The organism is Aliarcobacter cryaerophilus ATCC 43158 (assembly GCF_003660105.1).
GTDB lineage: Bacteria > Campylobacterota > Campylobacteria > Campylobacterales > Arcobacteraceae > Aliarcobacter > Aliarcobacter cryaerophilus.
Genome location: NZ_CP032823.1, coordinates 57672 through 115342, shown reverse-complemented (window position 1 = coordinate 115342; position 57671 = coordinate 57672). Strand labels below are relative to the sequence as shown.

The window sequence follows — 57671 nt, the reverse complement described above, 5'->3', positions numbered from 1 at the left end:
TTAAAAGTTACTATTTCTGCTCTTTATTCTCTATAATTTTTGAATTTTCTAAATTTTCAACAGTACTATTTTCTTGATTTTCAATATTACTATTTGCTTCATAAGTATAAAAGAATCTCTTTTTTAGAGGGTTTGCATATGGTTTTATTGTTGCAACTTTCATCTCAGGGAAATCTTTTATCTCTACAACCTTACCAACTCTAAGACCTTCATAAAAAATATTATCCATTCCAGAAGTTATAACTTCATCTCCAACATTTATATCAGCCCAAACTGGAATAAATTTTACAGATAATAAATCTGATGATTCGTCATTTGAAGTTGCAATTCCAGGATTTTTCTCATTTCCTATAAAAACAGCATAAGTACAATCTTTATTCCCATTAAGAAGTCCTATACTTTTACCATTTTTAATCATAGAAATCCCCGCCGCATAATTTTCAGAGATTAATCCTAAGATTTTATTATCCGTAGGAACTTTATCTAGCCAAACACTTGTAAAATCATCAAAATGTACGTATGATAAAACTCGAATAACTTCAATTTTAGAGTTAATTTCTGGAATTTCAATATTCTCTAGTAAGTTTTTTAAATTATCTATTGTTGATATTGTAGTATTGTATAGAACTTTGTACTCTTTTAATTCTAAGTTTTCATTTTGAAGTTCTCTTATTAATCTTTCATGTTCAAAATGGTTTGCAACCTTTTGGGATACACTTATGTATGTATTTATATATGACTCTTTTAAATTTCCAAATACTTTAAAGTGCTTTGCTAGAAACTCATCTAATTCAAAAAGATAAGATAATCCAGCAAATACAATTAATAGTAAAAATAAAAATCGCTTCATTTTTAAATAATTTAAGAGTTTTTCATATCTTCAATAATTTTTAAAAGTCCTGGCTCATCTAAAACCTGACTTGTTCCATAAGCAACAGATAGAAGTGGCTCATCTGCAATTCTTACAGGAATTTTTACAATTTCAGTAAGATATTTATCTAATCCTCTAATCAAAGCTCCACCACCTGTTATTATAATTCCATTATCAACAACATCTCCTGCTAAATCTGGTGGCATATTTTCTAAAACGCTTCTAATCGCAGAAGCTATCTCTTTTAGAGGTTCTTTTATTGCGATTCTAATTCCTTCACTTCCAAGCTCAATCGTAGATAAGTATCCAGAGTGATCTTTACCTTTTATTTGTATTTTTAATTCAGGATCAAGCTTAATTGCTGCTGCAACTGCGATTTTAACATTTTCAGCTGTTCTTTCACCTATAAATAAATTGTAATTTTGTCTTACATATTCAATAATTGATCTATCTATTTTATCTCCACCAACTTTAACTGATTTACATAAAACTAACCCACCTAAAGATGTAACACCAATCTCTGTTGTACCTCCACCAATATCAACAACCACATGACCTTCTGGATCAGAAACTGGAATTCCAGCTCCAATTGCTGCTGCCATTGGTTCTTCTACAAGGAAAACTTCTCTAGCTCCAGCACTTAACGCTGACTCTTCAACTGCTTTTCTCTCAACTTGAGTAATACCATAAGGAATACAAATAATTACTCTAGGTCTTATAAATGATTTTCTTGAGTGTGCTTTTTCAATAAAATATCTAATCATTCTTTCAGTCATCTCAAAATCGGCAATAACTCCATCTTGCATAGGACGAACTGCTTGAATATTTATTGGAGTTTTTCCTAACATTCTTTTTGCTTCTTGACCAACTGCCAAAATTTTATCTTTACCTTGTCTATCTCTTTGTACTGCTACAACAGAAGGTTCATTTATAATAATACCTTTACCTTTTACGGATACAATTGTGTTCGCTGTACCCAAATCTATTGCCATATCGTTTGAAAAAACGCCTATAAATTTATCTAAAATCATACTTATCCTTTAATAACTTTTGGTTCTTCTTTTTTTAAAACTACATCTTTTGTAATAACTATTTTTTTATTCTTATATTTTGGAAGATCAAACATAATATCAAGCATAATATCTTCCAAAATAGACCTCAAACCTCTTGCCCCTGTTTTTCTAATAATTGCTAAATTTGCTAACTCTAAAAGGGCATCTTTTTCAAATTCTAAAGTTACATTATCCATCTCAAATAATTTTATATATTGCTTTATTAGAGCATTTTTTGGCTCTGTTAAAATATGAACCATATCCTCTTTTGTAATTTCATTTAAAGTTGCAATCATATGCAATCTTCCAATAAGCTCTGGTATAAGTCCATATTTTACTAAATCATCTGTTTCTACATTTGAGATAATCTTATCTTGATCAACTTTTGATTTTTTATCTTGATTAAATCCTAAAACATTTGAGCCTTGTTTTCTTTTTATTATATCTTCAAGTCCGTCAAAAGCTCCTCCACAAATAAACAAAATATTTGTAGTATCAACTTGCAAAGAGTCTTGACCAGGGTGTTTTCTTCCACCTTTTGGTGGAACATTTACAACAGCCCCTTCTATAATTTTAAGTAATGCTTGCTGAACACCCTCTCCTGAAACATCTCTTGTTATGCTTCTATTTTCGCTCATTCTTGCAATTTTATCTATTTCATCAATAAAGATTATTCCTCTTTGAGCTTTTGCTATATCTCCACCAGCAGCTTGAACAAGTCTTGTTACAACGTTTTCAACATCATCACCAACATATCCAGCTTCTGTTAAGCTTGTAGCATCTGCAATAGCAAGAGGAACATCAAGATATTTTGATATTGTTTGAGCCAAAAGAGTTTTTCCACTTCCTGTTGGTCCAATTAAAAGTACATTTGATTTATTTAATTCAATATCACCTTGTAATTCATCTTTTCTAAAGATTCTTTTGTAATGGTTATAAACAGCAACAGAAAGAACTTTTTTAGCTCTTTCTTGTCCTATAACGTACTCATCTAAAATCTTTTTTAATTCAGCAGGAGTTTTGATTTTTATATTTTCTACTTTTTCAGTCTTAGAATTTTGTTCTCCTTCAACAAAATCACCACTCATGATATCATAAGCAGCACCAACGCAAGCTTTGCATATGCAAGCATTGTCTCCTGTTATTATAGGATTTGCTTTTGTGTCTGTTGCTCCACAAAAATCACATATTAGTTTACTCATTTTCGCTCTTTATTTTTCTTTCAAAAGGAATACCTCTTTTTGTATTTAATACAAAATTTGCCATCTCTTTTACATAAGGATTTTTATCATTTTCATATAAATCAAGAGCTACTTCTTGAAGAGGTTTTCCTATATTAAATAGTAATTTGTATGCATGCTTTAGAGCATCTACATCTTCTCTATTTTCTAGTCTTCTTCTAAGACCTACAAGATTTAATCCTTTTACTAAGGCTTTATTCCCTTCAGCTAAACAAAATGGTGGAATATCTTGAGCAACTGCACTCGCACCTCCTACCATTACGCCTGTTCCAATTTTACAAAATTGATGAATTGGAGTAAGACCACCAATAACCACAAAATCTCCACACTCAACATGACCAGCCAAAGTTACACCATTTGCAAAAATTGAGTTATTTCCAATAACACAATCGTGAGCAACATGAGTATATCCCATAAATAAATTATTGTTTCCAATAACTGTTTTAGAATGTCCTGTTATAGTTCCTGGATTAAATAAAGTGTATTCTCTAATCTTATTATTATCACCAATAATTAGCTCAATATCATCATTTGGATTAAATTTCAAATCTTGTGGAATTGTTCCAATTGAAGCATGGGAAAATATATGGTTATTTTTTCCAATTGTTGTTTTTCCAGCAATTACTGTATGAGAGTCGATTACTGTTCCATCACCGATTTTTACATTTTTTCCTATAATAGTATATGCTCCAACCGTTACATTTTCCCCTAAAATTGCACCATCTTCAATGATGGCTGTTTTGTGAATGTTATTCATTTTCAACCTTAATTATTTATCAACTATCATGGCTTTAAACTCTGCTTCAGCTGTTAGTTTTCCATCAACATAAGCCTTTCCTTCAAGTACCATCAAAGAACTTTTCATTTTTACAGCTGTTAATTCATAGTCAAGTCTATCTCCTGGACGAACTGGATTTCTAAATTTTGCCTTGTCTATACTCATAAAATAGATAACTTTATCTTTCATCTGTTCATCTGTTAAACCTGAACTTTTAAGAGCTAAAACTCCACCACATTGGGCCATACCTTCAAGTATCATAACTCCTGGATAAATTGGATGTCCAGGAAAATGCCCTTGAAATGCTGGTTCAGATATAGAGATATTTTTAAAACCCTTTATAGATTTTGCTAACTCCATATCTGTAATTCTATCTACTAGCAGAAGAGGGTATCTGTGAGGTAAAATCTCTTGAATTTGTATAATATCAAACATAATAATTCCTGAATTTTAAAATTGCTAAAGTTGAGGATTATAACTAAAAGTTGTTTAGTTTTTTATAATGCTTGCAACATTTTTTGAACTACCATGTTTTAAATACTCTCTTAAAAGCTTCGAATTTTCAAAAAAAAGATTTCTATCAAAAGTTTTATAATCTCTTAAAAGATTTTCAACACTCACTTCATTTTGTAAAAATTCACTATGAAGTTTATTGTTTGTCATTTTTTCAAAAAATATATTTGCAAGCCCTACATAATTTAATTTCACAAAAGTTTTTCCAATAAAAAAGTCTAATTTTTTTGCTATATAAGAAAGAGTAAAAGGAGTTCCAATAAGTGCAGCTTCTAAAGTAGCTGTTCCTGAACAAATAAAAGCATATTCAGCCTCCAAAAGTGCTTCATGTGCATTTTTTGATATTTTAAAGTCACTAATATCTCCATAAATTTTTTTTATATAATCATCACTAAATTTTGATGGAATTACTAAAATGTAATCTTTATTATCAATTCTCTTAATTAAATCTTTAAAAATTGGCATTAAATTTTTTATCTCTGTTTTTCTACTTCCTGGCATAAAAACTATTTTGTCTGAATTTGATAATTTATCTTTAAACTTTGGTATTTCATCTAAAAGAGGATGCCCTACATAAGTTATTTTAGATTTATCATTGTAAATATCACTTTCAAAAGGTAAAATTGAGCATAGTTTCGTGCAATATTTCTCTAGTGCTATAACTCTTTTTCTCTTCCAAGCCCAAGCTTGGGGAAGAATATAGTAAATAATCTCTTTATTTGGATAAATAAGCCTTAGTTTTTTTGCCAAAGGTAGATTAAATCCACTACTATCAAGAAGCAAAACCTTATCGCAATCTTTTGCTAGCTCTACGAGTTCGTCTCTAAGACGAAAAAAAAATCTTAATTTCTTAATGGCATCAACAAATCCCATAATTGCCAAAGAGCTTAAATCATAAATTGGATTTCCTAGCTCTTTATCAAAAACTCCAACAAACTCTATATCATCATCTAGATATTTTTTTAACTCTTTTAAATGAATATTTGATGATGTTTCCATTGCACTTACTAAAACTTTCATACAATCTCCTCTTTTATATCTTCATATATTACACTATTTATAAAAATTTCATATTTAACATCAATAATCTCATCAATAACAATTAAAGCACTTAAATCAAATGGATTTTTCAAAATATTATTTCTTAATATCATTTCATCTTCAAAATTTATAGATTTAAATATTAGCTCTTTTGTATTTTTATAGTTTGTTTTTGCAAGTTTATTAAAAGTATCCAAAGATATTATTTTTACTTCATCTTTTGCTAAATAGTTTATGCCATCTTTTTTATACTCTATTTTTGAACTAGTTTGATTTTTATTTATAGTTGAATAAGAAAAAATATATGAAGGAATAACCTTTTTATTTATAACAACTTTTCCGCTTAGTAATCTATAATTTAGAAATCTTTGTTTAATTAATTTATACTCTTTTTTATCATCTTCAAGAGTATTTCTTTTTTTATAAAGCTCTAATCTTTGTTCAATTGATTCGGGCATTATTTGATTTGAAATAGGATTAAACATCTCATCCATAATCTTTTTTTGATGCTCTCTTTGAGCAGATAAACCAAATAAACATCCACAATAATTTTGCCTATAAAGACTATTTTCTTTTACTCTAAGACCTTGAATTTCAGCTCCATTTCCACTTCTATAATCTCTAAAAATAAACTCTACTCCAGTTTTTTTAGTTAAATTATTCCCTATAATTTCAAGTTTTTCTTGAGATTTTTTTGGAGATATTAATAAAGTTGTAGTAAATTTATCATGACCTAATTCTAAAGCTTTTTGAACACTATTATCAAGCCTATCATCATAACAAACAGTACATCTATAACCTTTTTCAGGTAAATGCTCCATACCTTTTACTTTTTTCAACCAATCTTCAAGATTATAAGGTCCTTCAATTAATGGAATTCCTAATTTCTTGCAAGAGAATTCAACATCTAAATATCGAAGTCTATATTCACTATAAGGATGAATATTTGGGTCATAAAAATAACCTACAATATTTTCATCTGGATACTCTTCTTTAATTTTTTCTAAAAAATAATGGCTATCAACCGCACAACAAATATGAACTAACAAAATATATAAACCTTTACAAACTAAAATAAGGTACAATTATAGTTAAAAAATTTTAAATAAAGGATTTCCAATAAAAAATATAGTTTATATAGTAGCTTTTTTATTTTTACTTACTGGTTGTAGCCAAAAAGAACTGCAATTAGAATCAAATAGTGCAACAATATTAATAAAAACCCCAAATATGAAGTTTAATGACAAAGGTTTTATTTTTAAATTCAAAGATTATACACAAGTTCAAATTTTTACGGCAGGAGTTGCTATTTTAGATATGAAAATATATAAAGATAAGGTTTGTAAAAGTACTTTTAAATGCCAAGATTTAGATACTTTTAACAAGGAAAATTTAAGTTCTACTTACCCAAAGAATTTCTTAAAATCGCTATTTGATAAAAAAGAAAAAGATATAATTCATCGAGATAACATAAACAATATTTTAATAAGAATAAACAGAGATTAAGAAGAGCCATAATAAGGCTCTTCATAAGTTATAAAAAGAGTAAAGAATTTTAATTGTCAGATTTAGAGTTTTTAGTTTTCTTTGAATCTTTTATGTCATCACTCTTTGATTTTTCATCTTTTTTAGATGAAATAGGCTTTTGTTTTATATCCTTTTTTACATTGTCTATAATAGTATCGCCAAACCCTTTTATGTTTTTTAAGTCCTCAGCAGAGTTTATAGTGTTTGTTTTTCTATACTCAATAATAGCATCAGCTTTTTTATCTCCTACTCCCTTAATTTGCATTAACTCACTTTTTGAAGCAGTTTGAAGATCTATAGCCCCTAAAAATAAAGCAGTAAAAATAGCTAAAATAGCAACAAATTTTTTCATGTTCCCTCCTTGAAATTGTAGTGTAAAAAATTATATCATAAAAAAAAACAAAAATATATATTAAATTATCTGTTAAAAAAAAGAAGGATGTATAAAAGATTTATTTGTATTGGAATAAAAAAGCAATAAAAAAGCTTACCTTGACCTACTTAAATAGAGTAAGACAAGATAAGCTCTTGGTGGGTTGGGTGTTTAAAAAACTCAATGAGCTGGCAGCGACCTACGTTTCCACAAGGGGACCCTGCAGTATTATCGGCGATGAAGTGCTTGACTACCAGGTTCGGAATGGGGCTGGGTATTTCCACTTCTCTTTGACCACCAGCAAATTTGAGTGATAAAAGCTTGTAATAAACTCTTAACACTCAAATTGTGATTTGAGAAATTTAATGCTAAAGTCTTTATAGCTAAAAAAGCTAATTTCATATTTGTATAACTATATATAATCAACACAAATTAAACATAAGTAAATATGCTTAATAAGATAGTAAACCAAAGAAAATTGTTAAAAATAAGCCAAACGTTCTATTAGTACTGGTCAGCTAAAGGGCTTACACCCATTACACACCCAGCCTATCAACCAGCTAGTCTTGCTGGGAACTTCAGGGAAAGTTCATCTTAGAGTTGGCTTCGAGCTTAGATGCTTTCAGCTCTTATCACATCCCAACGTGGCTACCCAACGATGCTCTTGGCAGAACAATTGGTACACCAGTGGTTGGTTCATCCCGGTCCTCTCGTACTAGGGACAAATCTCTTCAACTTTCCTACGCCCACGGAAGATAGGGACCGAACTGTCTCACGACGTTCTGAACCCAGCTCGCGTACCGCTTTAAATGGCGAACAGCCATACCCTTGGGACCGACTACAGCCCCAGGATGCGATGAGCCGACATCGAGGTGCCAAACCTCCCCGTCGATGTGAGCTCTTGGGGGAGATCAGCCTGTTATCCCCGGCGTACCTTTTATCCTTTGAGCGATGGCCCTTCCACGCAGAACCACCGGATCACTATGACCGACTTTCGTCTCTGTTCGACTTGTAGGTCTCACAGTCAAGCTAGTTTATGCCATTATACTCAACAAGCGATTTCCAACCGCTTTGAACTAACCTTTGTAAGCCTCCGTTACTATTTAGGAGGCGACCGCCCCAGTCAAACTACCCACCAGACATTGTCCTGAATGAGGATAACTCATCGCAGTTAGTAACTCAAATATTCAAGGGTGGTATCTCAAGGATGGCTCCGACTCTACTTGCGTCTAGTCATCATAGCCTCCCACCTATCCTGCACATGAATATCCAAGCTACAGTGTCAAGCTGTAGTAAAGGTGCACGGGGTCTTTCCGTCTTTCCGCGGGTAGGAGGAATTTTCACCTCCACTACAATTTCACTGGATCCCTCTTTGAGACAGCTCCCATCTCGTTACGCCATTCATGCAGGTCAGTATTTAACTGACAAGGAATTTCGCTACCTTAGGACCGTTATAGTTACGGCCGCCGTTTACTCGGGCTTCAATCAAATGCTTCGCTTGCGCTGACATCATCAGTTAACCTTCGAGCACCGGGCAGGCGTCACACCTTATACATCCACTTACGTGTTAGCAAAGTGCTGTGTTTTTGGTAAACAGTCGGGAGGGACTCTTTGTTGCAACCTCTCTAGCTTTTTGGAGCAAGTCCATATACCAAAGTAGGCACACCTTATACCGAAGATACGGTGCTATTTTGCAGAGTTCCTTAAAGAGGGTTCTTCCACGCGCCTTAGAATACTCATCCCACCCACCTGTGTCGGTTTACGGTACGGGCAACATATAATAAACTTAGTGGCTTTTCTTGGCACGACAGTATCATCGATTCTCCATCTCCTCCGAAGAGTGTCAAGAGCCTGTAAGATCTCGGTCTAACGTTAAGCGGATTTGCCTACTTAACAACCTACGTCCTTCGACCCACTATTCCATCAGTGAGCTCGATTAACTCTATGCGTCCCCACATCGCGCTTATATGTTGGTATTGGAATATTAACCAATTTGCCATCGTCTACACTTTTCAGTCTCGACTTAGGACCCGACTAACCCTACGATGACGAGCATCGCGTAGGAAACCTTGGGTTTTCGGCGTTAAGGATTCTCACCTTAATTATCGCTACTCATGCCTGCATGCTCACTTCTATCCGCTCCAGCACTCCTTACCGGTATACCTTCAACGCTGAATAGAACGCTCTCCTACCACTCGAATAAATTCGAATCTAAAGCTTCGGTGTACATCTTAGCCCCGTTATATTTTCCGCGCAGAATCACTAGACCAGTGAGCTGTTACGCTTTCTTTAAAGGATGGCTGCTTCTAAGCCAACCTCCTGGTTGTCACAGTAACTCCACATCGTTTTCCACTTAGATGTAACTTAGGGACCTTAGCTGTTAGTCTGGGTTGTTCCCCTCTCGACGACGGATTTTATCACCCACCGCCTGACTCCTGTGATTCCACATATAGTATTCATAGTTTGATAGGGTTTGGTACCGCGGTAAGCAGCCCTAGCCCATTCAGTGCTTTACCCCTATATGCTACAACACAAGGCTATACCTAAATATATTTCGGAGAGAACCAGCTATCACGAAGTTTGATTGGCCTTTCACCCCTATCCACAAGTCATCCCGAGACTTTTCAACGTCAATGGGTTCGGTCCTCCACTGGCTCTTACACCAGCTTCAACCTGCTCATGGATAGATCACTTCGTTTCGGGTCTGCAGCATCTGACTATGTCGCCCTATTAAGACTCGCTTTCGCTACGGCTTCGCACTTGGCTTAACCTTGCCAGACACCACAACTCGCAGGCTCATTATGCAAAAGGCAGTCCATCACCCTGATAAATCATAGGGCTCTGAATGATTGTAAGCTAATGGTTTCAGGTTCTATTTCACTCTGCTCGCTGCAGTACTTTTCACCTTTCCCTCACGGTACTTGTTCACTATCGATCTGTAAGTAGTATTTAGGATTGGAGGGTGGTCCCCCCAGCTTCAGTCAAAATATCACGTGTTCCGACCTACTCAGGATACTATTAGTATTATTGAGAATTTTAATTACAGGAGTATCACCTTCTATGCTCTAGTTTTCCAACTAATTCATCTATTCTCTTTAATTACACATTATAGTCCTACAACCCCCAATGCAAGCATTGGGTTTGTCCTAATCCCAGTTCGCTCGCCGCTACTATGGGAATCTCATTTGATTTCTCTTCCTCTGGCTACTGAGATGTTTCACTTCACCAGGTTCGCTCCCCGTAGGGTAACATAGTTCTCACTATGCTGGGTTGCCCCATTCGGAAATCCTCGGATCAAAGCTCTTTGGCAACTCCCCGAGGCTTATCGCAGCCTAATACGTCCTTCATCGCCTCTTACAGTCAAGGCATCCACCATTAGCCCTTAATAGCTTATTATTAAATCTAAATAAATTTAGATCTACTTTTTTTGCCTAGAGTAATTAATTAAAATTACTCTAAATTTGATAATATTCTTTGGCTACTATCTTATTAAACATATAGTTTAACAATATAGTTGTGTTATCTATAGTTTTTAATATCTCTATTAAATTTTAGATATGAAATTTTTTATTTAAAATTAAATATTTCTATTTAACTTTACGAAAAAATTTTAAAGACTTTAACATTATATTTTTAAATATCATACTACTTTAAATAACTAAAGTTATTCAACGTAACGTTTCTGATTAAAACCAGATATAAACTCTTATTTATTTAAAAGCTTATATCTAATCTCTTATTCTTTATATACATATGGTGGAGAATAGCGGGATCGAACCGCTGACCTCCTGCGTGCAAAGCAGGCGCTCTCCCAGCTGAGCTAATTCCCCATAATGGTGGGCCTATCAGGACTTGAACCTGAGACCTCACGATTATCAGTCGAGCGCTCTAGCCAGCTGAGCTATAGGCCCATATTTACCTATAAATTATCTGTTGTTCTTCCAAATAATCTTTACAAACTAAATATATGTTGTTAAAAGTAGTTTTTTTCTTTTTTATTTATATTAAGAAACAAATCTTAATACTTTTTCTTTGAAAGGAGGTGATCCAACCGCAGGTTCTCCTACGGTTACCTTGTTACGACTTCACCCCAGTCGCCAAATCCACTGTGGAAGGTAGCTATTTTAGCATCCCCGCTTCGAATGAGTTCGACTCCCATGGTGTGACGGGCGGTGAGTACAAGACCCGGGAACGTATTCACCGTAGCATAGCTGATCTACGATTACTAGCGATTCCAACTTCATGTAGTCGAGTTGCAGACTACAATCCGAACTGGGAGATATTTTATAAGATTTGCTCCACGTCACCGTATTGCGGCTCTTTGTATATCCCATTGTAGCACGTGTGTAGCCCTGGACGTAAGGGCCATGATGACTTGACGTCGTCCTCACCTTCCTCCTACTTGCGTAGGCAGTCTGTTTAGAGTTCTCAGCCGAACTGTTAGCAACTAAACACGAGGGTTGCGCTCGTTGCGGGACTTAACCCAACATCTCACGACACGAGCTGACGACAGCCGTGCAGCACCTGTATATAAGTTTCTGCAAGCAGACACCAATCTATCTCTAGAAAGTTCTTACTATGTCAAGTCCAGGTAAGGTTCTTCGTGTATCGTCGAATTAAACCACATGCTCCACCGCTTGTGCGGGTCCCCGTCTATTCCTTTGAGTTTTAATCTTGCGACCGTACTCCCCAGGCGGTACACTTAATGTGTTAACTGCATTACTGCAAGATCAAGTCTCACAACAACTAGTGTACATCGTTTAGGGCGTGGACTACCAGGGTATCTAATCCTGTTTGCTCCCCACGCTTTCGCATCTCAGCGTCAATAATGTTCCAGTAGATCGCCTTCGCAATCGGTATTCCTTCTGATCTCTACGGATTTTACCCCTACACCAGAAATTCCATCTACCTCTCCCACATTCTAGATTAACAGTTTTCAAAGCAGTTCTATAGTTAAGCTATAGGATTTCACTTCAAACTTATCAATCCGCCTACATGCTCTTTACGCCCAGTGATTCCGAGTAACGCTTGCACCCCCCGTATTACCGCGGCTGCTGGCACGGAGTTAGCCGGTGCTTATTCATATAATACCGTCATTATCTTCTCATATAAAAGGAGTTTACGCACCGAAATGTGTCATCCTCCACGCGGCGTTGCTGCATCAGACTTTCGTCCATTGTGCAATATTCCCCACTGCTGCCTCCCGTAGGAGTCTGGACCGTGTCTCAGTTCCAGTGTGACTGATCATCCTCTCAAACCAGTTATGTGTCATTGTCTTGGTAGGCCATTACCCCACCAACTAACTGATACAATACAGGCTAATCTCTTACCAATAAATCTTTCCCTTATTAACTTAAGTTAACAAGGAGTATAAGGTATTAGCAATCGTTTCCAATTGTTATCCCTTAGTAAGAGGCATATTACCTATACATTACTCACCCGTGCGCCACTTAGCTGACAATTATAGCAAGCTATAATCCGTTCTCGTTCGACTTGCATGTGTTAAGCACGCCGCCAGCGTTCACTCTGAGCCAGGATCAAACTCTCCATAAATTTTTGATTAAATCTTACTCTAATCTTTATGTAGTGTTGAAACTGACATTTTTGTTTTTAATTACTTAATTACAAAATTATCACTCAAATTTATAGACAAGTAATAAATATTTTACTATTTATATCTTGTTTCATTTTTTTTACTTTTAACAATCATTATATTTAGTTTACAAAGATTACTTCTTAAACTTCATATCTATTTTAAAGAACTCTAATTTTAAACCCTTCGGTCAAATTGGACGGGAATTATAGTGCCTTTTTTTCCTTTTGTCAAGAGATTACTCTTAAAGTTTGGTTAAATTTTGAAATTTGTAAAAAATGCTAATTTATTTTTTCTATATAGCCTGTTTTTGGATAAATTATAATATCTTTAAACTCTTTTGTTTTTGAAATAAATCTAATAGTACATGGTTTTTTAAGTTCAAGATTTTCACTTGTTAACTGCGTATATACCTTACCATCAACACCAAAAGAGATTTGCCCTATAGAAGTTGTTGTATTGCAAGATACTTGAACATCTTCTATATCATAATTTTTTAAAAGTACAAAAGGGCTATTTTCTGAATTTTTTTTACAATAATTTGAAGTAAAAATATATTTATTTGTAAGAGAGTCTTTTAAACTCTCATTTTGATTTATTTGTCCCGTATCATTTGTTTCACTATAAATATTAAAATAGATACCACCGCCTTCATCTTCTCTACATCTCATAAATTTCATTGTCCATCTACGCTTAAACCATTCAGTTACTTCATTTTCAAATTTATCATCCACTAAAGCTTTGTATCTTACATAATTTAAATATATTAAAACTCTATTTGTTACCTCATCAAGCTTATAATTTGGTAACTTTGGTGTAAAAACTGTATATAAAATACCTAAAATAACGATTACAAAAACCAATTCTAGGATTAAAAATGTTTTTTTCATATTAGTTTTTTTATATAAATTGTAAATAACTCTTTTTCATAATAGTATATAGATATTTTATCATCATAGTTATAGTACTCTTTCGTTGATAAATAGTAATCATTTCCTTCTTGAATTTCATAAAATTTTAGTCTTAATAACAAATCTTTATCATCTAAGACTATATTATTTATTTCTCGAGTTTTAAGCTCATTTGCTAACTCTTTAGCAAGGTGATATTGATAAACAAAGTGTTTTTGAGGATTTTGAATTATTAAATAAAGAGGTTTGTTTACAAATGTAAAAACAACATTTATGCCCAACATTAATACTATTAAAATTGCAACAATATTGTAATTTGTTCTAAACTCTTTTAATCTTACTCTATATGAGTGCAAAAACATTTTCATCATAGATGGTATAGCAATAACAACATAAGGAGCAAAATCTTCTATATATATTTTTTGTCTAAAAGATACTAAAATTGATAGTATAAGTGCAGTTGCTGAAATATAAGTCGTCAAATCAGTTTGTTTGATTATTATTAATCTATAAATAACATACAAAAAATATAAAAATAGTATTGGGGAGAATATAGCTGCATAAATTCCCACTGTATCTATTAAGAAACCTCTAGGTTTTCCATCTGTTGATATACCATAAATAAGAAGTGAAATTACAAATAAAATTGAAGATATATACAATAATTTTCTATCTTTCGCTTTTAATGAAAATAAAAATAGCGCTAAGAATAGTATTGCAAAAGAGTTATCAATTAGTAGTAAAAATGGTAATAAATAGTATAAATGCTTTTTATGTTTTTGATAAAAATAGATATATAAAAGAGTGAAAAAAGTAACAATTATAGCTGTATTTACAAGTAATGAAGCACTCAAAACTCCAGGAAGAGACATAAAAATCAAAACAGAGATAAATCTATCTTTTTCATATTTGAAATAATCTTTTGTAATCAAAAACATTAAAATAACACTTAAAGTATAGAAAACAATAAAAGGAGTTCTCAAAGCTAAATCATTGTGTCCAAAAACATATGTAAAAGAGTTTGTTATAATAGATAAAATTGAACTATTATAATATAAATTCAAAGCCTCTTTATATGAGATACTTAAAGAGTAATTTGCTGTTGTAAGTAACAAAGATACAATAAAAAATAAAATTAAATAAAAATAGATTGTATATTTGTTTTTTATAAGCATTTTATATCTTTAAAAAATTATCTATAATTTTGTGTCCATGTTCACTCATAATTGATTCAGGATGAAACTGAACTCCATAAATATTTTTACCCTTTATCTCTAAAGACATAATTTCACCATCATCCATACTTTTTGAAGTTACAATAATCTCTTTTGGCAAATTCTCTTTTTCAACAATCAAAGAGTGATATCTTGTTTGTGTAAACTCTTTTGGTAAATTTTCAAAAATTTTTGTATCTTCTAAAACTTCTATTTTTGATGTTTTACCATGCATCATATTTTTTGCTCTCACAACTTTTGCTCCAAAAACCTGAGCTATTGCTTGATGTCCTAAGCAAATCCCAAATATTGGTTTTTTTCCTGAAAAATACTCTATGACTTCTAAACAAATTCCAGCTTCATTTGGAGTAGCAGGTCCTGGTGAAATTATAATTTTACTAGGATTTAATGCAATAATTTCATCTAAACTTAACTCATCATTTCTTATAACTTTTAAATCCGCTCCTAATTCTAGACAATATTGAACAATATTGTATGTAAAACTATCATAGTTATCAATCATTAAAATCATTTTTTATCCTGTCAAAAAATTTTTAGATTATACCAATAAATCATAAAATATAAAATTCTATACTTTTGATAATCATTCTTAATATTAAGAGATATTAAAGCTTAAAAACTATAACATATCACTTTTAAATTAGAATTAAATATTATAAAAGATAAAAGGATGATTAAATGATTAAAAAATCGCTACTTTGTTCGCTATTTTTTGCAAATATTTTATTTGCAAGTGGTGAAGTAAATGTATATTCACAAAGACACTACGACTCTGATAAAGCTTTGTTCAAAAAATTTGAAGAGAAAACTGGTGTTAAAGTAAACCTTATAACTGCAAAAGCTGAAGAACTTGTTTCAAGATTATCGATCGAAGGTGCTAATAGCCCATCAGATATTCTTATAACTGCTGATATAGGAAATTTATATGAAGCAAAAGAGAGAGATTTACTTCAAGGGGTTAGCTCAAAAATTTTAGAAGAGAATATTCCAGCTCACTTAAGAGATGAAAATGGAAATTGGTTTGCTATTACAAAAAGAGCTAGACTTTTCGTTTATAATCCAAAAACTATAAACCCTGCACACTTAGATGACTATTTTTCACTTACAAAACCTGAATTTAAAGGAAAAGTAATAACTAGAAGTTCAACAAATGCTTACAACAAGTCACTTCTTGCTTCTATTATTGCACATCATGGTGAAGAAAAATCATTAAAATTTGTAAAAGGTTTAGTAAATAACTTTGCAAGAGCTCCAAAAGGTGCCGATAAAGATCAAATAAGAGCAGTAGCTTCAGGTGAAGCTGATATTGCTATTGTAAACTCTTATTATTTAGGAGTTATGGCAAATAGTGGAGATAAAGTTGATGAAGAAATAGCAAAAGAGGTAAAAGTATTTTTTCCTGCACAAAAAACAACAGGTGCTCATATAAATATTTCAGGTGCTGCTGTTACAAAATTTGCTCCAAACAAAGAGAATGCAATAAAACTAATTGAGTTTTTAACAAGCGAGGAAGCACAAGGTAAGTTAGCAGAAGGAAATTATGAATATCCTGTTAATCCAAAAGTTAAACCAGCTGGAATTGTTGCTTCTTGGGGAGAGTTCAAAGAAGATACAATACCGTTAAATGAAGTTGGAAAACAGACAAGAAAAGCTGTTGAAATAGCAACTAAAGGAAATTGGAGATAAAAAATATAAAGCTTTTAGTAGCCCCTATTTTGGGGTTACTAATATCATTACCGATTTTAATACTAATAATATATTTTCTCTTTAATGGCTCTTTTAATAAAGAGTTTTTAGAGAATAATTTTTTGTTAGAATATTCATTAAATACATTGTATTTAATAATAGGTACTGCAATATTTGTAGTAATAATTGGTGTAATAACTTCTTACTTAACTTCTAGATTTGAGTACTTTGGAGTTAAGTTTTTCTCTATTTGCTTTATCCTTCCTTTGGCATATCCTGCATATATTTTTGGTTATACTTATGTTGGATTTTTTGAATTTCGTGGGCTTTTATCACAACTTTTGAATGACACATCTATTAAACTTGATATCTTAAATATGAGTGGAGCTATTTTTATCTTTGCTATTGCAATGTTTCCATATGTTTTTATACTAGCTCGTGTATCTTTTGGAATGGTATCAAAAACAGTTGTAGAGTTAATCTCTTTGCATAAACTAAGCCCTATAAAAGCCTTTTTTATTGTTTTTCTTCCTTTATCATATCCAGCAATTTTTGCAGGAACAATTTTAGCTATTATGGAAACTTTAAGTGATTATGGAACTGTTTTATACTTTGGAATTGAAACTTTTAGTGTTGGAATTTTTAAATCTTGGTTTGGTTACAACGATTTAGGTGGAGCTATAAATATTGCAATAGTTTTACTTGTTTTTGTATTTTTTATTCTTTTAGTAGAACATAATATTAGAAAAAAATTTAGATTTTCAAGCTCAACAAACAGTAGCGAAAGAGCATTAAAAATAAAATTAAAAGGAAAATATAATCTTTTTGCATTTCTAATATCTTTTATAATTTCTCTTTTTACACTTTTTATTCCTACTGCTGTTTTACTTTATTGGACTTTTTTGGATATAAATACCCTTGATTTTACAGCATTTGAATATCTATTTAATACTTTAAAATTAAATATAGTCTCTAGTACTTTTATAATATCTTTGGCTTTTTTTGTTGTATATTATTTAAGATTTTTCCCTACAAAAATATCAAGTTTTACTCACAAAATATCAATGCTAGGATACTCTATTCCTGGGGCTGTTGTTGCTGTTGGACTACTTTTAATAGCAAATTATTTAGACCGTGGATTAGGTTTTATGTTTTTTAGTGGTTCATTTATAATATTAATTTTTGCATACACTACAAGATATTTTGCAGCAAGTATTGGTAGCGTTGAAAATGGTTTTAGCAAAATAAATAGCTCGTTAGATGATACAAGCAAGATATTTTGTAAAAATGAAAAAGAGTCTATTTTTAAAATATATCTTCCTATTTTAAAACCTTATTTGCTTAGTGGTTTTTTAATTTTATATATTGATATTGCAAAAGAACTTCCAGCAACTTTAATTTTAAGACCATTTAACTTTGATACATTAGCAGTAAGAATTTATGAACTAGCAAGTAATGAGATGCTTTATAAAACTGGTTTTCCATCACTTATTTTGGTCCTTACAACTGCTAGTGCCGTATTGCTTTTAAATTTCAAAACAAAAAGAAAGAAAAAATGAAAAAAATAGTTGAAATAAAAAATTTAAAAAAAATATTTTGTAAAGGTAATATTTGTGTTGCAAATAGTTTAAATCTTGATTTAATAGAAGGCGAAATTTTTACAATTTTAGGTACTAGCGGAAGTGGAAAAACTACTTTCTTAAGGATGTTAGCAGGTTTAGAAAAACCTGATTCTGGTGAAATCAAAATAGATGGAAATATAGTCTTTTCAAAAGATGTAGATATTGAACCAAACAAAAGAGAAGTAGCTATTGTATTTCAAAACTATGCTCTTCTTCCTCACTTAAATGTTGCTTCAAATATAACTTTTGGAAGTAGTGCTAGCAAAGATAAATTACAAGAGATTTTAGAAAAAACAAAGCTAAAAGGGCATGAAAACAAGTATCCACACGAACTAAGTGGAGGTCAGCAACAAAGAGTTGCTCTTGCACGCGCAATTATAAATAAACCAAAAATATTACTACTTGATGAGCCTTTAAGTAACATAGATACGGAACTTAGAAATATTTTAAGACTTGAACTAAAAGAGATGATAAGAGAGTTCAATATAACTGCACTTTTTATCACACATGACAAAGAGGATGCTTTTTTCTTATCTGATAGAATTGCTATTATGCATGGTGGAGATATTTTGCAAGTTGGTACTTGTAAAGAGCTTTATAATAATCCAGCAAATTTATACTGTGCAAATTTTTTGGGAAAAATCTCACAAATATCTGAAAAATCTTATATAAGACCTGAAAACATAAAAATCTGCCAAAATGGTAAAACTGAAGCTGTGATAAAAGATATTATCTTTTATGGTAGTTTTTATGAAGTTAGTGTTGTTGTAAATAACAAAGATTTACTTGTTTATAGTTTTGATGATAGCCTAAAGATTGGACAAAATGTAAAATTACATTTTGAAGATAAGGTTTTAAAATTTTAAATAAGTTTGCCAATAACAATCTTATATAAAAATAGATAAACCTTATCTTATTAGTTTAAAATCTACTTTTGAAAAGAAGCTGAAACTATACTCAAAAACTCATCTTTTGTTTTTTTATCACTTTTAAAAAGCCCTCGTAAAGAAGATGTTATAGTTGTAGAGCATATTTTTTGAACTCCACGCATTTCCATACACATATGTCTTGCATCAACAATAACTGCAACACCTTTAGGCTTTAAATGCTCATTTAATGCATCACATATTTGCTCAGTCATTTGTTCTTGAATTTGCAATCTTCGTGCAAAAACATCTACAACTCTAGGAATTTTTGAAAGACCAACAACTTTCCCATTTGGAATATAAGCAACATGTGCTTTACCAATAATAGGCAACATATGATGTTCACAAAATGAGTAAAACTCAATATCTTTAACAACAACCATCTCATCATTAGTAGATGTAAAAAGTGCCTTTTGAATAATCTCTTTTGGGTCAAGCTTATATCCACTAAACATAAATTCATAAGCTTTTCTAACTCTTTTTGGAGTATCCAAAAGTCCTTCTCTTGTAACATCTTCATCAATATATTCTAAAATATTCTTTATTGAATTTTCAAACTTTAACTCTTTATCCATAATATATTATTCCTTTTTAAATTTTTATATCCAACCTTTTTTTCTAAAGATTATCAAAGGTGTAATAGCCGATAAAATCATAATACCAACTGAAAATAAATATCCATAATCCCAACTTAGCTCAGGCATAATCTCAAAGTTCATACCATAAATACTAGCAACTAGTGTAGGAGGAAGGAAAATAACATTTACAATAGTAAATATTTTTATAACCTTATTTTGCTCCACACTTAAAAGTCCTACAAAAATATTTTGCAAATAATCAAGTCTCTCAAAATTAAAATTTGTATGATCTATCAATGATCTAATATCCTTTAACATAATAGGAAGTTCACTTTTATCATCTGAAATTTTTTGCGATTTTAGCAAAGAGTTCAAAATCCTCTGTTTATCTGTAAGATTTTCTCTAATTTTCATATTTAAGTTTTCAAATGCTGACATCTGCTCTAATAAATCTTCATTTTCTACATCATCATTAAATGCTTGTTTTCGTATTGCTGCAATATCTCTTCCTAAATTTTCTATAATATCAGCATCTGCATCAATTCTAATATCTATAATTTGTGAAAATATAGAATATCCTGTTTTATACTCTCTTGGACTTGCAAGTAGTTTTCTTATTGACTCATCAAAACTTGCTAGTTTTTTATATCGAACAGATATCAAAAGTTCATCTTGTAAAATAAAAGAAACTGTCTCATTTACAGGCTCTTTGCTATCATTTATAAGAAAATAACTATTTATCTCTATTCTATTATCTTCTTCCCAGTATCTAGAACTTAGCTCAATCTCTTCACTCTCTTGTTTTGTAGGAAATTCAATATTAAAAATACCTTCAATAGCTTTTACCTCTTCAATCGTAGGGAAAAGCATATCAATCCAAATAACACTTTTTCTATCTTCAATATCATTTAGATACTCAACACCCTCTACTACAGTCAATCTGTGTTGTTTTTTTATATAACAATTAATCAAGATTTCTCCTTTATCTAATCAAACTTCCCATCTCCCAAATTGGTGTAAATATAGCAATAACTATAAAAAGAGTTAAGCTAGCCATTAGCAAAAGGAATATAGGCTGTATCAATAAAATTATAAAATTTACACTATCATCAAATCTATTTTTATATATCTTTTTAACTTCATAAATTGTAAGCTCCAAAGAGTTTGAAACTTCTCCTGTATTTAAAAGGTTTAAAACTATATCATCAAAAATATCTACATATTTAAATGAATAACTAATTGTTTTACCATTTTGTAATAAATTATCAATAGTATGTATTTTATCCAACAAATATTTGTTTTTTACTAAAAGCCTTGAACTTTCAAATGCTTTGTGGAATTCATACTTTGATTTTTGCATTATATCAATCATTAAAAATAGTTTATAAAATTCAAAATTTTGGTATATTTTACTACTTATTGGAAGAGTTTTAAACAAAAACTTATCTGCAAAAAAACTAAAACTCTTACTCATTTTATAGAAAATCCAAATAAAAAACATAAATAAAATAGGAATAATAATCATAAAAATAGTATTGTTTAAAAAGAAATCTTCCGTAGCTAATAAAATTTTTGTGGCAAATGGAAGATTATTTTGGGATTGTGCAAATATTGTTTTAAAATTTGGAACAACAAACAAAAATATTATAAAAATTGATATTAAAAAACTAATTAGTAAAAATACTGGGTACGAAATAGCTTTGTAAAAACTCTTTTTTATATCTTTTGTTTCATTCAAAAGTATAGAAATTGCCTCTATATTCAAATCTAGATTCGCACTATTTTGAGAAATCTGTAAAAATGACTTAACTATATGATCTATTTTAAACCTTTGTAACTCCTCTTTTATTGGTTTAGAGTTTGAAAATGCATAGTTTATAGTTTTTAAAAACTCTACAATTTTTTTATCTTTTCTATTTTTTATTAAAATTTCCAAAGCATCACTTATATTTATATTTGATTTTAGCATCAAATTTAATTCATAAAATAGTTGCCCTAGTCTCTTATTATCAATTCTAATCTCTTTTTTTAATATATTAAATATTTTATTTATCTCTTTAATTTCTAAAATATTTTTGGATTTTTTAATCATTAAAAGTTTATCATTATCGACAATATCTACTTTGATTTTACCATTTTCTTGATATTTTACCCTATATTTTTTCATTGGTAATTTACCACTTTATAAACCTCTTCTAAAGTCGTTAAACCTTCTTTAACTTTTTGTTTTCCATCATCTAACATTGTTTTGAAATTTATATCTTTTAAATACTCTTTTAATTCATTATAGCTAGCTTTGTTGAATATCAAAGAGGATATCTGCTCATCAATTTTTAAAATTTCAGCAATAGAAGTTCTATCATAAAATTTTGTAAAATTACACTCTTTGCAACCATTTTCACAACTCTTACAGTGAGCCAAAACCAATCTTTGGGCCATAACTGCTTTAAGAGTTGTTGAGATTAAAAATGGGTCAGCTTTTAAATCTATCAATCTTGTAATAGTTTCAACAGAACTTGATGAATGAATACTTGCAAGTACTAAATGTCCTGTTAATGATGCTTGAAGAGCAATATCAAGTGAAAACTTATCTCTTATTTCACCAATAAAAATAATATCTGGATCTTGTCTTAAAATATTTTTTAAAACCAACTCAAAACTAAGCCCTACTTTATTATTTATTGGAACTTGGTTTATGCTATCGATTTTGTATTCAATAGGATCTTCAACTGTTATTATTTTTTTCTCATCACTATTTAGCTCTTTTAAAATTGAATAAAGAGTTGTAGTTTTTCCACTTCCTGTTGGTCCACTAATCAAAATCAAACCTTGAGTGATTTTTAGTATATCTTTTAAATCTTCATAAATATTTTGACTAAGACCTAAATCATCCAACCTTTTATCTATATTTTTATTATCTAAAACTCGCAAAACAATTGATTCTGCTTCAATTGTTGGCAAAATAGGTTTATAAAAAAATAAAAAAGTATAATCAGCTATAGAGCCTAAAAATTAGCTAATAAGCAATACTTTTATAAATTAAAAAAGTATAATAAATTTTCATTAATAAAAGTATAATAAAAAAACCATTTTTAACTTAGTTCACTCTGTTAAATTGGTACAATAATATTTTCTAATGGTTTATTAATAACTTCATTATTTTATAAAAAGTCAATATACTTATTGAATTACACATAACTATCATCAACTACTATTCCTTTAGATATTGCATATTTAACTACATCAAATAATTCTTCATCAAATTCTTCATCAAATTCTTCTATTGCTTTTTCTCTCGTGATATTTTGTACTATTTTAGATTCTAAAAAACTTTTTAATGGAATTATTGTTCCATTATGAGTTCCTGTATTTAATAATTCAATTGCTGTTATTATATATTTCATTGTTGAACTTTCGGAAGCATGACCAAGTTTTCTCATTAAAATATTTTTTAATCTTATATCTATAGAAACACCTGTACTATTCAATGGTATATTATTTTTATCAGAATAATCTATTAGTGTCCATGTTGCAAATGTATGTCTCATCCAATGTGCTGTAATTTTATTTTTATATCTGCCCATTTCTTCAGATGCTTTTTTAAAGGCTAATCTTAAATCTGTATAATTTACTTCTTTTCCTTTATCTGTAAACCAAATATTTTTTTCATTATATTTTTTACCTAATCTAAAACATCTATCTGTATATAATTTTCTTCTTTTTACAAATTCTCTAGACAAATATTCTTTTTGGATTCTTTCTATAGCTCTTAATGGTATATCGCAAAAATCCAAATTCCCACCTTTTGAAATATACTCTAATTTAATTACATCATCTTTTTTTTTCCCACTATTTAGATATTTAAATAAATTTTTAAAATCTACTTCTTTAACTTCTAATGCCGCTGCCGCTCGTAATCCTGTTTCAACCATTAAATAAGCAATAAGTGCATAAACTATATCTATAGATTTTAATCTTTCTTCTAAATGAATATATTCTAATTTACTAATTGCATGATATGAAAATTGTATTGGACTAGGTTTAACTTTTAACAACCATACATCAATAAATTTATTATCTTGATTTTCTCTATAATTTAAGTGGGCTAATAATCCTGAGCTATAATTCTTCTTTCTAACTTTTATTATGGACATTTTTAATTCATGAAATTCTCCCACTTTTTTCATATACATATAAAATTTAAACCAATAACTAAGTTTTGCATTCATTGAATCATTAGAAATTGGTTCATAGTCATAATTTTCTAAAGATTCAATATTATTTGAATTCCAACATAGCATTGCATTTCGTATTTTTTTTATATCTATTTCGGTTGCTGTTCTCCAACATTTTCCCAAAGCATGAAGATGTCTATATAATTCTCCTATTCTATTAGCCCTTAATTTATGAGATTCTCTACCTGGAATAAAACCATTTCTCCCTCCATGTCTGGCTTCATACATTAAAAATTTTGCAGAAACTAAATCTAATTTATTATCTATAAAAATAAGGCTAATCTTTCTATCTTTGATTGTAGGATGCACAACTTTTATATAATCAATTTTCATGATATTCTCATTTTCTTAATTTTTTAAGTAAGAATTCTCTTTCTTCTCTTAATAACTCTAAACTTTGCTCTTGTTCTTTTATAAGTAAATCTTGATTATAATTTTCATCTAGTAATTGAGCAGTAATAAATGTAAGATTTTCTACTTTTTCTTTTAAATTTTTTAATCTACTATTCAGATAAGTATTTTTAGACTTTGAGAATTTCGCAATCGTATTCTTTTTATTTTTTATTTTATTTACTATATTCTTAAACTCTTCCGTTTTAGGGGCTTTTATAGTTGCCTCAGAAATAGGTTTAGAGAAATATTTAGGACATCCTATTTCATTTGCTTTTTTTAAAACAGTTTGAGGGTTAATTCTTTGTCCATATTTTTCTAATAATATTAAAGCTACTCTTAAAGCTTTCAATTTGATTTTTTTTTCTTTTTGACTTAATCCTGGCATTACGAAACTACCTTTTTATTTTTGTCTTTTTTATATTGATTAATAATTTTTGAAAATGGCTCTTCATTAAAAGCTCCATTTTCTACAAAAAATTTATTTTTTTCTAATCTATTTTTTATATCAGCTGGTATATCTTTAACTTGAGCAATAAGGTGTTCAATATTACTCTCTGTAAAAATAGCATTTTTGCATCTTTCAGCTTCACATAATGAGGGAAAAGGATTATTAAAAACAATATTTCTCAAATTAAATCCTCTTTGACAAACCATTTCTTCAGGCTTTGTTAAATCATGAATACATAAACTAACAGGTGTTTGAATTATTGCAATTTTTCCTTTATTTATTAATTCCAAAAGATTTTTATTAAGTAAATCTGTAAATTTTTCTGAATAACTGCCTTTAAAAACAATATTATCAGTTAAAAATTCTATTTTTTCTCCATAAAATTTTTTATCGTTTTCTAATCCTGTAGTAATTTCATCCAATAAAAATGTAGATTCTTTTTGATAAAATTCACTAAGTGCATTTCTTATATATATATTATAATGCCCTAAATATCGTAATGTCATTCTAATACTTTTGTGACCTAATAAAAGTCTTGCAAGTTCATATCCATCTTTTTGATTAATTCTAGCAATTAAAAAAGCAATAGCATGCCTAAATTGATGTACTAAAGGAGGTTTTTTTATGTTTATAAATCTACACAAATATTTAATTAAATTTAATATAGCACCACTTAAATCAGCTTCTTTTTTATTATTTGAAGTAATTTGTAAAGAACGACTCATTATTTTGCCATCTTTTTTACCATCTTTAATTTCTCCTATTTGAGAAAGTATTTCTATTGCTTTTTTTGTGATTAAAGGAATACAAATACTATGTTCTTCTCCTTCATCAGTTTTTGCTGTTTTTGTAATAACTCTTTTTATATGATAATATTCATCATCTTCAATTTTAGGATATCTTTTGAGATTTACTAATTCTGAATTTCGCATACCTGTAGTCATTAATATAATCACCAAACATGAAGCCTCAAGTTTTTTATTTATTTCTAATAATTTTGCAGAAATATTTTTAACTCTTATAACTCTAATACCACTCTTATTAATAGTATAAGAGTTCTCACCTGAATTTATTTCATCTTGTATTCCTTTTAAACTAGGTTCTTTTATATCAAAAATATTATTCCCTATTTCATTATATAAATAATTATATTTAGCTGTATCACTATATAGTCTGGATTTTATAAACATTTCACCTGCAAGTAGAGCATCATTTGAATAATTTTCCATATATTGAATGGAAAAAGATACTATTTTTTTTAAATTTGCAAGACTATAAGGAAGTCTTTTAGAAGGTGATTCATCATCTTTTCTTTTTTCTTCTTTACTTTTTTTATGAAGAAGATGAAGGTGATTTGCATTATGAATTATATCTTTATTAATTCTTAAGAAATATGGAACATTATTATTAACATATACTAACCATTCAATAAGTTTTCTAGTTTTTTCTTGATTTGTTGTGTATTTTATATTTTTATTATTTAAATAATTTATAGCAATTTTATCAATAGTTGTTATTCTTAAATCTCCAAAATGACTAATTAATGGTTGTTCTTTTTCAATATCTAATAATATTATCTTTAACATAGCAGAGTAATGAGACATACCTGTTCCTAACGAAACTTTTCCTACTAAATTATCTAATTTTAAGAACAAAAAAACTTTAAACAAGATTTCATAAATTTTATTTTCAAAACGTAAATTTTTTTTTGTATATGTTCCTGTTCTATTGGGTAATTCAATATAATTATCTTCAAATTTTGAATTATTACTATGTTTATATATTCTGCCATTCATAACATTTTCAACATCTTCAATTGTTAAACATTTTCTTAAATCTTTTATATAATCATCAATCATGTTATATAACTCCTTTTTTAGATTTCTCCTTGAATCTCATTTTTACTATATTTGAATAATCACTATAATCATTTATAATAAAAAGTTTCTCTTCCTCTGTAAAATCATTAAATACCATTTTAGCAGCTTCATAATCTAAAATATATTCTTTTTCCCAGTCTAATATATTATAAAATCTTTCTTTTTCTTTCTCCATATATTCAATCCATGCATAAATTGCTTTGCCATGAATATTTGGAATAACACAAGCTTTATTACAATGGGTCAAACATTTTCTCCAATTTGTACAATTTTCATCTACATTTAATTGTTTCGCACCATAATATGTAGGTTCTTTAGTATTAGCACAATCAGCATATAATCCTGGTTGGAATAATTCAACACTAAAATGTTCTCCTCTTTTAATTTTTCCTTGAAATATATCTACAAGAAGCTCTTGTGTTTTTGCAATATTATGCATTTTCTGCTCTGACCATTCTGAGGAATTTTCATAATGTAACAAAGTATCTATATTATTGTGACCTTTCTTTATCTGTCTTAAAAAGTTAGAATATCCTCGCAAATGATCTGCATAATTTGTATAAGGTCTTATCCTCTTATGATTAATTTTCTTAATTTCAATATTATTTCTATCATAAATTTTGTACTTATCAAAAAATGAATTTGTAGAATTACAAACAATAAAAAAAGAATTTGGATCCCATACTTTGAATGGTGAACCTCGACCATTTCTTGTGTAATATTGTAAGAAATTATTTTTATTAGATAATAAATAAATTGGTTTTAACCAATTTAAATAAAAATCAATAAATAGTTTTTGTTCGGATTTATTATCAATTGAAGTATGTATTTTTTTATTACCACGACCTTTATTTCCATAAATAGATAAACAAACTGGAGTTTCATCTCCTAAAATAAAATTTGCCCCCTCTTTCAACTTGACTTTCCAATCTGATAAAACTTCTGAATTAATACCTTCACGTATTAATATTAATAATACTAAGGGATACAACTCATGTACACTAGGTGATATTTTTCTATAAAAAAATCTGATTTCTTTTTGAAAAATAAAATAATATTTATTTGCTATATAACTCACAGTAAATACTGAACTATATTTACTTGTAATTTTATTTTCAAATGGAAAATCTGGTATTAATTCTTTAAACCAAAAAGCATACATCTTCTCATCTTCAATATTTATATTTATCCCTTGATCTCCTAATAATAAAAGTTCTTTGTGTTTTAATTTTTGTTTCTCATCTACATATTCATATTTATTTCCACGTCTATATTTCCATTGTTTTAAATTTATATTGTGAATATTTACTGATACTTCATTTATTTTGAGATTTAGACTTTTAAGCTTCATTGATTGAGAATTAACATTATAATAATAAGTATGTGCTAAATTAGCTAGATTAAATAAATCTATTTCTTCAAATTCTTTCATCCAATTTTGATATTTATTTACATCTTCTATAATTTCTTTAATCTCAGTAATTGCACTATATTCAAGTTGATGTATTACAATACTAGGTAAAGCTTTTATTGGATGATATGTCAAGTTATCAAAATAATTTATTGCATTAAATGATAAATTAAATTTTTCAATAGATCCAAAAAAAGTTCTAAGAGCAATTTTGTCTTTTTTAACAATGGTCGTTTTGTCTATAGATAAATAAATATTTCTCTCTATTTCATTATTGATATCATTTAAGTTATTTAATTTAAGCTCTAATTTTTCAGCTTCTTCTAAAAAGATAAACATTCCTTTTAATCTTCTGCTAATTATTGAATACGATTGAGTATCTATTAATTCTAAAAGAGATAATTCTATAAATTTTTTATATTGAATAAATCTACTATAAAGAAAATTTGAGCTGGTCTTTGTCATATTAGGATAGTTATATTCTTTGTTTTTTTTACGCATTTGTATAAATTCAAGATATTTATCTTGAGAAAGATAAACTCTTAATGATTTATTTTTTTTTATTGTCATTACATAATGTCCATAATGTTCCTTAGCCAAAAGCAAATTATCATTATCAAAAAATCTATCGTCTTTTTCTGCATTTATTAGTATCTCATCTATTTCAGAATTAAATCTTAATTTTTTCATTAAATACTCCTATATATTGAAAGTATATAAAAAATTACTGTTCTATCTAAATTTTCTTTCAAAATTATTTAACATAAATTCTCCATTTTCAAAATGAACAATATTTAATATTTCCGCAAAATCATTAAAATACATATGATAACGTTTCATTGTAATATCTTTGAATTTTAGGAATAACTTCCAATCTAAAATTAGTTTATATTTAAAATTATTCCTTTGTTTTTTATCTTTTGTATATTTACTTTTTTTAACAGCACAAATAATTCCACACTCAACTTTTTCATTTAAAAAATCAATTCTAAATATTTTATGAATCATTCCTCTATTTATATCTCTGTTTAATTTTCTATCCTCTTTTGATACAGCAATAGAAACTTTTAAATTGATATTGTCAATTTTATATTTATATTTATCAAAGAAATATGAAGTAATAAAAATTAATGCATCATCTGTTTTTTTGATTATTGCAACTATATTTTTAAATCCTATTTTATATTTATTGTTTTCTTTTTTTGAAATACCAAATTTATCATCAATTTGTTTTACTAAATTTATTAGAATATCTTTATCAATTGATTTTTGATGTTTTCTTCTTTGAATAGCATGTCTGGAAATGATGATTTTGTTTGAGTTTATTTGAGTATCCATAATATTCTTTTTAGAAGAGATTGTACAATTATTTATTACTATAAATATTAAAATATAAAGAATTAAATTTTTCTATATCAGCAAGAGTATAATTTAGAGATACCCAAAATATATCTTCACCAATTGGATATTTTTTTAGATTTTTAGCATCTAAGTACTCTTTATTCTCATAAATTATCACATTATCTATTTTATAAAGTATCTTTTCATTTGAGCTAATTCCACATTCATTATCTAAAACCTCACATATGTATAAATCAGTATTATTTAATAGCATTTGAGTTTTTTTATTTAAATTAAAATGTTTTATTTCAATTAGAGAATCTTTAATAAATAAATCTTCATAATTAATGGTTAAAATATCTAATAATTTTGAAATACTTCCAAATTTAAGTTTATTATTTAAATCAATAAGAGATTTTAAAGTTTTTCTATCAATTTTTATAAATGAAAATTTTTCATTTATATCATTATGATTTATACTATTTGAAATCTCATTGATTTCTATATCCCATTTAGAAATAGTTTTTTTCAATTCATAATATGCTTTTGTATTTGTTTTAATTTTAAAATTTGTAATATTTTTTAACTCATTACTTATTTCGGTAAGAATCTCTTTTTTTAATTCTAAAACTTCTTGACTGTATGTACTCATTATCACCTAACCATAGATAGTTGTTAAAAGATTTAATTCAAATTATACTTATAAAAAACTAACTATAGGTATTTATATTGATTAAAAACAGTGAATTGTCTAAAGATGATATTCAAAAAATTTATAAAACTATAGGCAAAAATGTAAAAAGAATTAGAGAAGAAAAGGGTATAAGCCAACTTAATCTTGCTATGGCGATAGGACATAAATCTGTTGGAGTAATTTCAAATTGTGAATTATGTCTTCAGAATAAGCATTTTAATATTGAACAATTAGTTAAAATTGCTGATGTTCTAGATGTAAATATTAAAGATTTTTTTGAAAATATTTGATAATTGCTAACATTTTATTCTATTCATTCATATTCCACCACTTAGTTTTACTTCATGAATTAAAATAACTTCACCTATTTTAGGATATGTTATTTGTAGACTTTGTTTTAGTGCTTCATTCTAAGAGTGAAGATAGAGTTTAAAACTACTGTTATGTATTAATAAAAATTTACCTTTTAAATAATTTATAGGTCATAGTGATATTGAAACCACTATGAGATATATTAGACCTACTGATGAAGATTTGAAAAAATGTTTAATTAGATAAAAAACAAACTTTATATTTTAATTAGATTTATAAGCTTACTTTTCTATTCCATAATACCTTAAGGTTTATGGAACTTTGCATTTTTTACTTTTTAAACACTTTTAGGAACATGAAAAATGCATTAATATGCTACATGTTCCATAACCTAGAGGTTGAGGAATAAACTATTTAGGATTTTGTGTCCTATTTTTTATTGACAGATCAGTATATAACTATTTATTGAATATACATTATATATAAAACACCATAAAATCAACAAATAACATGCACAAAAAGAGTAGTATTTAAAAATGCCTATAAACACTTTAAATAAGGTATTTTTTGTAAATATTACTATGAAAAATATTGAAAATTGAAATACATTTTAAATAAATCTTATTTTTATAATATATTTTTTATGTATATTAAGATGATAGGTAATAAACTTGCAAAACGTTAAATATATTATGATGAGTAACGTGTATAGAAAATTTGTAGAACTAATATTTATTAGAAAGTTTATCTCATAATTTTATAATTCGTTTGGTACTATAGGAGTAAACAAAAAAATTATTATGATGTAGTATAATATTTTTTCTATAGTGGTTTAAAATTATAAATTGTCATCAATTTGTTTAAAACAAAACGATAATTTAAAATTATGTTGACAAATCATTTAAATATAATTGATCGAGGAAGTAATTGTGGATAATTATAATAATTTAAAAGAGCAATTAAAGATATACGATCCTATTAAAACAGCATCAGTTTTTTCATCCTTATTGTTAAATCCTACATACCATTACCATCAATATACACTTGAAATGATTATTAAATATTGCCTATCTTTTTGTAAAGGTAATCAAACTCCTACAAGTAAATTTATAAAAAGTATTTATAATGAAATTCAGAGTAGTGTGTCAATGATGGAAGATCCCGTTGAAGATATATTTGTATCAAAGCTTTGGTTTGATAACAAAAGTTATAAAGTACAATCTGGATTATGGGAAGGAGGTATTCATAGTACACAAATAATACTCAAATTTTTAGAAAATTTACCTAATGAAGACTTTTTTTTAGAAATAAAAAAGCAAATTAAATCTATATTAGAAGTCTCAAATTTTATTATTGAGAAAAATGCCATAATATGCAACGAATTATTAAATATAAGTCCTATTGAGACATTAGAAAATGAAGATTTAAGAGATTTACAAGAATTAATCAACAATGTTAAAATAACTAATACCAATTTTAATTTACCTTTGCTTCAAGTAAATAATTTTGATACACTTTTTGATGAGTCATTGGGGAATTCTATTTTAGAAAGAAATCCTTTTTATATTTTAAAAGAGGAAGTCATTCTTTTACTACCTACGGCTATAACAGCTAGCATTAGAAGAATTGTAATTGAATTTTTTGATAGTCATAATAAAAAAGATTTATTTATACAACAATATGCTCAAACATTATCAGAAGAACTATATAAAACTAGGATATTTGGGAAATTTGATGGATCACCAATAAAATTTTATTCTAAAGAAGGTATATCTTCTTTCAAGTTTTCAGAGAATATACTTCAATTTGATAAAAATCACTTTTTTCATTTTATTTTTGTTCTTGATACTTTGGAGAATATTGAAGATAATTGGTTTGAAGGTTTTGTTCAAGACGAAAAATATCGAGTTTCAGACTTTATTGATAGTAGAATAGAAAGTGCAAAAAAGAATATACTAGGTAAAGATATACATAATAAAGGTTGTAGTTTTATTGTCCCTTGTGGTGTAGGTAGAGGTTTTATATTAGCATCAAAATTTATGACTGATGATAGTTGGTTTTGTGAATCAATTAGTAATCATGATTTAATCACAATTAGTAATGATTTAGATTGTTCTCCTAATCTAATTTGGAGAATAGTTGATGCACAGTATAAATTAAAAAAAGATGGTACTCAAATATTAAATTTTAATGGCTTTTTAAATCTTTATGGATTTGTAAAAGATAATAATTATTCAATTTTTGTAAATGAGTCTTTTGATGAAGAAGTAAGCACACAACCATTTACTATGATAACAATTGGAAGTGATTACAATGCTTATATAAGAGAAAAAGTTGCATTAGATACAGATTATAGAGAAGTTAAAACTATTGATGATAAAACTATAATAGTGAGAAAAGGATTTGCAGATTCATTATTTTCTACAAATATTAAATATAATCTTTATATTCCAGAAAAGTTTGATCAAAAAACTTTTATTGCTATTTATATTAATTATGGTTACGAAATATGGCTAACGCAAACTATAGATAGTAAGTATGATTTTACATTACAATTTAAATTATTTGATGCTTTAATCACTTGGTTTTCTAAAATGATGTCTATTTTAGATAAATATAGTATTAAACTTGATAAAGCTTTAAAAATGTGGAATATAAAATATTCCTTGATCGAAGATATATCTACTTTAGAAAAAAACATAGACAAAATAGATATATTTAATTCATTTAATAATACATATAATAATTCTATTTTAGATACAAAATTTAATATTAATATGCTAAAAGGTTTTATGTTCGAAGAAAATTATTCTGAACAATCAATGATAAATGCATTTTTCAACTATTTATGCTTAGAGCAGAAAAGTATTGATATTTTATTAAAAGAAATATTTATAAATGAAGATGCAAGATTATTCCATTTTCTTAAAGCACATAAATATAGAGAACACTTTAATATTTCTGAAGAAAAACCAATTTCCATACATCAAATTGATGAACAAATTATAAAATTAAATTTGGGTTGGAGTTGTAGAAAAAGAGAAGAAGGTAATATAGTTGAAGGCATAGATGAATGCACTAAATATTTAAATAATTTAATGGAAGTTGTTTGGAATAAAATACAATCTAATTTAAAAACTATCGAAAGAGAAGAATTAATCAAGGAATTATTGATTAACTATGAGTACAGTGATAAAGAAAAAGACATTTGGGGAATTACTTTTAAATCAAATTTAGCACTGCAGGAAGATAAAGATAATTTGTATAAAGTGGCAATAAAAAAAATTAGCGAATACAATGCTACTTCTTTATCTTCAAGGCTAGTTATTGAAATGGCTATATGTGAGTGTTCAGTTAATTGTGGTAAAAGTGTATCTAAATTAGATATTCAAGAGCTATTAAATCTTGCTTCTTTTATGCATTTAATTGGTGGTTTGTCAGAATCAATAAAGTACGAAGCAATTATCCCTAGAATAGTTATTTCTAGTTTTGGTGATATTTTATTTGAACAATCCTTTTATGAAATGATTATGAATAAATTTGGTTACATAACCAATCAAAAGATTTTAGATTATGAGTCAACTAAATATAGTGAAAAGTTTAAAGAGAAAGAGTATACCAAAAAAACAAATCATTTATTTGAAAAAGGTTTTATGGAAGCTTATATAGACGAGTTTAACTATACAATTGATGATGCAAGATTATTTTTAGATTTTTTAGAAGATTATGGTTTAAAAATTAATGAATTAGTTTACAGTATAACTTATAATGAATTAATTGAAAAATTTGATGTAGATAAAAAAGAGATTTTTTCTAAAGTATTAGATTCTTTAATTATTCACACAAGAAGAGATTGGACTTCTATTCCAGAACCTTATAAAAAAAGTGATTGGGAACCTTGGAAATTTAGGAGAAGATATTCAATTATTATGAAGCCAATTATTGAAATTGATTCATTTGAAGGTACATTAATAATTTCACCAGAATTAGTAAGAAGAGGATATTTTAATTTAATTAGAAATATATATGAAGGACATTTAGAGGCTAATCAATTTCAATCAAAGAAAATGCAAAAATGGATCGGAAATTTAGTTAAAGAAAAAGGGCTTTCCTTTAATACAAAAGTTAAAGATAAATTTATTGAATTAGGTTTTAACGCAAGAGAAGAAATTAAACTTGCAGAAATTTTTAATAAAAAAATGGTTGAGGATTTTGGAGATATTGATGTTTTTGCTTGGAGTAAAGAAAAAAATATTGTGTATGCTATTGAGTGTAAAGACTTGGAAATGGCAAAAACTCAAAGTGAAATAGCTAGACAACTTTATGAATTTAAAGGTCAAATTAGACAGATCAATGGTAAAGAAAAAAAAGATAGGTTATATAAACATCATTTACGATATGAAGAATTAAAAAAAGATTTAGAAGGGGTTAAAAAATTTGTTAAATTTGATAATGAATTTGAACTTAAAGCTTTAGTTGTTTTTTCAAATATAGTTCCTATGAATTTTGATGAAAATCGGAATTTTATAAATGAAGTAGATTTTTTAAGTTATGAGGAATTAAATGAAAATATTAACTAAAATATCCAACTTAATTATCTCTAAATAATTCAGAATTGATATGAAAATTATGATTTATCTAAAAGAGTCAGAGTTATATTAAAGGTAATGTCAATAAAAACTTGTTATAAAGATGAGTTATAAAACAAGTTCAACAACCTGTACTAAAAAGCTTATAATGCCATCAGTCTTAATTAAAAAAAGATATAATTATCAATTAAACTCTATATTTATTTTAAAAGGATTTATTTATGTTAAAAAAAATGTTAAAAGTTCAAGTTATTGGATTGTTATTAATAGGTGCTAATATTCAAGCAAATTCTTTAGTGAATTGTGATGAGTTAATTGGCTGTGAAAAGAAAATTTGTAAACTTGAAAAAGAGTTAGAATCAGCAAAAAAAATGAATATTATTTCTAAAGTAGATGGTTTAGAAACTGCATTAGATAAAGTTCGCAAATACTGTACTAATGATAAATTAATCAAAGATTTAAAAGATAAAATTAATGATAAAAAAGAAGACCTAGCCGAACATTTAGAAGATTATGAAAAAGCAGTAACAGATAATAAAACAGATAATAAAACAGATAAGATAAAAAAATATGAATCTAAAATGACAGAAGATAAGAAAGAAATAAAAGAACTGCAAGAAGAATTAAATACTTTTTAACTCTTTTTGTAAGTTTTATATAGATTAAATATTTTACAATAGAAAAAGGATACATTGTAGAGGTAACTAAAATTCATACTCAGAATTTAAAAGTATCTAAGTTAAAATAATAAGTTCCACAACATGTACCTTGTTGAACATGCTCCAAATTTCAACTCTATTTGGAACAGTCTTTCTGTTACTAGAATCTGTTCCAAAAGTAAGAATATTTGCAAGATTATGAAGTCTCACTTAATCGTTTTATATATTCTGATAGTAGTCTTTTTGCCAAACCGAACGAGTCATTATATATTTTATACATTTTTTCGTGATCATTTTTCAATGATCCCGCATGGACTAGCTGTGACCTATAATCATAAAGCCTATAAAAAAGTTCAGAATCTTTTTTACCTAGCAAACTTTTCACTAGGTATTTACAGCTTTTACCAATAGATTGAAACCTCATGGAGTCTAGGGTTCTTATCAACGAAACTTTTACCTTTGAATCAAAATCACTTGATTCATTCATTGACATTACTAAAAAATCTATAGCTCTTAACTCTTCATCATCTCGACTTATCTTTTCTGACAAAACCTCAATAACTGTCATTGATAGTATTATTTTACTAGAAAGTGAATCTTCGTAAATAGATGTTGTCAACATGGATGAAGCTAACTCTATTTTTCTAATTAATGTTGGTTTCTTTGAAATAGGTGTAAAACTGTTTATAATTTTAATTTTATTCGCTGCGATAATATTATTAAAAGAGGATATAAGTACAGAAAAAGATTCATTTGTAAATGCTGAAATAATGGCACATAGTTTTCTTTCTGCTATTCTATGCATAACATTAATAGACTACATCGAGAAAAAGCCAATAGTATTTTTATGTTTTGCATCATTTATAGCGATATGTGCTGTTTTACTAACATATAAAGATAAAAAATTATTAATACTTATTTATTATACTTTTTAAAAAAAATTAGTTACTTGTTGAAAGCCTAAAATCATACTTTTTATCATTAATATTTCTTGAAAATCTTCCATCTAATGCCAAACGAATTTGTGTCATATCAAGATTTGAAATTAGTTTTACAAAAGATGAAAAAACTCTAAATAGCTCACTATCAAAACTAAAAAAAATTCTTAATCTTCCATCAACTCTAAATTTAAACAAACACAAATCTTGGTACTTTTCAATGTGAATATCACTTGCTCTTTGCTCAATTGAGTAAAGTATTAGCTCATCCAAAAAATATGATGTAAATTTTTCCTCATCATTTGAAGATATAGATTTTTGTGCGGATTTATGCAGTATCACTCTTTTTTCAATATTTGCCAAAATAAAAAGAATATCACTCTCTTTTTCTTCTACAAAATTTATAATTTTTACAAAATCATCTTTTATATTATCTATTGTTGAACTCGAGCAAATAGCTATTTTTAAACTAATACTATCTTCATATATTGGTACAATTTTATTTTTTATAAAATACTCTTTGTCATATTTTTCAAATAAAGTGTAATCAATTTTCGTTTTTAAAATACTCATTACTATTTACCTCCAATTTTATAATATCTTTATCCTTTTTCAATATCACATAATCATTAGCAATAGTTTCTATCTTATATTCTAAAACATCATCATTTAATTCAAACCAAGTATCATTTATAAAAGTATTATTGCCTACAATTGCATTTATTTTAAAATCTGGTCTTACAATAATTTCTTCTTTATGTTCATCGCCTTTTGTTTCATTTATCTCTTCTTGCTCTATATTTATTATATCTTTAACTTTTTTATTTTTTAAATAATATTTTGATATATCAACTCTTAAATCTATTAAATAAAGCTCATTTTCAAGCTTTTTCAAACTCAAAAAAACAATTTTTGTAAAACTATTTATTTCTTCAACTTTTTCCAAAAAATTCAATAAATCATCTTTTTTCCCTTTTAATTGGATTATAATTTCATCTTTTGAGCTTTGAGTTTTTTGAACAAGCAAATTTTCATTTTTTGCAATATCTTCAATTTTATTTGACAGTTCCAAAACAGAATCTGTGAATTTTTTATTTTCTATATTTAACAACTCAATATTTTGATTATTTTGATGTTCTACAATTTTTTCATCATAAAATAGTAAATATAATAAGAATAAACAAAGAAGGGGTAGCAAATAAAGCTCTATTTTTGTTTTTAAAGAGCTATTTTCAAAACTATTTTTAAAGTTTGCCAACATCAATTGTAGCCTCAAAGATTTTACTCTCTTCTATAAAGTGAGTAGAAGATGATATTACATTGTCACAACTTTCTAAAAATTTATCAATATTTTGCTTATTTGAAGAGCTTACAACAATTTTTGCCGTATCATGTCTATAATCAAAAGAATTAAGAACTAATCTATTTTTATCAATATTTTTTGATATTACATAAAAATTTTCTTCAAAACTATTAAAGGCAATTTTAGATTTTATTGCTTCAAAATCTATAATTTCTTCTTTTTTCTCAACAATATTAAAGTAGGTATTGTAAAAATAGTATCCAAAAAATAAAACAGATAAAAGGTAAAAAATATAGATATAAAATGAAAAATTAGCTTTTAAATCAATATATTTAAGTCCATCTTTATTAATATTTTTATGATGATTATTGTTTTGATTTTTATTAATAAAATCTTTTTTTAACTTCTCAAATTCATCTTTTGAAAATATTTTTATACTAGAAATATTAATATTAAATTTTTTATTTAAAAATTTTACAAAATCATCTTGGTTTAAATCTTGATTTATTTTTTGATAATAAAAAAATCTCTTATCTTTGAAAATTAGAAAAAAATTACTACAAATTAAAAGTTCAAAGCCTCTAAAATCTCTATTTTCATAGTAACTATAAAATACTTCAAAATCAAAAAAACTAAATTGTGAATTTACTACAAATACTTGATACTCTTTTGCATATTCAAGATAGTTTACATACAATTTATTACTATTTTCTAAAGATATATTTTTTAATTTTAAGTTTGAAAAGACAAAACTTTTTAAATATCTATCATCTATTTTTTCAGTAACTTCAATATCAACAACGATAATATCATTACTATTAGCAAATAAAACCATATTTTCCCCTAAAAAATAGATTTCAAAACAGTTTAAAACTAGATATCCATATCATAACCCATAGATTTCAATGCATCTTTATTCTTAGTCCAATTTTTCTTTACACTAACAAATAGCTCAAGAAAACATTTTTTACCACTAAGTTTTTCTATCTTAATTCTTGCAGCTTTTCCTATTCTTTTAATAGCGGTAGCTTTTTGTCCAATAATCATACCTTTTTGGCTATCTTTTTGAACAATTATAGTAGCTCTAATAACATCAACATTTGGTTTCTCTTCTATCTTGTTTATCATTACATCAGCTTCATAAGGTATCTCATCACTAATATTTTCAAAAATAGACTCTCTAATAAATTCTTTGTACAAATCTCTCAAATGCTCAGTTGTCATAATTTCAGGATCAAATAAATATGGATGCTCTGGTAAATACTTAACTACAACATCTAAAATATCAGATTTTTTTGTAGCTTTTTTTATAGATATTGGTATCATTGCTTCATATTTTTCTTGATATTTTTCATATTCTTTTAATTTTATCATCAATTCGTCATTGTTCACAAAATCTATTTTTGTAAGAAGCAAAATATGTTTTGTATTCTTTTTATTTTTTTCTAAAAAATCTTCATAATATTTCAAACTATCAGTCACAGGAGCTAAAAAAAGTATTAAATCACAATCTCCCATAGCTTTTAAAGCTTCATCTAGCATAAATTGATTAAGAAGTTTTTCTGTTTCATGAATTCCTGGTGTATCCACAAATACAATTTGGTCATCTTCGTGCATTACAATGATATTTGATCTTCTTCTCGTTGCATTAGCCTTGTGTGAAACCATAGCAATCTTTTCACCAACAAGCCAGTTTAAAAGTGAACTTTTACCTGCATTTGGACGACCAATAACTGAAACATAACCACATTTTGTCATTATTTTATTTGCCTTTTTCTATAAGTTTATAATAGTAGCATAAATTTTATTTTTTTCTAGTTTATTTTAATAATTCATAATATGATTTATAATTTATATAATATAAAGAGGAACTAAAAGCAATAAAAAAGCTTACCTTGACCTACTTAAATAGAGTAAGACAAGATAAGCTCTTGGTGGGTTGGGTGTTTAAAAAACTCAATGAGCTGGCAGCGACCTACGTTTCCACAAGGGGACCCTGCAGTATTATCGGCGATGAAGTGCTTGACTACCAGGTTCGGAATGGGGCTGGGTATTTCCACTTCTCTTTGACCACCAGCAAATTTGAGTGATAAAAGCTTGTAATAAACTCTTAACACTCAAATTGTGATTTGAGAAATTTAATGCTAAAGTCTTTATAGCTAAAAAAGCTAATTTCATATTTGTATAACTATATATAATCAACACAAATTAAACATAAGTAAATATGCTTAATAAGATAGTAAACCAAAGAAAATTGTTAAAAATAAGCCAAACGTTCTATTAGTACTGGTCAGCTAAAGGGCTTACACCCATTACACACCCAGCCTATCAACCAGCTAGTCTTGCTGGGAACTTCAGGGAAAGTTCATCTTAGAGTTGGCTTCGAGCTTAGATGCTTTCAGCTCTTATCACATCCCAACGTGGCTACCCAACGATGCTCTTGGCAGAACAATTGGTACACCAGTGGTTGGTTCATCCCGGTCCTCTCGTACTAGGGACAAATCTCTTCAACTTTCCTACGCCCACGGAAGATAGGGACCGAACTGTCTCACGACGTTCTGAACCCAGCTCGCGTACCGCTTTAAATGGCGAACAGCCATACCCTTGGGACCGACTACAGCCCCAGGATGCGATGAGCCGACATCGAGGTGCCAAACCTCCCCGTCGATGTGAGCTCTTGGGGGAGATCAGCCTGTTATCCCCGGCGTACCTTTTATCCTTTGAGCGATGGCCCTTCCACGCAGAACCACCGGATCACTATGACCGACTTTCGTCTCTGTTCGACTTGTAGGTCTCACAGTCAAGCTAGTTTATGCCATTATACTCAACAAGCGATTTCCAACCGCTTTGAACTAACCTTTGTAAGCCTCCGTTACTATTTAGGAGGCGACCGCCCCAGTCAAACTACCCACCAGACATTGTCCTGAATGAGGATAACTCATCGCAGTTAGTAACTCAAATATTCAAGGGTGGTATCTCAAGGATGGCTCCGACTCTACTTGCGTCTAGTCATCATAGCCTCCCACCTATCCTGCACATGAATATCCAAGCTACAGTGTCAAGCTGTAGTAAAGGTGCACGGGGTCTTTCCGTCTTTCCGCGGGTAGGAGGAATTTTCACCTCCACTACAATTTCACTGGATCCCTCTTTGAGACAGCTCCCATCTCGTTACGCCATTCATGCAGGTCAGTATTTAACTGACAAGGAATTTCGCTACCTTAGGACCGTTATAGTTACGGCCGCCGTTTACTCGGGCTTCAATCAAATGCTTCGCTTGCGCTGACATCATCAGTTAACCTTCGAGCACCGGGCAGGCGTCACACCTTATACATCCACTTACGTGTTAGCAAAGTGCTGTGTTTTTGGTAAACAGTCGGGAGGGACTCTTTGTTGCAACCTCTCTAGCTTTTTGGAGCAAGTCCATATACCAAAGTAGGCACACCTTATACCGAAGATACGGTGCTATTTTGCAGAGTTCCTTAAAGAGGGTTCTTCCACGCGCCTTAGAATACTCATCCCACCCACCTGTGTCGGTTTACGGTACGGGCAACATATAATAAACTTAGTGGCTTTTCTTGGCACGACAGTATCATCGATTCTCCATCTCCTCCGAAGAGTGTCAAGAGCCTGTAAGATCTCGGTCTAACGTTAAGCGGATTTGCCTACTTAACAACCTACGTCCTTCGACCCACTATTCCATCAGTGAGCTCGATTAACTCTATGCGTCCCCACATCGCGCTTATATGTTGGTATTGGAATATTAACCAATTTGCCATCGTCTACACTTTTCAGTCTCGACTTAGGACCCGACTAACCCTACGATGACGAGCATCGCGTAGGAAACCTTGGGTTTTCGGCGTTAAGGATTCTCACCTTAATTATCGCTACTCATGCCTGCATGCTCACTTCTATCCGCTCCAGCACTCCTTACCGGTATACCTTCAACGCTGAATAGAACGCTCTCCTACCACTCGAATAAATTCGAATCTAAAGCTTCGGTGTACATCTTAGCCCCGTTATATTTTCCGCGCAGAATCACTAGACCAGTGAGCTGTTACGCTTTCTTTAAAGGATGGCTGCTTCTAAGCCAACCTCCTGGTTGTCACAGTAACTCCACATCGTTTTCCACTTAGATGTAACTTAGGGACCTTAGCTGTTAGTCTGGGTTGTTCCCCTCTCGACGACGGATTTTATCACCCACCGCCTGACTCCTGTGATTCCACATATAGTATTCATAGTTTGATAGGGTTTGGTACCGCGGTAAGCAGCCCTAGCCCATTCAGTGCTTTACCCCTATATGCTACAACACAAGGCTATACCTAAATATATTTCGGAGAGAACCAGCTATCACGAAGTTTGATTGGCCTTTCACCCCTATCCACAAGTCATCCCGAGACTTTTCAACGTCAATGGGTTCGGTCCTCCACTGGCTCTTACACCAGCTTCAACCTGCTCATGGATAGATCACTTCGTTTCGGGTCTGCAGCATCTGACTATGTCGCCCTATTAAGACTCGCTTTCGCTACGGCTTCGCACTTGGCTTAACCTTGCCAGACACCACAACTCGCAGGCTCATTATGCAAAAGGCAGTCCATCACCCTGATAAATCATAGGGCTCTGAATGATTGTAAGCTAATGGTTTCAGGTTCTATTTCACTCTGCTCGCTGCAGTACTTTTCACCTTTCCCTCACGGTACTTGTTCACTATCGATCTGTAAGTAGTATTTAGGATTGGAGGGTGGTCCCCCCAGCTTCAGTCAAAATATCACGTGTTCCGACCTACTCAGGATACTATTAGTATTATTGAGAATTTTAATTACAGGAGTATCACCTTCTATGCTCTAGTTTTCCAACTAATTCATCTATTCTCTTTAATTACACATTATAGTCCTACAACCCCCAATGCAAGCATTGGGTTTGTCCTAATCCCAGTTCGCTCGCCGCTACTATGGGAATCTCATTTGATTTCTCTTCCTCTGGCTACTGAGATGTTTCACTTCACCAGGTTCGCTCCCCGTAGGGTAACATAGTTCTCACTATGCTGGGTTGCCCCATTCGGAAATCCTCGGATCAAAGCTCTTTGGCAACTCCCCGAGGCTTATCGCAGCCTAATACGTCCTTCATCGCCTCTTACAGTCAAGGCATCCACCATTAGCCCTTAATAGCTTATTATTAAATCTAAATAAATTTAGATCTACTTTTTTTGCCTAGAGTAATTAATTAAAATTACTCTAAATTTGATAATATTCTTTGGCTACTATCTTATTAAACATATAGTTTAACAATATAGTTGTGTTATCTATAGTTTTTAATATCTCTATTAAATTTTAGATATGAAATTTTTTATTTAAAATTAAATATTTCTATTTAACTTTACGAAAAAATTTTAAAGACTTTAACATTATATTTTTAAATATCATACTACTTTAAATAACTAAAGTTATTCAACGTAACGTTTCTGATTAAAACCAGATATAAACTCTTATTTATTTAAAAGCTTATATCTAATCTCTTATTCTTTATATACATATGGTGGAGAATAGCGGGATCGAACCGCTGACCTCCTGCGTGCAAAGCAGGCGCTCTCCCAGCTGAGCTAATTCCCCATAATGGTGGGCCTATCAGGACTTGAACCTGAGACCTCACGATTATCAGTCGAGCGCTCTAGCCAGCTGAGCTATAGGCCCATATTTACCTATAAATTATCTGTTGTTCTTCCAAATAATCTTTACAAACTAAATATATGTTGTTAAAAGTAGTTTTTTTCTTTTTTATTTATATTAAGAAACAAATCTTAATACTTTTTCTTTGAAAGGAGGTGATCCAACCGCAGGTTCTCCTACGGTTACCTTGTTACGACTTCACCCCAGTCGCCAAATCCACTGTGGAAGGTAGCTATTTTAGCATCCCCGCTTCGAATGAGTTCGACTCCCATGGTGTGACGGGCGGTGAGTACAAGACCCGGGAACGTATTCACCGTAGCATAGCTGATCTACGATTACTAGCGATTCCAACTTCATGTAGTCGAGTTGCAGACTACAATCCGAACTGGGAGATATTTTATAAGATTTGCTCCACGTCACCGTATTGCGGCTCTTTGTATATCCCATTGTAGCACGTGTGTAGCCCTGGACGTAAGGGCCATGATGACTTGACGTCGTCCTCACCTTCCTCCTACTTGCGTAGGCAGTCTGTTTAGAGTTCTCAGCCGAACTGTTAGCAACTAAACACGAGGGTTGCGCTCGTTGCGGGACTTAACCCAACATCTCACGACACGAGCTGACGACAGCCGTGCAGCACCTGTATATAAGTTTCTGCAAGCAGACACCAATCTATCTCTAGAAAGTTCTTACTATGTCAAGTCCAGGTAAGGTTCTTCGTGTATCGTCGAATTAAACCACATGCTCCACCGCTTGTGCGGGTCCCCGTCTATTCCTTTGAGTTTTAATCTTGCGACCGTACTCCCCAGGCGGTACACTTAATGTGTTAACTGCATTACTGCAAGATCAAGTCTCACAACAACTAGTGTACATCGTTTAGGGCGTGGACTACCAGGGTATCTAATCCTGTTTGCTCCCCACGCTTTCGCATCTCAGCGTCAATAATGTTCCAGTAGATCGCCTTCGCAATCGGTATTCCTTCTGATCTCTACGGATTTTACCCCTACACCAGAAATTCCATCTACCTCTCCCACATTCTAGATTAACAGTTTTCAAAGCAGTTCTATAGTTAAGCTATAGGATTTCACTTCAAACTTATCAATCCGCCTACATGCTCTTTACGCCCAGTGATTCCGAGTAACGCTTGCACCCCCCGTATTACCGCGGCTGCTGGCACGGAGTTAGCCGGTGCTTATTCATATAATACCGTCATTATCTTCTCATATAAAAGGAGTTTACGCACCGAAATGTGTCATCCTCCACGCGGCGTTGCTGCATCAGACTTTCGTCCATTGTGCAATATTCCCCACTGCTGCCTCCCGTAGGAGTCTGGACCGTGTCTCAGTTCCAGTGTGACTGATCATCCTCTCAAACCAGTTATGTGTCATTGTCTTGGTAGGCCATTACCCCACCAACTAACTGATACAATACAGGCTAATCTCTTACCAATAAATCTTTCCCTTATTAACTTAAGTTAACAAGGAGTATAAGGTATTAGCAATCGTTTCCAATTGTTATCCCTTAGTAAGAGGCATATTACCTATACATTACTCACCCGTGCGCCACTTAGCTGACAATTATAGCAAGCTATAATCCGTTCTCGTTCGACTTGCATGTGTTAAGCACGCCGCCAGCGTTCACTCTGAGCCAGGATCAAACTCTCCATAAATTTTTGATTAAATCTTACTCTAATCTTTATGTAGTGTTGAAACTGACATTTTTGTTTTTAATTACTTAATTACAAAATTATCACTCAAATTTATAGACAAGTAATAAATATTTTACTATTTATATCTTGTTTCATTTTTTTTACTTTTAACAATCATTATATTTAGTTTACAAAGATTACTTCTTAAACTTCATATCTATTTTAAAGAACTCTAATTTTAAACCCTTCGGTCAAATTGGACGGGAATTATAGTGCCTTTTTTTCCTTTTGTCAAGAGATTACTCTTAAAGTTTGGTTAAATTTTGAAATTTCATTTTATTAATCTTTTATTTACTAATTTTTTATACTATAATAACTTAAATATAACATTATAAATAGTGTTATATAAATCAAGTTTTTAAAACTATAATAAAAAGGAAAGAATATGTACAACAGAGATTATTTGACAGATAAGACAAATAGTTACTCAAATGAATCATCACAACAAGCATATATAATGAGCTTTTTAAAAGCTACTTATCAACTTTTTGCTGGTTCACTTCTAGCAGCAACTGCTGGAGCATATATTGGATTAGGAATTGTAAACTATATTGCAGGTCCTATGATGTGGGTTTTATTTGCAATTGAATTAGGACTTATCTTTTTTGTAATTCCTAGAGTTAAACATACTCCTGGTGTAAATTTAGCAGTACTTTTTGCATTTACATTTATAACAGGTCTTACTATTGCGCCGTTGCTAACTTCGATTTTTGCAATGCCTGGTGGTGCTAGTATCGTTGGTCAAGCATTTTTAATGACATCAATTGCATTTGGTGGGATTTCAATGTTTGCAATGACTACTAAAAAAGATTTCTCTTTTATGGGTAAATTCTTATTTATTGCACTTATAATAATGATTGTTGCTGGAATATCAAATATATTTATTCAATCATCAATGATGCAACTAGTAATTGCAAGTGTTGGGGCTTTACTTTTCTCTGCATTTATTTTGTACGATACACAAAATATCATCAAAGGGAATTATGATTCTCCAGTTGAAGCTGCGCTTTCACTATATTTAGATTTCTTTAATCTATTTATATCACTTCTTCAAATTCTTGGAATTATGAAAAACAACGAATAAAAAGATAGGGCTTTAAGCTCTATCTTTTATTAATACTATGAATAAAAATCACTTAAGACTAATTGACGCAAACCTAAATCGACTTAGAGAAGGAATTAGAGTTGTAGAAGATATTTTTAGATATATCTACAATAATAAAGAGATTTCTATAAAACTAAAAGATTTAAGACACCTTGCACGAACTAAAAACTATTATGAGCTTCTTGAAACTAGAGATGTAAAAAATGATGTTTTAAGAGAATCTATAAAAAGTGAGCAAAATAGAGAAGATTTAAACTCAATTTTAATAGCAAACTTTAAGAGAGCTCAAGAAAGCTCACGAGTTTTAGAGGAACTTACAAAATTATCATCAATAGAAGATAGTGAAAATTTTAAATATATAAGATACGAACTTTATAATTTAGAAATTGTTTTAACAAAAATAACTTCAAATTCCAAATAATTTAAATTATACTCTTTATACAATTTCTTTGCCTTTTCAAAATTTAATTCACTTTTTCCACTAACACCTGATTTTTTAATATAATCAAAAAGCTCTTTTTTATTATCAAACTCTAATTTATAAAAAATAGTTTCAAACTCACAAGAAAAATAGGTAGAAAAAGCCTCTTTTATAATGTTTTCATCTAAAATTGGAGATTTTTGATTTGTAATATTTTGAATAGTTTTAAAAGTATTTGAAGTAAATAAAACAACATTTATCTCATTTGTAATTTTACTTAACTCTTTTACTATTTTTTTTAAATCACTTGACCACTGAAGAGCGGAAGATGATATTACCATATCAAAGTTCTGTTTATTTATCTCATCAAAAAACTCATTACTATCAAAATTAAAACATTTTACACTTAAATTTTTTGCTTTTGGATGAAGTTCGCACATCTGTTTTGAACTATCAATTGCTAAATATTTATCAAACTCCCAATTTACATTTGAAAAAATTTGTCCACTTCCACAGCCTAATTCTAAAATATTTTTTGGCTTAGATTTAAGTTCCCGAATCAAAGATTTTGCACAGATTTGCTGGATAATATTGTATGATTTATACTCTTTTGCATATTTTGAGAATTGATTTTTTTCTTTCATTTATCTCTTTAAAAAAAATTTAATTTTCATTTTATCTATTTTAAATTTAGTTTTGGATAAAATAGACACCATTTTTTAAAAAGGAATTATAGATTATGACATCTACACTTTTAATAGTTCAATTTGTTTTAGCAGTGCTTATTGTAATTGTTGTATTACTTCAAAAAAGCTCTAGTATTGGGCTAGGAGCTTATAGCGGAAGTAATGAATCACTTTTTGGTGCAAAAGGACCTGCTAATTTTTTATCAAAAGCTACAATGGCTTTAGGACTTGTTTTCGTATTAAACACACTTTTTCTAGGATATACATATAACCAAGAAAGAAACAAAAGTGCAGTAGACTCTATTAAAATCGAGTCTTTAATACCGTCAAGTCCATCAACTCAAAACTCAACAACACCGTCTGCGCCAGAAGCTCCAAAAGCTCCAGCTTCAGTACCTGAGAAATAAATCTAGAGGAGATAATTATGTTAGAAGAAGTTTATTCACAAACAAAAGAGCAAATGGAGAAATCTATTGAGGCTCTAAAAAGAGATTACAAAACTCTTAGAACTGGTAAAGTAAATGTAAATATTTTAGATAATATAAAAGTTGATTACTATGGAACAATGACTGATTTAAGTCAAGTTGGCTCTGTATTAGCAACAGATGCTACAACTATTACAATAAATCCTTGGGAAAAAAATCTTTTAAGTATTATTGAAAAAGCTATTCAAACAGCAAATATTGGAGTAAATCCAAATAATAATGGAGAAGTAATCAAACTATTTTTTCCACCAATGACAGTTGATCAAAGACAAGAGACAGCAAAACAAGCTAAAATTATGACTGATAATGCAAAAGTTGCTATTAGAAATATTAGACAAAATTCAAATACAAAAATAAAAAATCTTCTAAAAGACAAGCTTATAACAGAAGATGATAGTAAAAAAGCTCAAGATGAAGTACAAAAAATAACTGATGGTTTTGTTGCAAAAGCTGATGAAACTCTAAAAACAAAAGAGAAAGAAATTTTAACGGTTTAATTATGAATATAGAACAAATATATAAAGATGCTAATGCTCTATTAGAAGGGCACTTTAAATTAAGTAGCGGTAACCATTCACAATTTTATCTTCAAAGTGCAAAAGTTTTAGAAGATCCAAAAACTGCAAAACTTTTAGCAGAAGCTTTAGCTCTTGAGATTAAAAAATCTGGCATTAAAATTGATGCTGTTTGTGCTCCTGCGCTTGGTGGACTAATTGCTGGATTTGCACTTGCAACTGCTTTGGATGTAAGATTTATTTTTGCTGAACGTGCTGTTGGTGAGATGACTATTAGAAGAGGTTTTGAAGTAAAACCTGGTGAAAAATATCTTGTTTGTGAAGATATAATTACAACTGGTGGAAGTGCTTTAGAAGCAGCACGTGAGATTGTAAAAGGTGGAGCTGAAGTTGTGGCTTATGCAGCTTTAGCAAATAGAGGTTTTTGCCAAAGAATAGGAAGCAGTATTGAAAGAAAAGATAACTGTAAACTACCACTTGATAAACCACTTTTTGCATTAGCAGATTTTGCATTTGAGATGTACAGTCCAGAAAATTGTCCATTATGTAAAGATGGAAGCATTGCTATTAAACCAGGTAGTAGAGGAAATTGATGTCAAAATGGAGAGATGTAAAACAAAATAGAGCAGAAAAATATGTTTCAAAGAAAGTTTTACACTCACCTTTAAATTTTGTATCAATAGCAAAAAGATTTAAAGCTTTTTTAACTGATACCTTTTTAATCACTACTCCTATTTTATATATAGTTATCTATCTTGTTATGGGAAGTGGTCAGGAATTCTCAGAAAATAGAAGCTTAGGTTGGGGTATTATTTTTACCATTCACTTTGTTATTATTGCTATTTTTTGGCTAATAAATGGTCAAACTCCAGGATTAAAAGCTTACGATTTAAAACTTGTAGATAATAAAACAGATGCTAAAGTATCTGTTTTACAAACAATTATTAGATATTCAGCAACACTTTTTTCTATAATTTCAATATTTTTTATATTTACTCCATTTGTAAACAAAGAAAAAAAAACATTTCAAGACATAGTTTCAAATACAAAAATAATAGAAAAATAAATGCTATTTTTTAATATTTCAGCATTTTACTTTTTTTACTTTGCAGCTGTTGGTGTGTATGTAATATTTTTACCAAAAGTATTAAATGACATCGGATATAGTGCTTTTGATATTGGTATTATTTTAGCTGTTGCTCCTTTGATGAAGTTTGCTATGCCATTTTTATTTTTAAAACATATAAATTTAAACAAATCAATGTTTAAAAAAGCACTATTTTTAACAGTTCTAGCTGTTAGTCTGTTTTATATCACAATTGAACATTTTTATATTTTTATGATAAATAATGCTTTTTTAGCAGCTTGTTTATCTTTAATTTTGCCATATCTTGAAGTTACAACAGTAAGCGTTTTAGGAAAAGAGAGATATGGAAAAGCTAGACTATTTGGCTCTATTGGGTTTATGCTTATAGCCTTAGTTTTAGCAAAATTTTTGACATCTCCATTTGTAGCTCTTCATTATTATTTAGCAATTGTAGTATTAACTGTAATATTTGCTCTGCTTCTTTTGAAAAATGATTTAGAGGCTAAAATTAATCAAACAGGAGATGAAGTTTTTTCATTTTTGAAACATTGGGCATTTTGGGCTAGTATATTTTTTATGCAAGTGAGCTTTGGTGGATTTTACAATTTTTTCACCATCTACGAATTAAAATATGGTTTATCTTTAGAAACAATCTCTTATCTTTGGGCTTTTGGCGTAATATGTGAGATTTTGATGTTATATTTCCAAGCACCTATTTTAAAAAATAATCTTTTAACAATAATAAAATTTTGTGTAGGAGTAACAATATTTAGGTGGTTACTTTTATATTTATACCCACAATCACTTGAAATTGTATTTTTTACTCAAGCTATTCATGCCTTTTCATTTGCACTTTTTCATAGTGCTGTTGTAATTTATCTATACTCACTTTATGACAATAAAAAACTAGCTCAACAGTTTATGTTTGGTGTTGGATATGGTTTGGGTGGTTTTGCAGGAGCATTTCTTGCAGGTGCTACTTATGGAGAGTATCTATTTTTATTTAGTGCTATTTTTGCCTTAATCTCTTTTATCTTTGTTTGGTTTTTAGATAAAAAAGATAGAGTTTCTTCAAAATAACTTTTTATTAAGATTTCAAATTATATTTATTCAAATCCACTTATTCTTCTTAAAAATCAAAAACTGAAAACCTACTACACAAACCAAAATAATTATAAATATATAAAAAGCATTTTCATGATTTGCTCCAGGAATTCCTCCAACATTTATTCCTAAGAGTCCTGTCAAAAAAGTAAGTGGCAAAAATATTGCAGATAAAATTGATAAAATATACATTTTTTTATTCATCTGCTCTGTTAAACTATTTACAAGCTCTTCTTGAAAAAGTATAACTTTATCTCTTATTGTATCAAGCTCTTCAATATGACGAATTAGCTGATCAGTTGTCTCTCTTAATTCAATTTTTTGATAATCATCTATCCATGATAATTTTTCATTATAAAGTTTAACCAAAGCCTCTTTTTGAGGAGTTAAATATCTTTTTAAGATAATACTCTCTCTTCTAATTTTTAATATTTCTGTTCTAAAAGCTGTATTATGTTCAGATTCTATAATATTTTCTTCTAAAAAATCTGCCCTATCTTCTATTTTATCTATTACATTATCCATTCTATCAATCATTCTATAAGTTAGTTCAACCAAAAATTCAGAAGAGCTTTTTACACCTTTTCCTTTTTTTAAATTTTCACTTATTTCTGTTACAGATAGAATATTTTTTCTACTTGTTGAAATAATTACATCAGAAGAGATAAAAATACGAATAGATATCATCTTTTCTGGTTTTGAATTTGGTTCTAAATTTACACCTCTTAAAGCAATAAGCAGTGCATCATTTAAAACAATAGTTCTTGGTCTTGTTTCATCAGTTAAAAGTGCTTCAACTGCAACTGTATCAATATTGCTACTATTTCTAATCCACTCTTTTGCTTCTTTACTAGTATAATCAAAATGTAACCACAAAATCTTATTATCTTTTTCTACATTAGCCATATCATTATATTTAAGCTCTTGAGCTGTTCCATCTTTTTCTATTAAAAAACCTTGAAATGGTTTCATTTTTTACCTTTTATTTATACTATAAACAATTTCTGTTTTTAATTTTTGCTCTTTTATTTCTTCAAGTTTTAGGTCTTTTAACTCTAAATTCATAAAATCATCAAAAGTTTTTATATCATTTTGTGCAACAATTTTTAGAATCTCTCCCCTATAAGCCTTTGCAAAATGGCTTACAACCTTTCCATCTTTTATAAACTTCAATGTTTTATATGGTTTTTTTATAGTATAAAACTTCTCATAAAATCCAGCTCTTAAATCTAAAATATTATCATTTTCTAAATATTTATCAAGTTCTTTGCTAAAATTATCGTTATAAAATTTCTCTATTTTTAAATCACAAAAACTTTCACCTTGCTTTAGTTTATAATCTGGTATTTCGTCAACTATCAATAATATCTAACTTGAACTAATAAATATAAAACATTGATATTTTAACATTTAAATATTAAGTTATTCTTTATTTTAGTTTATATAAAATACTACTATATATAATTGAATTAGGAATTAATAAAATGTATAAAGAAATAAACAATGAATATTTTTTTACTTTATATTTGAATAATGAACTATATTTCTTTCCTGAACTAGAAAATTATATCAAGATAAAAGTTCTCATTAAAAGAGTAAAACCTAATTCATTAAAAACTATTTTATCTTCTATTAAATCATTTATTATTTGGAGTTTAGCTAATCCTTCCACATCAAATGAACAATTAGTTTATTATCTATCAAAATACCTTTCAGACTGTGAAAATGGATTTGAAATTTATGATTCAATTTTTATTCAAGAATTAAACCAAGTAGTTAATTACAAAATACTTTCTATAAATCCAAAGCAACCAACAACAATCGATAAAGATAAGGCAATTATTGAAGATTTCTTAAAATCTACTAATCAAGGTTTATTCACTAGTTTTAATCTTGAAAAAAATATTAAATCTTTAAATCATAGTTTTAAGAATTCTGTACATGATGGATATGGATTAAGAATGGGCTCTCTTGCTCAAAAAGCATTTGCTAATGATATATCTGTTATTCCTCCAAGAAATAAATCTCTAGGAAATGATTTCAAATCTTTTCCATATCAATTATTTAATTCTTTACTTGAAATATCATCACCAAGAGAAAAACTCATATATCTACTATGTGGTGCATGTTCAGCAAGAGTTTCGCAAGTACTAAATTTAACTTTGTATGATTTTGACTACGAAAATAAACATGTTTGGTTGATTGACCCTAGAAGTAATGACCAATTAGGAATACATGGAATAGGTAGAAAAACTTTTTTACAAGATGTTTATAATATTGATGCAGCAAAAGATAAACCACATTCAAATGTTGGATTCAAAGCTCCTATTCCATTACGATTCAAGAATAGAATACCACTATATTGGATTTCAGATATATATAGAAGTTTATTCTTTGATACTTTAGCTGAGTATAAATTCTTACCAGAAAGCTCAAGAATACCAAAGCATCCTTTCTTTTTTGTAACAAATAGTGGTGCAAGATTAACTCCGCAACAAGTACATGTTACATTTACAGCTCATTGTGAAAAATTAAAAAAACTTTTCCCTGAAAAAGCAAATAATCTTGATGGTTTAGGATTACACTCTTTGAGACATATGTTTGGAGTTATGATGGCAACATTTCAAGCCAAAATATTAATGAATAAAAAAGATTTAAAATATAATATTCCTATAGACCAGATTAAAATCATTACAAAAGAAGCAATGGGACATAGAAGTTTATCTTCAACTGATGTATATTTTAATAGACCTTGGCACCTTGATATTGAATTGGGAGAACATATTATTACTTTATATGATGAAATGATGAAATCAATGAGTTTAGAACAATTGCAGGAGAAATATGATGGCAAAAGACTTACGAAGCGAAAATGATAATTTAAAAGAGTGGAGAAATAAAAAGAAAGCTCTTACTGAACAGTTGTTAGCAAGAGCTATTCAGGAATTACAAAACCTTAATGCAAAGATTAATCAAAAAAATGTATGTGAAATGATGGAAAAATTATCAACATCGAAGGATAAAGAATATGATGCAGTAATTACTCCATCTGCAATTTCAAAAAATGAAATTTATAAAAATATGATTTTAGAAGCAAATGATAATTCAGAATTTAACAATAGTAAGAATAAGAAATATAATACAGATGGGGATAAACAATTTGAAGTTTTTAAATTAAAAACTATGATTGCAAAACAAGAAGCCAAAAATAAAGAGCTTGAAGCAATAATTAAAAGAGCTAACATTCAAAATAATAGTTCTTTGCAAATCCAAAAAGCTAATAATATAGATTTCCAAAGTATTTTAAAAGATTTAGTAAATTTTACAAGGCAAGAAGGTATTGCTTTTTTAGATAAAGATATGAATTTAATTACTGAGTCTGAACATCAAGTTTTAATATCATCACAAATTATTAAACTACTAAATCTAGGAAATCTTTAATGGCTAGACATACAACTTTTGGTAAAAATCAAATAATAGAACTAATTGGAATTTTAGAAAAAGAAGATATTAGTTCTACCAGTTTTTATGAACTTGCACAAAATATGGACAAATATTTCCCCAATCATGATAAAAGTATAACACAGTTAATAATTACTATGCGAAGTTTTTCTAAATTATTTGAAGATGCCAATATTGATATTTATGTTTATAGAGAAGAAAAACAAAAAAATACTAGAGAACTAGTAGAAAAAGCATTATATTATATAAAAAATGATTTAAAAAAGAATGTTATTACAGGAAAAGAATTAGAAGAAATTTTGATAGAGAAATATAAATTTAAAATAAAATTAAATACTACCTTTTTAAAATATAACAATGTAAAAAAAATTATGAAAGAAATCAATTTATCTTTTTATACTAGTAAAAAACAAAAAGAGAATGTTATATCTATTTTAAAAGATTTTTCAGAATCAAATGTTGTACAAGAATTAAAATTAAAAAATGAAAAAATTGATATGCCTACTCTATATAAACATCTTAAAGGTGAAATTTCTCTTACTTCTTTATACAACTATTCGAATGAAATCATTCAAATGAATATTCCTATTACCCTTAACAAGAAAATAAAAAATGCTAATTATTATGAAAAAGACATTATAAATAAAATCGCTTCTAATCTCAAAGAAAAAGGAATTAATCAGATTTTTGCAGGAGAATTTTCTAAATTAGGATATACATATTCTTTTCCTAATTTAGGGTATAAAAAAATATTAGAATATAAGGATTATATTCAAGAAATTCATAATATAAGAATTTTATCTAAAGATTTATTTGATGAAAAAAAATTAGAAAATACTCTTGAAGATAATATAAAATATCTTAATAAAAATAATAATACAAAAATCTCATATACAAAAGTTCTACCATCATATCATAATGATGATAGTGACATTATTGCTATAGAAGAATGTGAAAAAGATTTAGAAATTTTTTGGATGGAATATCTTAATGAATATTTAGCTTTATTGTCAGCAAAGAGAATAAATGTAACCAATGAATTGTTTGATAGAAATAATAAATTAAAAATAAATACAGATAATAAAAAAATATACTTTTTATTGGATAAAAAATTACATGTAAAAAACTTAAAATTAAAAGACATTGTGCATTTAAGCAAAAAAAATGTTTTAGCCAATGATAAGATTTATGGTATTCATAGGCAAAACATGTTGTTAGGATTGTTAATTTTCTTATATATAAAAAAACAAATACTATTTTCTTTTGAATTTGTTTATAGAGATATCTATGATTCCAAAAAAGTTCAAAAGGAGTTATCTCTATTTGAATCAGAATTTTTTATTAATAAAAGTTACCAAGATGCTTTAAATAGGAATATTTTAAATGATAAAGAAATCAAAATTAAAAGGTTATTTTATTTATTTTGTCTTAGCCTGAATAATTTCAATACTAAGATAGAAACAATTACAGATGAATACTTTAATAAAATAAATATGTTTGATACAACAAAAGCTAATTTGATAAAAAAACTTTTTAATAAATTTGGTGCAAATATAAATATTTTTAAAGATACAAATCAATTTACAACTGATTATTATTTCTATATGAAAAATAAAAACTATCAAGATTTCATAACCATATGTAATGAACACATGAATAGAAAAGTTAAATTAAATCAAACATCAATACCAAAAACTTACAATAAAAGCACCAGTTCAAAAATAGTTAGCTTTTTAGAATTTGTAGATAAATTTCATACAAATTTGATTCTAAATAAAGATAATTTAACAAAACTATTTGATTATCCTAATTCAAAGATATATACTTATCAAGAATATATTAATAGTTTAGAAATATCAGATAGTACAAAAAGTAGCAAAATTTCAATCTTTTTGGAAATATTTTCTAATACACTTGGATATGAAAATGTTTTTACAAAAGGAAAACTTCCAAATTATAACACCTCAATACCTTCAAAAAGAGAAGCAATTGAAGATGAAGAAATAATTTATAAAATAGATGATATTGTAACGACAAGACCACCTAAAAGTAACTACTTCAATAACCATAAAGTTTCTGTAGATACTTCATGGTGGAAATATTTTGATAGAGTTGTTCCCTTTGAACCGTTAATTATTAAATTACATTTAAGAATTCCCACAAGAGGTGCTTCTTTAAGATTAATTAATAGAGATTCCTTATTGGTAATAGGAGATAGAGGAAATATAAAAGGATTTCATTTTGTGAGTGATAAAAATAAAAAAAGAAAAGAACCATTTATTGTTCCTAATATTTGGAAAAGTGAATTGTCTTTTTTAATTAATTTAATAGAATATAATAAAGCTTTTTTTCCATTCTTAAAAAAATATTATCCTGACGATATAACATTAAAAAATGGTATCTTACCATTGTTTCCAAATGCAGATGGTACAGGAGCATATCCAGAAAGACAGCATATGCTTTATTGGACAAAAGTATTAATTCAAGCTCAAATGGAATTTAATCAAGAGAATAAAAATAAATTTTTAATTTACAGTAAAGAAGTTGATTTACCAAAAACACAAGAAGAATTAGATAATTTAACAAGTAGTGAAATAAATACTTTTAAGAAAAAATACGATATTCACTCATTAAGACATACAGGAATTACTAGAAATATTAAAGCAGGAATGCCTTTAGAATTGGTAAGAATGCTAAGTGGACATAGTGGTTTTAATACTATTTTAACTATTTATAATCATATAAATCAAGATGCACTAGTTAATAATTGGCTAACTAAACATAATATTGATATTACAGAAAATATAAATATGCATGAATTAAGTCAATTATTTATAAAAAAAGAAATATTAAAAGATGAAATAAAATCAAAAAATCCAGAAATTATTCTAGAAATATTAAATAATTATAATTTCTTTAATCCTCAAAATAGAGATTTAACTTTTAAAGATGAAATTACATTAGCAAAAATTTCAAAATCTGAACCATTATATTGGAAACCCTTAAGAACAGGCATTTGCACAAAAACTCAATGTCCATCTCAAATAATTGGAAGATGTAGTTTATGCCCATATTTCATAACAAATTATATGTTTACACAAGAAATCGGATTGGAAATGCAATTATCAATGGCTAGAGTAAAAAAATATAGTGAAATGATAATTAAAAATCGAGAAGATGGAAATAATGAAAATAATTCAAAATTAAAACAACAGATGAACAATGAAATTGAAGATTTTACAGCTTGGTTAGAAATATTATCATTGGCAAACTCATCATACAATGATT

At 28.7% G+C, this 57671-nt stretch carries 46 protein-coding genes, 4 tRNA genes and 6 rRNA genes (1 of these 56 only partly in view); 17 read left to right on the top strand and 39 right to left on the bottom strand.

Annotated elements, in window-relative coordinates; translation table 11 throughout:
- Positions 1–10: 10 nt before the first annotated feature.
- From mreC to ACRYA_RS00500, 7 genes are read right to left on the bottom strand one after another with little or no spacing between them, the layout of a single operon-like run.
- Complete coding sequence (mreC, locus tag ACRYA_RS00530) at positions 11–850, bottom strand: rod shape-determining protein MreC (RefSeq protein WP_105918306.1); 840 nt, start codon at positions 848–850, stop codon at positions 11–13.
- A gap of 11 nt (positions 851–861) precedes the next feature.
- Positions 862–1902, bottom strand: coding sequence for a rod shape-determining protein (locus ACRYA_RS00525; protein ID WP_105918307.1), 1041 nt, complete (start codon positions 1900–1902; stop codon positions 862–864).
- Positions 1903–1904: 2 nt separating this feature from the next.
- Positions 1905–3125: an ATP-dependent Clp protease ATP-binding subunit ClpX gene (gene clpX, locus ACRYA_RS00520; RefSeq protein ID WP_105918308.1), complete on the bottom strand. Its 1221-nt coding sequence runs from the start codon at positions 3123–3125 to the stop codon at positions 1905–1907.
- The gene (lpxA, locus tag ACRYA_RS00515; RefSeq protein WP_105918309.1) at positions 3118–3921 is read right to left on the bottom strand and encodes an acyl-ACP--UDP-N-acetylglucosamine O-acyltransferase; all 804 of its coding nucleotides are present in this window, start codon (positions 3919–3921) and stop codon (positions 3118–3120) included. Before lpxA ends, clpX begins: the two co-directional genes overlap by 8 nt.
- Before the next feature lie 12 nt (positions 3922–3933).
- A complete protein-coding gene (gene fabZ, locus ACRYA_RS00510; RefSeq protein WP_105918310.1) occupies positions 3934–4377 on the bottom strand; it encodes a 3-hydroxyacyl-ACP dehydratase FabZ in 444 nt (147 codons plus the stop codon).
- A gap of 54 nt (positions 4378–4431) precedes the next feature.
- On the bottom strand, positions 4432–5475 hold the full coding sequence (gene lpxB / locus ACRYA_RS00505) for a lipid-A-disaccharide synthase (RefSeq protein WP_105918311.1): 1044 nt from the start codon (positions 5473–5475) through the stop codon (positions 4432–4434).
- Positions 5472–6545: an epoxyqueuosine reductase QueH gene (locus ACRYA_RS00500; protein ID WP_105918312.1), complete on the bottom strand. Its 1074-nt coding sequence runs from the start codon at positions 6543–6545 to the stop codon at positions 5472–5474. The genes lpxB and ACRYA_RS00500 overlap by 4 nt, the downstream gene beginning before the upstream one ends.
- Positions 6546–6726: 181 nt before the next feature.
- Between ACRYA_RS00500 and ACRYA_RS00495 the strand changes: the two genes are divergently transcribed.
- Complete coding sequence (locus ACRYA_RS00495; protein WP_105918313.1) at positions 6727–7002, top strand: hypothetical protein; 276 nt, start codon at positions 6727–6729, stop codon at positions 7000–7002.
- Between the two features lie 49 nt (positions 7003–7051).
- Here ACRYA_RS00495 and ACRYA_RS00490 read toward each other — a convergent pair whose 3' ends face one another.
- The 9 genes from ACRYA_RS00490 to ACRYA_RS00450 all read right to left on the bottom strand — a co-directional run bounded on the left by ACRYA_RS00490 (position 7052) and on the right by ACRYA_RS00450 (position 15646).
- Positions 7052–7375, bottom strand: a complete 324-nt coding sequence (locus ACRYA_RS00490; RefSeq protein WP_121443259.1) for a ComEA family DNA-binding protein — start codon at positions 7373–7375, stop codon at positions 7052–7054.
- Between the two features lie 207 nt (positions 7376–7582).
- Positions 7583–7698, bottom strand: a 5S ribosomal RNA gene (gene rrf, locus ACRYA_RS00485).
- Positions 7699–7879: 181 nt separating this feature from the next.
- Positions 7880–10792, bottom strand: a 23S ribosomal RNA gene (locus ACRYA_RS00480).
- 358 nt (positions 10793–11150) lie between these two features.
- Positions 11151–11226 (bottom strand) — tRNA-Ala (locus ACRYA_RS00475).
- Between the two features lie 4 nt (positions 11227–11230).
- Positions 11231–11307: transfer RNA gene (locus ACRYA_RS00470), tRNA-Ile, on the bottom strand.
- Between the two features lie 124 nt (positions 11308–11431).
- Positions 11432–12949, bottom strand: a 16S ribosomal RNA gene (locus ACRYA_RS00465).
- The 16S, 23S and 5S rRNA genes sit together here with 2 tRNA genes alongside, the layout of an rRNA operon.
- A 321-nt stretch (positions 12950–13270) precedes the next feature.
- On the bottom strand, positions 13271–13879 hold the full coding sequence (locus ACRYA_RS00460) for a hypothetical protein (RefSeq protein ID WP_105917564.1): 609 nt from the start codon (positions 13877–13879) through the stop codon (positions 13271–13273).
- Entirely contained in the window at positions 13876–15075 is a 1200-nt protein-coding gene (locus ACRYA_RS00455; protein WP_105917563.1) for an ArnT family glycosyltransferase, read from the bottom strand. The genes ACRYA_RS00460 and ACRYA_RS00455 overlap by 4 nt, the downstream gene beginning before the upstream one ends.
- A gap of 1 nt (position 15076) precedes the next feature.
- Entirely contained in the window at positions 15077–15646 is a 570-nt protein-coding gene (locus ACRYA_RS00450) for an anthranilate synthase component II (protein ID WP_105917562.1), read from the bottom strand.
- A gap of 167 nt (positions 15647–15813) precedes the next feature.
- On the opposite strand from ACRYA_RS00450, the gene ACRYA_RS00445 reads away from it, so the two are divergent.
- The 3 genes from ACRYA_RS00445 to ACRYA_RS00435 all read left to right on the top strand — a co-directional run bounded on the left by ACRYA_RS00445 (position 15814) and on the right by ACRYA_RS00435 (position 19309).
- The gene (locus ACRYA_RS00445) at positions 15814–16821 is read left to right on the top strand and encodes a Fe(3+) ABC transporter substrate-binding protein (protein WP_105917561.1); all 1008 of its coding nucleotides are present in this window, start codon (positions 15814–15816) and stop codon (positions 16819–16821) included.
- A 122-nt stretch (positions 16822–16943) separates the two neighbouring features.
- Positions 16944–18380, top strand: a complete 1437-nt coding sequence (locus ACRYA_RS00440; protein WP_228199755.1) for an ABC transporter permease — start codon at positions 16944–16946, stop codon at positions 18378–18380.
- Positions 18377–19309 (top strand): ABC transporter ATP-binding protein, encoded by a 933-nt coding sequence (locus ACRYA_RS00435; protein WP_105917559.1) that lies wholly within the window; start codon positions 18377–18379, stop codon positions 19307–19309. The genes ACRYA_RS00440 and ACRYA_RS00435 overlap by 4 nt, the downstream gene beginning before the upstream one ends.
- Before the next feature lie 62 nt (positions 19310–19371).
- Here the strand turns inward: ACRYA_RS00435 and folE are convergent, their stop codons facing one another.
- The 10 genes from folE to ACRYA_RS00385 form a co-directional block, all read right to left on the bottom strand.
- On the bottom strand, positions 19372–19944 hold the full coding sequence (gene folE / locus ACRYA_RS00430; RefSeq protein WP_105917558.1) for a GTP cyclohydrolase I FolE: 573 nt from the start codon (positions 19942–19944) through the stop codon (positions 19372–19374).
- Positions 19945–19968: 24 nt separating this feature from the next.
- A complete protein-coding gene (gene corA, locus ACRYA_RS00425) occupies positions 19969–20919 on the bottom strand; it encodes a magnesium/cobalt transporter CorA (protein WP_105917557.1) in 951 nt (316 codons plus the stop codon).
- 10 nt (positions 20920–20929) lie between these two features.
- Positions 20930–22114 carry a type II secretion system F family protein gene (locus ACRYA_RS00420; RefSeq protein ID WP_105917556.1) on the bottom strand — a complete coding sequence of 395 codons (1185 nt, stop codon included), beginning with the start codon at positions 22112–22114 and terminating at the stop codon, positions 20930–20932.
- The gene (locus tag ACRYA_RS00415; protein ID WP_228199754.1) at positions 22111–22908 is read right to left on the bottom strand and encodes a GspE/PulE family protein; all 798 of its coding nucleotides are present in this window, start codon (positions 22906–22908) and stop codon (positions 22111–22113) included. The genes ACRYA_RS00420 and ACRYA_RS00415 overlap by 4 nt, the downstream gene beginning before the upstream one ends.
- Positions 22909–23135: 227 nt before the next feature.
- A complete protein-coding gene (locus ACRYA_RS00410) occupies positions 23136–24515 on the bottom strand; it encodes a site-specific integrase (protein WP_105918149.1) in 1380 nt (459 codons plus the stop codon).
- Between the two features lie 7 nt (positions 24516–24522).
- Positions 24523–24960 (bottom strand): hypothetical protein, encoded by a 438-nt coding sequence (locus tag ACRYA_RS00405; protein WP_105918148.1) that lies wholly within the window; start codon positions 24958–24960, stop codon positions 24523–24525.
- Positions 24960–26882, bottom strand: a complete 1923-nt coding sequence (locus tag ACRYA_RS00400) for a tyrosine-type recombinase/integrase (protein ID WP_105918147.1) — start codon at positions 26880–26882, stop codon at positions 24960–24962. Before ACRYA_RS00400 ends, ACRYA_RS00405 begins: the two co-directional genes overlap by 1 nt.
- A gap of 1 nt (position 26883) precedes the next feature.
- Positions 26884–29004: a hypothetical protein gene (locus ACRYA_RS00395; RefSeq protein ID WP_105918146.1), complete on the bottom strand. Its 2121-nt coding sequence runs from the start codon at positions 29002–29004 to the stop codon at positions 26884–26886.
- A gap of 42 nt (positions 29005–29046) precedes the next feature.
- Positions 29047–29652, bottom strand: coding sequence for a hypothetical protein (locus ACRYA_RS00390; protein ID WP_121443258.1), 606 nt, complete (start codon positions 29650–29652; stop codon positions 29047–29049).
- 28 nt (positions 29653–29680) lie between these two features.
- Positions 29681–30307 carry a hypothetical protein gene (locus ACRYA_RS00385; protein WP_121443257.1) on the bottom strand — a complete coding sequence of 209 codons (627 nt, stop codon included), beginning with the start codon at positions 30305–30307 and terminating at the stop codon, positions 29681–29683.
- 77 nt (positions 30308–30384) lie between these two features.
- On the opposite strand from ACRYA_RS00385, the gene ACRYA_RS00380 reads away from it, so the two are divergent.
- The 3 genes from ACRYA_RS00380 to ACRYA_RS00370 all read left to right on the top strand — a co-directional run bounded on the left by ACRYA_RS00380 (position 30385) and on the right by ACRYA_RS00370 (position 35888).
- Complete coding sequence (locus ACRYA_RS00380) at positions 30385–30639, top strand: helix-turn-helix domain-containing protein (protein ID WP_228199753.1); 255 nt, start codon at positions 30385–30387, stop codon at positions 30637–30639.
- Between the two features lie 951 nt (positions 30640–31590).
- A complete protein-coding gene (locus ACRYA_RS00375; RefSeq protein ID WP_105918347.1) occupies positions 31591–35241 on the top strand; it encodes an anti-phage protein Upx-like protein in 3651 nt (1216 codons plus the stop codon).
- Between the two features lie 230 nt (positions 35242–35471).
- The gene (locus tag ACRYA_RS00370; RefSeq protein ID WP_105918325.1) at positions 35472–35888 is read left to right on the top strand and encodes a DUF1090 domain-containing protein; all 417 of its coding nucleotides are present in this window, start codon (positions 35472–35474) and stop codon (positions 35886–35888) included.
- A 217-nt stretch (positions 35889–36105) separates the two neighbouring features.
- Here the strand turns inward: ACRYA_RS00370 and ACRYA_RS00365 are convergent, their stop codons facing one another.
- From ACRYA_RS00365 to ACRYA_RS00315, 10 genes are all read right to left on the bottom strand, one after another.
- A complete protein-coding gene (locus tag ACRYA_RS00365; RefSeq protein ID WP_133160987.1) occupies positions 36106–36714 on the bottom strand; it encodes a hypothetical protein in 609 nt (202 codons plus the stop codon).
- 136 nt (positions 36715–36850) lie between these two features.
- Complete coding sequence (locus ACRYA_RS00355; RefSeq protein WP_105918098.1) at positions 36851–37420, bottom strand: ATPase, T2SS/T4P/T4SS family; 570 nt, start codon at positions 37418–37420, stop codon at positions 36851–36853.
- Complete coding sequence (locus ACRYA_RS00350) at positions 37395–38108, bottom strand: hypothetical protein (protein ID WP_105918097.1); 714 nt, start codon at positions 38106–38108, stop codon at positions 37395–37397. Before ACRYA_RS00350 ends, ACRYA_RS00355 begins: the two co-directional genes overlap by 26 nt.
- Positions 38092–38985, bottom strand: coding sequence for a hypothetical protein (locus tag ACRYA_RS00345; RefSeq protein WP_121443256.1), 894 nt, complete (start codon positions 38983–38985; stop codon positions 38092–38094). Before ACRYA_RS00345 ends, ACRYA_RS00350 begins: the two co-directional genes overlap by 17 nt.
- 38 nt (positions 38986–39023) lie before the next feature.
- Positions 39024–39908, bottom strand: a complete 885-nt coding sequence (era, locus tag ACRYA_RS00340; protein ID WP_105918349.1) for a GTPase Era — start codon at positions 39906–39908, stop codon at positions 39024–39026.
- A 204-nt stretch (positions 39909–40112) separates the two neighbouring features.
- Positions 40113–40228 (bottom strand): 5S ribosomal RNA (gene rrf, locus ACRYA_RS00335).
- 181 nt (positions 40229–40409) lie between these two features.
- Positions 40410–43322 (bottom strand): 23S ribosomal RNA (locus ACRYA_RS00330).
- Positions 43323–43680: 358 nt separating this feature from the next.
- Positions 43681–43756 (bottom strand) — tRNA-Ala (locus tag ACRYA_RS00325).
- 4 nt (positions 43757–43760) lie between these two features.
- Positions 43761–43837: transfer RNA gene (locus ACRYA_RS00320), tRNA-Ile, on the bottom strand.
- 124 nt (positions 43838–43961) lie between these two features.
- Positions 43962–45479 (bottom strand): 16S ribosomal RNA (locus ACRYA_RS00315).
- A gap of 424 nt (positions 45480–45903) precedes the next feature.
- On the opposite strand from ACRYA_RS00315, the gene ACRYA_RS00310 reads away from it, so the two are divergent.
- A complete protein-coding gene (locus ACRYA_RS00310; RefSeq protein WP_066218396.1) occupies positions 45904–46602 on the top strand; it encodes a Bax inhibitor-1/YccA family protein in 699 nt (232 codons plus the stop codon).
- A 37-nt stretch (positions 46603–46639) separates the two neighbouring features.
- Positions 46640–47044, top strand: coding sequence for a thiamine-phosphate pyrophosphorylase (locus ACRYA_RS00305; protein WP_105917776.1), 405 nt, complete (start codon positions 46640–46642; stop codon positions 47042–47044).
- Here ACRYA_RS00305 and ACRYA_RS00300 read toward each other — a convergent pair.
- A complete protein-coding gene (locus tag ACRYA_RS00300) occupies positions 46996–47688 on the bottom strand; it encodes a methyltransferase (protein WP_105917777.1) in 693 nt (230 codons plus the stop codon). The genes ACRYA_RS00305 and ACRYA_RS00300 overlap by 49 nt on opposite strands.
- Before the next feature lie 95 nt (positions 47689–47783).
- On the opposite strand from ACRYA_RS00300, the gene secG reads away from it, so the two are divergent.
- The 5 genes from secG to ACRYA_RS00275 are packed head-to-tail and all read left to right on the top strand — an operon-like array spanning position 47784 to position 50897.
- Positions 47784–48137, top strand: coding sequence for a preprotein translocase subunit SecG (gene secG, locus ACRYA_RS00295; RefSeq protein ID WP_105917778.1), 354 nt, complete (start codon positions 47784–47786; stop codon positions 48135–48137).
- A gap of 17 nt (positions 48138–48154) precedes the next feature.
- On the top strand, positions 48155–48712 hold the full coding sequence (gene frr / locus ACRYA_RS00290) for a ribosome recycling factor (RefSeq protein WP_105917779.1): 558 nt from the start codon (positions 48155–48157) through the stop codon (positions 48710–48712).
- Positions 48713–48714: 2 nt separating this feature from the next.
- Positions 48715–49323, top strand: coding sequence for an orotate phosphoribosyltransferase (pyrE, locus tag ACRYA_RS00285; protein WP_105917780.1), 609 nt, complete (start codon positions 48715–48717; stop codon positions 49321–49323).
- Complete coding sequence (locus ACRYA_RS00280; protein WP_105917781.1) at positions 49323–49796, top strand: RDD family protein; 474 nt, start codon at positions 49323–49325, stop codon at positions 49794–49796. The genes pyrE and ACRYA_RS00280 overlap by 1 nt, the downstream gene beginning before the upstream one ends.
- Positions 49797–50897: an MFS transporter gene (locus tag ACRYA_RS00275; protein WP_105917782.1), complete on the top strand. Its 1101-nt coding sequence runs from the start codon at positions 49797–49799 to the stop codon at positions 50895–50897. It abuts the gene before it with no gap.
- 30 nt (positions 50898–50927) lie between these two features.
- Here ACRYA_RS00275 and ACRYA_RS00270 read toward each other — a convergent pair whose 3' ends face one another.
- Complete coding sequence (locus tag ACRYA_RS00270) at positions 50928–51893, bottom strand: zinc transporter ZntB (protein ID WP_105917783.1); 966 nt, start codon at positions 51891–51893, stop codon at positions 50928–50930.
- A 3-nt stretch (positions 51894–51896) separates the two neighbouring features.
- Positions 51897–52283 (bottom strand): peroxide stress protein YaaA, encoded by a 387-nt coding sequence (yaaA, locus tag ACRYA_RS00265; protein ID WP_228199752.1) that lies wholly within the window; start codon positions 52281–52283, stop codon positions 51897–51899.
- 122 nt (positions 52284–52405) lie between these two features.
- Between yaaA and ACRYA_RS00260 the strand changes: the two genes are divergently transcribed.
- The 3 genes in view from ACRYA_RS00260 to ACRYA_RS00250 are tightly spaced (each overlapping or abutting the next) and all read left to right on the top strand, a layout consistent with a single transcriptional unit that may run on beyond the window.
- Positions 52406–53797 carry a site-specific integrase gene (locus ACRYA_RS00260; protein ID WP_105917785.1) on the top strand — a complete coding sequence of 464 codons (1392 nt, stop codon included), beginning with the start codon at positions 52406–52408 and terminating at the stop codon, positions 53795–53797.
- Positions 53766–54362 carry a hypothetical protein gene (locus ACRYA_RS00255; RefSeq protein WP_105917786.1) on the top strand — a complete coding sequence of 199 codons (597 nt, stop codon included), beginning with the start codon at positions 53766–53768 and terminating at the stop codon, positions 54360–54362. Before ACRYA_RS00260 ends, ACRYA_RS00255 begins: the two co-directional genes overlap by 32 nt.
- Positions 54362–57671, top strand: the 5' portion of a protein-coding gene (locus ACRYA_RS00250) for a tyrosine-type recombinase/integrase (protein ID WP_121443255.1). Its footprint extends 416 nt past the window's final position; the window shows 3310 of its 3726 coding nt (coding positions 1–3310); the start codon lies at positions 54362–54364; the stop codon falls past the right edge of the window. The genes ACRYA_RS00255 and ACRYA_RS00250 overlap by 1 nt, the downstream gene beginning before the upstream one ends.

Coding starts and splice junctions, on each gene's coding strand:
- ACRYA_RS00390 (WP_121443258.1), bottom strand. CDS start 29,652: ATGGATACTCAAATAAACTCAAACAAAATCATCATTTCCAGACATGCT.
- mreC (WP_105918306.1), bottom strand. CDS start 850: ATGAAGCGATTTTTATTTTTACTATTAATTGTATTTGCTGGATTATCT.
- ACRYA_RS00350 (WP_105918097.1), bottom strand. CDS start 38,108: ATGTTGGCAAACTTTAAAAATAGTTTTGAAAATAGCTCTTTAAAAACA.
- ACRYA_RS00305 (WP_105917776.1), top strand. CDS start 46,640: ATGAATAAAAATCACTTAAGACTAATTGACGCAAACCTAAATCGACTT.
- ACRYA_RS00275 (WP_105917782.1), top strand. CDS start 49,797: ATGCTATTTTTTAATATTTCAGCATTTTACTTTTTTTACTTTGCAGCT.
- ACRYA_RS00525 (WP_105918307.1), bottom strand. CDS start 1,902: ATGATTTTAGATAAATTTATAGGCGTTTTTTCAAACGATATGGCAATA.
- ACRYA_RS00370 (WP_105918325.1), top strand. CDS start 35,472: ATGTTAAAAAAAATGTTAAAAGTTCAAGTTATTGGATTGTTATTAATA.
- frr (WP_105917779.1), top strand. CDS start 48,155: ATGTTAGAAGAAGTTTATTCACAAACAAAAGAGCAAATGGAGAAATCT.
- ACRYA_RS00365 (WP_133160987.1), bottom strand. CDS start 36,714: ATGCATAGAATAGCAGAAAGAAAACTATGTGCCATTATTTCAGCATTT.
- folE (WP_105917558.1), bottom strand. CDS start 19,944: ATGGATAAAGAGTTAAAGTTTGAAAATTCAATAAAGAATATTTTAGAA.
- secG (WP_105917778.1), top strand. CDS start 47,784: ATGACATCTACACTTTTAATAGTTCAATTTGTTTTAGCAGTGCTTATT.
- fabZ (WP_105918310.1), bottom strand. CDS start 4,377: ATGTTTGATATTATACAAATTCAAGAGATTTTACCTCACAGATACCCT.
- ACRYA_RS00460 (WP_105917564.1), bottom strand. CDS start 13,879: ATGAAAAAAACATTTTTAATCCTAGAATTGGTTTTTGTAATCGTTATT.
- ACRYA_RS00420 (WP_105917556.1), bottom strand. CDS start 22,114: ATGAAAAAATATAGGGTAAAATATCAAGAAAATGGTAAAATCAAAGTA.
- clpX (WP_105918308.1), bottom strand. CDS start 3,125: ATGAGTAAACTAATATGTGATTTTTGTGGAGCAACAGACACAAAAGCA.
- ACRYA_RS00490 (WP_121443259.1), bottom strand. CDS start 7,375: ATGAAAAAATTTGTTGCTATTTTAGCTATTTTTACTGCTTTATTTTTA.
- ACRYA_RS00280 (WP_105917781.1), top strand. CDS start 49,323: ATGTCAAAATGGAGAGATGTAAAACAAAATAGAGCAGAAAAATATGTT.
- ACRYA_RS00495 (WP_105918313.1), top strand. CDS start 6,727: ATGAAGTTTAATGACAAAGGTTTTATTTTTAAATTCAAAGATTATACA.
- lpxA (WP_105918309.1), bottom strand. CDS start 3,921: ATGAATAACATTCACAAAACAGCCATCATTGAAGATGGTGCAATTTTA.
- ACRYA_RS00345 (WP_121443256.1), bottom strand. CDS start 38,985: ATGGTTTTATTTGCTAATAGTAATGATATTATCGTTGTTGATATTGAA.
- ACRYA_RS00400 (WP_105918147.1), bottom strand. CDS start 26,882: ATGATTGATGATTATATAAAAGATTTAAGAAAATGTTTAACAATTGAA.
- ACRYA_RS00270 (WP_105917783.1), bottom strand. CDS start 51,893: ATGAAACCATTTCAAGGTTTTTTAATAGAAAAAGATGGAACAGCTCAA.
- ACRYA_RS00300 (WP_105917777.1), bottom strand. CDS start 47,688: ATGAAAGAAAAAAATCAATTCTCAAAATATGCAAAAGAGTATAAATCA.
- ACRYA_RS00450 (WP_105917562.1), bottom strand. CDS start 15,646: ATGATTTTAATGATTGATAACTATGATAGTTTTACATACAATATTGTT.
- ACRYA_RS00435 (WP_105917559.1), top strand. CDS start 18,377: ATGAAAAAAATAGTTGAAATAAAAAATTTAAAAAAAATATTTTGTAAA.
- ACRYA_RS00445 (WP_105917561.1), top strand. CDS start 15,814: ATGATTAAAAAATCGCTACTTTGTTCGCTATTTTTTGCAAATATTTTA.
- ACRYA_RS00355 (WP_105918098.1), bottom strand. CDS start 37,420: ATGAGTATTTTAAAAACGAAAATTGATTACACTTTATTTGAAAAATAT.
- ACRYA_RS00455 (WP_105917563.1), bottom strand. CDS start 15,075: ATGCTTATAAAAAACAAATATACAATCTATTTTTATTTAATTTTATTT.
- ACRYA_RS00410 (WP_105918149.1), bottom strand. CDS start 24,515: ATGAAAATTGATTATATAAAAGTTGTGCATCCTACAATCAAAGATAGA.
- ACRYA_RS00255 (WP_105917786.1), top strand. CDS start 53,766: ATGATGGCAAAAGACTTACGAAGCGAAAATGATAATTTAAAAGAGTGG.
- ACRYA_RS00395 (WP_105918146.1), bottom strand. CDS start 29,004: ATGAAAAAATTAAGATTTAATTCTGAAATAGATGAGATACTAATAAAT.
- ACRYA_RS00310 (WP_066218396.1), top strand. CDS start 45,904: ATGTACAACAGAGATTATTTGACAGATAAGACAAATAGTTACTCAAAT.
- pyrE (WP_105917780.1), top strand. CDS start 48,715: ATGAATATAGAACAAATATATAAAGATGCTAATGCTCTATTAGAAGGG.
- ACRYA_RS00405 (WP_105918148.1), bottom strand. CDS start 24,960: ATGCCAGGATTAAGTCAAAAAGAAAAAAAAATCAAATTGAAAGCTTTA.
- era (WP_105918349.1), bottom strand. CDS start 39,908: ATGACAAAATGTGGTTATGTTTCAGTTATTGGTCGTCCAAATGCAGGT.
- ACRYA_RS00385 (WP_121443257.1), bottom strand. CDS start 30,307: ATGAGTACATACAGTCAAGAAGTTTTAGAATTAAAAAAAGAGATTCTT.
- lpxB (WP_105918311.1), bottom strand. CDS start 5,475: ATGAAAGTTTTAGTAAGTGCAATGGAAACATCATCAAATATTCATTTA.
- ACRYA_RS00260 (WP_105917785.1), top strand. CDS start 52,406: ATGTATAAAGAAATAAACAATGAATATTTTTTTACTTTATATTTGAAT.